63 protein-coding genes and 1 pseudogene are annotated in these 54,769 nt (G+C 67.1%); 31 read left to right on the forward strand and 33 right to left on the reverse strand.

The features are described 5' to 3' along the window. Positions 1 to 531: 531 nt before the first annotated feature. Together AB0F43_RS31130 and AB0F43_RS31135 are read left to right on the forward strand one after the other, a co-directional pair. Positions 532 to 918 carry a single-stranded DNA-binding protein gene (locus tag AB0F43_RS31130; RefSeq protein ID WP_360484868.1) on the forward strand — a complete coding sequence of 129 codons (387 nt, stop codon included), beginning with the start codon at positions 532 to 534 and terminating at the stop codon, positions 916 to 918. Between the two features lie 216 nt (positions 919 to 1,134). Further along, positions 1,135 to 1,611, forward strand: a complete 477-nt coding sequence (locus AB0F43_RS31135; RefSeq protein WP_360484871.1) for a hypothetical protein — start codon at positions 1,135 to 1,137, stop codon at positions 1,609 to 1,611. Between the two features lie 630 nt (positions 1,612 to 2,241). Here AB0F43_RS31135 and AB0F43_RS31140 read toward each other — a convergent pair. The 4 genes from AB0F43_RS31140 to AB0F43_RS31155 form a co-directional block, all read right to left on the reverse strand. Continuing rightward, positions 2,242 to 2,367 carry a hypothetical protein gene (locus AB0F43_RS31140; protein ID WP_360484874.1) on the reverse strand — a complete coding sequence of 42 codons (126 nt, stop codon included), beginning with the start codon at positions 2,365 to 2,367 and terminating at the stop codon, positions 2,242 to 2,244. A gap of 189 nt (positions 2,368 to 2,556) precedes the next feature. Then, positions 2,557 to 3,543 carry a thermonuclease family protein gene (locus tag AB0F43_RS31145; protein ID WP_360485395.1) on the reverse strand — a complete coding sequence of 329 codons (987 nt, stop codon included), beginning with the start codon at positions 3,541 to 3,543 and terminating at the stop codon, positions 2,557 to 2,559. Between the two features lie 241 nt (positions 3,544 to 3,784). Continuing rightward, positions 3,785 to 3,997, reverse strand: a complete 213-nt coding sequence (locus AB0F43_RS31150; protein WP_360484877.1) for a helix-turn-helix domain-containing protein — start codon at positions 3,995 to 3,997, stop codon at positions 3,785 to 3,787. A 199-nt stretch (positions 3,998 to 4,196) separates the two neighbouring features. Next, entirely contained in the window at positions 4,197 to 4,901 is a 705-nt protein-coding gene (locus AB0F43_RS31155) for a GAF and ANTAR domain-containing protein (protein WP_360485398.1), read from the reverse strand. Between the two features lie 117 nt (positions 4,902 to 5,018). On the opposite strand from AB0F43_RS31155, the gene AB0F43_RS31160 reads away from it, so the two are divergent. The 3 genes from AB0F43_RS31160 to AB0F43_RS31170 all read left to right on the forward strand — a co-directional run bounded on the left by AB0F43_RS31160 (position 5,019) and on the right by AB0F43_RS31170 (position 6,668). After that, positions 5,019 to 5,552, forward strand: coding sequence for a GntR family transcriptional regulator (locus AB0F43_RS31160; protein WP_360484880.1), 534 nt, complete (start codon positions 5,019 to 5,021; stop codon positions 5,550 to 5,552). A 747-nt stretch (positions 5,553 to 6,299) separates the two neighbouring features. Further along, the gene (locus AB0F43_RS31165; protein WP_360484883.1) at positions 6,300 to 6,449 is read left to right on the forward strand and encodes a hypothetical protein; all 150 of its coding nucleotides are present in this window, start codon (positions 6,300 to 6,302) and stop codon (positions 6,447 to 6,449) included. 42 nt (positions 6,450 to 6,491) lie between these two features. Continuing rightward, positions 6,492 to 6,668 (forward strand): recombinase family protein, encoded by a 177-nt coding sequence (locus AB0F43_RS31170; RefSeq protein WP_360484886.1) that lies wholly within the window; start codon positions 6,492 to 6,494, stop codon positions 6,666 to 6,668. A gap of 33 nt (positions 6,669 to 6,701) precedes the next feature. Here the strand turns inward: AB0F43_RS31170 and AB0F43_RS31175 are convergent, their stop codons facing one another. Next, positions 6,702 to 7,217, reverse strand: a complete 516-nt coding sequence (locus AB0F43_RS31175; RefSeq protein WP_360485410.1) for a hypothetical protein — start codon at positions 7,215 to 7,217, stop codon at positions 6,702 to 6,704. On the opposite strand from AB0F43_RS31175, the gene AB0F43_RS31180 reads away from it, so the two are divergent. Continuing rightward, positions 7,146 to 7,460, forward strand: a complete 315-nt coding sequence (locus AB0F43_RS31180; protein WP_360485401.1) for an endonuclease domain-containing protein — start codon at positions 7,146 to 7,148, stop codon at positions 7,458 to 7,460. The two genes, AB0F43_RS31175 and AB0F43_RS31180, sit on opposite strands and share 72 nt — an antisense overlap. A 111-nt stretch (positions 7,461 to 7,571) precedes the next feature. Here AB0F43_RS31180 and AB0F43_RS31185 read toward each other — a convergent pair whose 3' ends face one another. Then, the gene (locus AB0F43_RS31185) at positions 7,572 to 7,787 is read right to left on the reverse strand and encodes a DUF6372 family protein (RefSeq protein ID WP_360484889.1); all 216 of its coding nucleotides are present in this window, start codon (positions 7,785 to 7,787) and stop codon (positions 7,572 to 7,574) included. A gap of 69 nt (positions 7,788 to 7,856) precedes the next feature. Then, positions 7,857 to 8,411: a hypothetical protein gene (locus tag AB0F43_RS31190; protein WP_360484892.1), complete on the reverse strand. Its 555-nt coding sequence runs from the start codon at positions 8,409 to 8,411 to the stop codon at positions 7,857 to 7,859. Between the two features lie 368 nt (positions 8,412 to 8,779). Between AB0F43_RS31190 and AB0F43_RS31195 the strand changes: the two genes are divergently transcribed. The 5 genes from AB0F43_RS31195 (at position 8,780) to tgmC (ending at position 13,450) form a co-directional block, all read left to right on the forward strand. Further along, complete coding sequence (locus AB0F43_RS31195; protein ID WP_360484895.1) at positions 8,780 to 9,709, forward strand: abortive infection family protein; 930 nt, start codon at positions 8,780 to 8,782, stop codon at positions 9,707 to 9,709. Further along, complete coding sequence (locus AB0F43_RS31200; protein WP_360484898.1) at positions 9,706 to 10,764, forward strand: PDDEXK nuclease domain-containing protein; 1,059 nt, start codon at positions 9,706 to 9,708, stop codon at positions 10,762 to 10,764. Before AB0F43_RS31195 ends, AB0F43_RS31200 begins: the two co-directional genes overlap by 4 nt. Before the next feature lie 165 nt (positions 10,765 to 10,929). Further along, a complete protein-coding gene (tgmA, locus tag AB0F43_RS31205; RefSeq protein ID WP_360484901.1) occupies positions 10,930 to 11,211 on the forward strand; it encodes a putative ATP-grasp-modified RiPP in 282 nt (93 codons plus the stop codon). Continuing rightward, the gene (gene tgmB, locus AB0F43_RS31210) at positions 11,211 to 12,194 is read left to right on the forward strand and encodes an ATP-grasp ribosomal peptide maturase (protein WP_360484904.1); all 984 of its coding nucleotides are present in this window, start codon (positions 11,211 to 11,213) and stop codon (positions 12,192 to 12,194) included. Before tgmA ends, tgmB begins: the two co-directional genes overlap by 1 nt. Beyond that, on the forward strand, positions 12,191 to 13,450 hold the full coding sequence (tgmC, locus tag AB0F43_RS31215) for an ATP-grasp peptide maturase system methyltransferase (RefSeq protein ID WP_360484907.1): 1,260 nt from the start codon (positions 12,191 to 12,193) through the stop codon (positions 13,448 to 13,450). The genes tgmB and tgmC overlap by 4 nt, the downstream gene beginning before the upstream one ends. Here the strand turns inward: tgmC and AB0F43_RS31220 are convergent. Continuing rightward, positions 13,418 to 14,260: a CHASE3 domain-containing protein gene (locus AB0F43_RS31220; protein ID WP_360484910.1), complete on the reverse strand. Its 843-nt coding sequence runs from the start codon at positions 14,258 to 14,260 to the stop codon at positions 13,418 to 13,420. The genes tgmC and AB0F43_RS31220 overlap by 33 nt on opposite strands. After that, complete coding sequence (locus AB0F43_RS31225) at positions 14,257 to 14,910, reverse strand: response regulator transcription factor (RefSeq protein WP_360484913.1); 654 nt, start codon at positions 14,908 to 14,910, stop codon at positions 14,257 to 14,259. The genes AB0F43_RS31220 and AB0F43_RS31225 overlap by 4 nt, the downstream gene beginning before the upstream one ends. A gap of 438 nt (positions 14,911 to 15,348) precedes the next feature. On the opposite strand from AB0F43_RS31225, the gene AB0F43_RS31230 reads away from it, so the two are divergent. Both AB0F43_RS31230 and AB0F43_RS31235 read left to right on the forward strand, forming a co-directional pair. Next, entirely contained in the window at positions 15,349 to 21,930 is a 6,582-nt protein-coding gene (locus AB0F43_RS31230) for a hypothetical protein (RefSeq protein ID WP_360484916.1), read from the forward strand. Positions 21,931 to 22,474: 544 nt separating this feature from the next. Further along, positions 22,475 to 22,699 (forward strand): annotated as a pseudogene (locus AB0F43_RS31235) (low affinity iron permease family protein); the annotation flags it as partial. Between the two features lie 201 nt (positions 22,700 to 22,900). On the opposite strand, the gene AB0F43_RS31240 reads toward AB0F43_RS31235, so the two are convergent. After that, positions 22,901 to 23,164, reverse strand: coding sequence for a hypothetical protein (locus tag AB0F43_RS31240; protein ID WP_360485413.1), 264 nt, complete (start codon positions 23,162 to 23,164; stop codon positions 22,901 to 22,903). Positions 23,165 to 23,376: 212 nt separating this feature from the next. Further along, positions 23,377 to 23,814: a hypothetical protein gene (locus tag AB0F43_RS31245; RefSeq protein WP_360484918.1), complete on the reverse strand. Its 438-nt coding sequence runs from the start codon at positions 23,812 to 23,814 to the stop codon at positions 23,377 to 23,379. A gap of 157 nt (positions 23,815 to 23,971) precedes the next feature. Here AB0F43_RS31245 and AB0F43_RS31250 point away from each other — a divergent pair, with 157 nt between their 5' ends. Continuing rightward, the gene (locus AB0F43_RS31250; RefSeq protein WP_360484921.1) at positions 23,972 to 24,604 is read left to right on the forward strand and encodes a hypothetical protein; all 633 of its coding nucleotides are present in this window, start codon (positions 23,972 to 23,974) and stop codon (positions 24,602 to 24,604) included. A 149-nt stretch (positions 24,605 to 24,753) separates the two neighbouring features. Next, on the forward strand, positions 24,754 to 25,017 hold the full coding sequence (locus tag AB0F43_RS31255; RefSeq protein ID WP_360484923.1) for a hypothetical protein: 264 nt from the start codon (positions 24,754 to 24,756) through the stop codon (positions 25,015 to 25,017). Positions 25,018 to 25,174: 157 nt separating this feature from the next. On the opposite strand, the gene AB0F43_RS31260 is transcribed toward AB0F43_RS31255, so the two are convergent. Both AB0F43_RS31260 and AB0F43_RS31265 read right to left on the reverse strand, forming a co-directional pair. Then, positions 25,175 to 25,681, reverse strand: coding sequence for a hypothetical protein (locus AB0F43_RS31260; protein ID WP_360484926.1), 507 nt, complete (start codon positions 25,679 to 25,681; stop codon positions 25,175 to 25,177). Between the two features lie 122 nt (positions 25,682 to 25,803). Then, positions 25,804 to 26,253, reverse strand: coding sequence for a hypothetical protein (locus AB0F43_RS31265; protein ID WP_360484929.1), 450 nt, complete (start codon positions 26,251 to 26,253; stop codon positions 25,804 to 25,806). A 179-nt stretch (positions 26,254 to 26,432) separates the two neighbouring features. Between AB0F43_RS31265 and AB0F43_RS31270 the strand changes: the two genes are divergently transcribed. From AB0F43_RS31270 to AB0F43_RS31285, 4 genes are read left to right on the forward strand one after another with little or no spacing between them, the layout of a single operon-like run. Continuing rightward, a complete protein-coding gene (locus AB0F43_RS31270; protein WP_360484932.1) occupies positions 26,433 to 27,608 on the forward strand; it encodes a tyrosine-type recombinase/integrase in 1,176 nt (391 codons plus the stop codon). After that, on the forward strand, positions 27,605 to 29,092 hold the full coding sequence (locus AB0F43_RS31275) for a hypothetical protein (RefSeq protein WP_360485416.1): 1,488 nt from the start codon (positions 27,605 to 27,607) through the stop codon (positions 29,090 to 29,092). The genes AB0F43_RS31270 and AB0F43_RS31275 overlap by 4 nt, the downstream gene beginning before the upstream one ends. Positions 29,093 to 29,115: 23 nt before the next feature. Continuing rightward, a complete protein-coding gene (locus tag AB0F43_RS31280) occupies positions 29,116 to 30,078 on the forward strand; it encodes a tyrosine-type recombinase/integrase (RefSeq protein WP_360485404.1) in 963 nt (320 codons plus the stop codon). Between the two features lie 22 nt (positions 30,079 to 30,100). Further along, positions 30,101 to 30,682, forward strand: a complete 582-nt coding sequence (locus tag AB0F43_RS31285; RefSeq protein ID WP_360484935.1) for a GNAT family N-acetyltransferase — start codon at positions 30,101 to 30,103, stop codon at positions 30,680 to 30,682. A 142-nt stretch (positions 30,683 to 30,824) separates the two neighbouring features. On the opposite strand, the gene AB0F43_RS31290 is transcribed toward AB0F43_RS31285, so the two are convergent. After that, on the reverse strand, positions 30,825 to 31,346 hold the full coding sequence (locus tag AB0F43_RS31290; RefSeq protein WP_360484938.1) for a hypothetical protein: 522 nt from the start codon (positions 31,344 to 31,346) through the stop codon (positions 30,825 to 30,827). 240 nt (positions 31,347 to 31,586) lie between these two features. Further along, positions 31,587 to 31,796: a hypothetical protein gene (locus AB0F43_RS31295; protein ID WP_360484941.1), complete on the reverse strand. Its 210-nt coding sequence runs from the start codon at positions 31,794 to 31,796 to the stop codon at positions 31,587 to 31,589. Between the two features lie 115 nt (positions 31,797 to 31,911). Between AB0F43_RS31295 and AB0F43_RS31300 the strand changes: the two genes are divergently transcribed. Together AB0F43_RS31300 and AB0F43_RS31305 are read left to right on the forward strand one after the other, a co-directional pair. After that, on the forward strand, positions 31,912 to 32,820 hold the full coding sequence (locus tag AB0F43_RS31300; protein ID WP_360484944.1) for a hypothetical protein: 909 nt from the start codon (positions 31,912 to 31,914) through the stop codon (positions 32,818 to 32,820). Between the two features lie 71 nt (positions 32,821 to 32,891). Then, complete coding sequence (locus AB0F43_RS31305; protein ID WP_360484947.1) at positions 32,892 to 33,563, forward strand: CGNR zinc finger domain-containing protein; 672 nt, start codon at positions 32,892 to 32,894, stop codon at positions 33,561 to 33,563. On the opposite strand, the gene AB0F43_RS31310 is transcribed toward AB0F43_RS31305, so the two are convergent. From AB0F43_RS31310 to AB0F43_RS31330, 5 genes are all read right to left on the reverse strand, one after another. Continuing rightward, entirely contained in the window at positions 33,511 to 33,744 is a 234-nt protein-coding gene (locus AB0F43_RS31310) for a hypothetical protein (RefSeq protein WP_360485419.1), read from the reverse strand. The two genes, AB0F43_RS31305 and AB0F43_RS31310, sit on opposite strands and share 53 nt — an antisense overlap. After that, entirely contained in the window at positions 33,744 to 34,082 is a 339-nt protein-coding gene (locus tag AB0F43_RS31315; RefSeq protein ID WP_360484950.1) for a hypothetical protein, read from the reverse strand. The genes AB0F43_RS31310 and AB0F43_RS31315 overlap by 1 nt, the downstream gene beginning before the upstream one ends. Positions 34,083 to 34,370: 288 nt before the next feature. Next, positions 34,371 to 34,577, reverse strand: a complete 207-nt coding sequence (locus AB0F43_RS31320) for a DUF397 domain-containing protein (protein WP_360484953.1) — start codon at positions 34,575 to 34,577, stop codon at positions 34,371 to 34,373. A gap of 953 nt (positions 34,578 to 35,530) precedes the next feature. Continuing rightward, positions 35,531 to 36,775 carry a hypothetical protein gene (locus AB0F43_RS31325; RefSeq protein WP_360484956.1) on the reverse strand — a complete coding sequence of 415 codons (1,245 nt, stop codon included), beginning with the start codon at positions 36,773 to 36,775 and terminating at the stop codon, positions 35,531 to 35,533. Positions 36,776 to 36,814: 39 nt separating this feature from the next. After that, on the reverse strand, positions 36,815 to 37,561 hold the full coding sequence (locus tag AB0F43_RS31330) for an SDR family oxidoreductase (protein WP_360484959.1): 747 nt from the start codon (positions 37,559 to 37,561) through the stop codon (positions 36,815 to 36,817). Between the two features lie 102 nt (positions 37,562 to 37,663). On the opposite strand from AB0F43_RS31330, the gene cutA reads away from it, so the two are divergent. Next, positions 37,664 to 37,981, forward strand: a complete 318-nt coding sequence (cutA, locus tag AB0F43_RS31335) for a divalent cation tolerance protein CutA (protein WP_360484962.1) — start codon at positions 37,664 to 37,666, stop codon at positions 37,979 to 37,981. Between the two features lie 34 nt (positions 37,982 to 38,015). Here the strand turns inward: cutA and AB0F43_RS31340 are convergent, their stop codons facing one another. Next, entirely contained in the window at positions 38,016 to 38,312 is a 297-nt protein-coding gene (locus AB0F43_RS31340; RefSeq protein ID WP_360484965.1) for a hypothetical protein, read from the reverse strand. Further along, positions 38,305 to 39,456, reverse strand: coding sequence for a hypothetical protein (locus AB0F43_RS31345; protein WP_360484968.1), 1,152 nt, complete (start codon positions 39,454 to 39,456; stop codon positions 38,305 to 38,307). The genes AB0F43_RS31340 and AB0F43_RS31345 overlap by 8 nt, the downstream gene beginning before the upstream one ends. A 440-nt stretch (positions 39,457 to 39,896) precedes the next feature. Between AB0F43_RS31345 and AB0F43_RS31350 the strand changes: the two genes are divergently transcribed. The 5 genes from AB0F43_RS31350 to AB0F43_RS31370 all read left to right on the forward strand — a co-directional run bounded on the left by AB0F43_RS31350 (position 39,897) and on the right by AB0F43_RS31370 (position 43,196). After that, positions 39,897 to 40,046 carry a hypothetical protein gene (locus AB0F43_RS31350; protein ID WP_360484971.1) on the forward strand — a complete coding sequence of 50 codons (150 nt, stop codon included), beginning with the start codon at positions 39,897 to 39,899 and terminating at the stop codon, positions 40,044 to 40,046. Further along, a complete protein-coding gene (locus tag AB0F43_RS31355) occupies positions 40,046 to 40,249 on the forward strand; it encodes a hypothetical protein (RefSeq protein WP_360484974.1) in 204 nt (67 codons plus the stop codon). The genes AB0F43_RS31350 and AB0F43_RS31355 overlap by 1 nt, the downstream gene beginning before the upstream one ends. A 279-nt stretch (positions 40,250 to 40,528) precedes the next feature. Continuing rightward, on the forward strand, positions 40,529 to 41,641 hold the full coding sequence (locus AB0F43_RS31360; protein ID WP_360484977.1) for an SAM-dependent methyltransferase: 1,113 nt from the start codon (positions 40,529 to 40,531) through the stop codon (positions 41,639 to 41,641). Beyond that, positions 41,638 to 42,288, forward strand: coding sequence for a hypothetical protein (locus AB0F43_RS31365; RefSeq protein ID WP_360484980.1), 651 nt, complete (start codon positions 41,638 to 41,640; stop codon positions 42,286 to 42,288). The genes AB0F43_RS31360 and AB0F43_RS31365 overlap by 4 nt, the downstream gene beginning before the upstream one ends. Before the next feature lie 11 nt (positions 42,289 to 42,299). Then, positions 42,300 to 43,196, forward strand: a complete 897-nt coding sequence (locus AB0F43_RS31370) for an aminoglycoside phosphotransferase family protein (protein WP_360484983.1) — start codon at positions 42,300 to 42,302, stop codon at positions 43,194 to 43,196. Between the two features lie 33 nt (positions 43,197 to 43,229). On the opposite strand, the gene AB0F43_RS31375 is transcribed toward AB0F43_RS31370, so the two are convergent. The 5 genes from AB0F43_RS31375 to AB0F43_RS31395 all read right to left on the reverse strand — a co-directional run bounded on the left by AB0F43_RS31375 (position 43,230) and on the right by AB0F43_RS31395 (position 47,290). Then, the gene (locus tag AB0F43_RS31375) at positions 43,230 to 43,925 is read right to left on the reverse strand and encodes a DUF5753 domain-containing protein (RefSeq protein WP_360484985.1); all 696 of its coding nucleotides are present in this window, start codon (positions 43,923 to 43,925) and stop codon (positions 43,230 to 43,232) included. A gap of 117 nt (positions 43,926 to 44,042) precedes the next feature. Further along, a complete protein-coding gene (locus AB0F43_RS31380) occupies positions 44,043 to 44,255 on the reverse strand; it encodes a DUF397 domain-containing protein (protein ID WP_360484988.1) in 213 nt (70 codons plus the stop codon). 331 nt (positions 44,256 to 44,586) lie between these two features. Continuing rightward, positions 44,587 to 44,895: a hypothetical protein gene (locus AB0F43_RS31385; protein WP_360484991.1), complete on the reverse strand. Its 309-nt coding sequence runs from the start codon at positions 44,893 to 44,895 to the stop codon at positions 44,587 to 44,589. 501 nt (positions 44,896 to 45,396) lie between these two features. After that, positions 45,397 to 46,380 carry an aminoglycoside phosphotransferase family protein gene (locus AB0F43_RS31390; RefSeq protein ID WP_360484994.1) on the reverse strand — a complete coding sequence of 328 codons (984 nt, stop codon included), beginning with the start codon at positions 46,378 to 46,380 and terminating at the stop codon, positions 45,397 to 45,399. After that, positions 46,361 to 47,290: a hypothetical protein gene (locus tag AB0F43_RS31395; RefSeq protein ID WP_360484997.1), complete on the reverse strand. Its 930-nt coding sequence runs from the start codon at positions 47,288 to 47,290 to the stop codon at positions 46,361 to 46,363. Before AB0F43_RS31395 ends, AB0F43_RS31390 begins: the two co-directional genes overlap by 20 nt. Positions 47,291 to 47,318: 28 nt before the next feature. On the opposite strand from AB0F43_RS31395, the gene AB0F43_RS31400 reads away from it, so the two are divergent. Together AB0F43_RS31400 and AB0F43_RS31405 are read left to right on the forward strand one after the other, a co-directional pair. Continuing rightward, a complete protein-coding gene (locus AB0F43_RS31400) occupies positions 47,319 to 47,453 on the forward strand; it encodes a hypothetical protein (protein ID WP_360485000.1) in 135 nt (44 codons plus the stop codon). Positions 47,454 to 47,480: 27 nt separating this feature from the next. Next, a complete protein-coding gene (locus tag AB0F43_RS31405) occupies positions 47,481 to 47,606 on the forward strand; it encodes a hypothetical protein (protein ID WP_360485003.1) in 126 nt (41 codons plus the stop codon). A gap of 148 nt (positions 47,607 to 47,754) precedes the next feature. Here AB0F43_RS31405 and AB0F43_RS31410 read toward each other — a convergent pair whose 3' ends face one another. The 3 genes from AB0F43_RS31410 to AB0F43_RS31420 all read right to left on the reverse strand — a co-directional run bounded on the left by AB0F43_RS31410 (position 47,755) and on the right by AB0F43_RS31420 (position 49,456). After that, positions 47,755 to 47,919, reverse strand: coding sequence for a hypothetical protein (locus tag AB0F43_RS31410; RefSeq protein WP_360485006.1), 165 nt, complete (start codon positions 47,917 to 47,919; stop codon positions 47,755 to 47,757). Between the two features lie 244 nt (positions 47,920 to 48,163). Then, positions 48,164 to 48,373, reverse strand: coding sequence for a hypothetical protein (locus AB0F43_RS31415; RefSeq protein WP_360485009.1), 210 nt, complete (start codon positions 48,371 to 48,373; stop codon positions 48,164 to 48,166). A 177-nt stretch (positions 48,374 to 48,550) separates the two neighbouring features. Then, entirely contained in the window at positions 48,551 to 49,456 is a 906-nt protein-coding gene (locus AB0F43_RS31420; protein ID WP_360485012.1) for a helix-turn-helix transcriptional regulator, read from the reverse strand. Positions 49,457 to 49,639: 183 nt separating this feature from the next. On the opposite strand from AB0F43_RS31420, the gene AB0F43_RS31425 reads away from it, so the two are divergent. Both AB0F43_RS31425 and AB0F43_RS31430 read left to right on the forward strand, forming a co-directional pair. Beyond that, the gene (locus tag AB0F43_RS31425) at positions 49,640 to 49,822 is read left to right on the forward strand and encodes a hypothetical protein (protein WP_360485015.1); all 183 of its coding nucleotides are present in this window, start codon (positions 49,640 to 49,642) and stop codon (positions 49,820 to 49,822) included. Positions 49,823 to 50,170: 348 nt separating this feature from the next. After that, the gene (locus AB0F43_RS31430) at positions 50,171 to 50,962 is read left to right on the forward strand and encodes an SAM-dependent methyltransferase (RefSeq protein ID WP_360485018.1); all 792 of its coding nucleotides are present in this window, start codon (positions 50,171 to 50,173) and stop codon (positions 50,960 to 50,962) included. Between the two features lie 612 nt (positions 50,963 to 51,574). On the opposite strand, the gene AB0F43_RS31435 is transcribed toward AB0F43_RS31430, so the two are convergent. From AB0F43_RS31435 to AB0F43_RS31445, 3 genes are all read right to left on the reverse strand, one after another. Further along, positions 51,575 to 53,029 carry a hypothetical protein gene (locus tag AB0F43_RS31435; RefSeq protein ID WP_360485021.1) on the reverse strand — a complete coding sequence of 485 codons (1,455 nt, stop codon included), beginning with the start codon at positions 53,027 to 53,029 and terminating at the stop codon, positions 51,575 to 51,577. Positions 53,030 to 53,272: 243 nt separating this feature from the next. Beyond that, entirely contained in the window at positions 53,273 to 54,067 is a 795-nt protein-coding gene (locus tag AB0F43_RS31440; RefSeq protein ID WP_360485024.1) for a hypothetical protein, read from the reverse strand. A gap of 292 nt (positions 54,068 to 54,359) precedes the next feature. Further along, the gene (locus AB0F43_RS31445) at positions 54,360 to 54,695 is read right to left on the reverse strand and encodes a hypothetical protein (RefSeq protein ID WP_360485027.1); all 336 of its coding nucleotides are present in this window, start codon (positions 54,693 to 54,695) and stop codon (positions 54,360 to 54,362) included. Positions 54,696 to 54,769 lie beyond the last annotated feature (74 nt).

Genomic DNA, 54,769 nt, shown 5'->3' on the forward strand with positions numbered 1-54,769 from the left:
GCTGCCGCTGCACCCACAGCTACAACCACCGTGCTGACTGCTGTGGGCAAGTCACCGCCCACATCATCGCGACCACGCGGACCGGCGAACTAATCCCCCCCACGTCGTACAGAACCCCAACGCGCCGGGTACGTGCTCGACCCCACCCCACGTACCAGCCGCCTCGCGTGGGCCCCCGAACCACTCCCTCTCGACGAGTGGTGAACAGACGGCACATCGAAGCCGTCCAAGGCCGGCGCAGCCCCAACCCAGCGTTCCCGCTCCCTCCTGGCCTCCGATCATGGACCGCCGCGCCCTCCGCGCAACCACAGCCCTGCAGGCCGGACACCCGACAGAGATCACCACTCGGCGCTGCGCTTATCCCCTCGCACTGATCCCACCCGAGCCCCCCGGTCCCGGTGGTTGACACTCCGGCCGCTCCACGGCCCCCGGATCTCCCCTCGCCAGGAGGAGCGGAAACAGTCACTACCAAGACCGACTCCCCAACCGAACCGGCGCAGCCAGCGCCACGACCCCTCACAGGAGAACCCCATGCGTACCACCGTCACCTTCGAAGGCCGACTCGCCGCAGACCCCGAACTGACAGTCACCCCCGGCGGCAAGAACATCGTCGAATTCACCGTGGCCGTCAACGAGCGCCGCCAGGTCGATGGCACCTGGCAGGACGGCGACACGACGTGGCACCGCGTCAAGGCCTTCCGCAAACTCGGCGAGAACATCATCGAGAGCCTCAGGCAAGGCAACCTCGTCATCGTCCACGGCACCATCACCACCGACACCTGGATCGACAAGGAAACCGAGCAGAAGCGATCCGCTCAAAAGGTCATCGCAGACCTCGTCGGCCCCAGCCTCCGCGGCCACATCGCCACAGTCGCCACGCCACACGCCCCAGGTGCGAACGCGCCCGCGCGGAGCTAGATGACGGCGACGAGCCCGGCGATTACCTCAGCTTCCTCGACGACGGGCACGACGGCCCTCACCGACAGGCCGTCGTCCGTAACAGCTACGACCACTGATCTGAAGCTCCGGCTGCGGTGGGCAGTCCCCAAGGGTGGGTGCCGGCCGCGAGCGCCGACATCAGGTGCGACAACTTCTGTCGGTGCTCCCGGATAGCTTGCGGAAATGGTGATTCCCGTGAGCGATTCTGAGCCCGGACCCACCTCCGACGTCACCCCGGATCCGGTCCTCGGGGATCACCCCTCCGGCACCGGCGAGCGGACCGACCCCCGGGCCGTGCTCGCCGACTGGTTCGACGACACGGCCGAGTCGGTCAACGACCTGGTCGACGAGCTGGTGGCCACGTACGAGATCGATGAAGGCGACGAGCCGGCCCTGAGGCCGCGCAGCGACGAACTGGCCGAGATCACCGTTGAGACCGTTCGGCGGTACCTGCGCAACCGAGAGGCCAAAGCAGGCCGGACCGATCCACGGCAAGCCATGACCGAATGGTTCTCCATCGCCGCCGCCCACCAGGAGCTGCCGCAACCGTTCACCATGCTCACGGTCGCGTTCCAGATTCCCTGGGGCTTGACCAGCACCGAGCTGGCCCAGGACGCCGTCGACGCCATCCAGCGATACCTTCGCGACTGTGCGGTGCAAGCCGATGAGTGAGGTCAGCCGGGCTGAACTGGTGTTCTCGGTCTCGTTGATGATTCGGTAGACGACGGTCGTTGACACCCCGACGCCGGCGTACTCGAGGTCGGCGAGGAAGTGGCGCACCGGACCCGCGAGGGGATGGTCGCCGGGCAGCTCGACCCGTGCCGAGTTCATCGCTCCCCTCCACCGGGCTTGCTTGATCGGATCTCGACGCGGCGATAGTCGTCGATCTCGGCGACTTGATGCCCGTCTGCCTCATGCCGGTCACCGTAAGGCCGGCCACCGACCCTCCGGCGTACGACGGCTCGCGCCAACTGGTGATAACCACAGATCACCGTCGGCCGGCCGGGCGTGTCGCGCTTCGGATCGGGGCGCCGGCGGCCGGTTCCTGCGATAAGGGGCGGTTATCACCGGGTCCGGGCGGGGCAGGTGGTCAGTAATCGTCGGCCTCGATCGGCCAGTCAGGTAGCGCTCCTGCACGGCGACACGAAACGGTCGCGAGGTCGGCGGCCGCGGTCGGCGGCCCGAACAACCAACGCGTCCAGCGAGTCCCGCGCGGGTGCTGCCCGATCGGATAGCTGGCTGTGGTGATCCCGCCCACGAACTCAATGTAGTGCTGTCGGCAGACGTCGTCGACGAACGCGATCAGCTCGTTGACTTCGGCGTGCTGATCGGCCCGGAGCGCCGGAGGCCGACGGAAGCCTTCTTTGCTTCGTCGACCACGATCTCCTCAGCGAGCTCGCGCAGGATTCGGTCGTGCTCACTCATCATTCGCCCGGAGGCTGGGGTGAACCGCCGCTGCGGCGACCCGCCGCAGTTCGGCGTCGGCGGGGAGCAGGTAGTCCGTACGCCCGCCGCGGCGAACGACGTGGGTCAGGTGTTGCTGTTGTACCAGCGGTAGCGGTGGGTGGTGGTCATCCGGCAGGTTGTCTCCGGGCGCCGAGTCCGACCGCTTTACTCTCACGTCTCGCACCCGACGTTGTCGTCGTTGCCGTCGAACCCGTGCGGATCGGGCCCGACCACGCGGAAGTCGCGGTACGCGATGTCAGGACAGTCCAGATCGGGCGGCGCGGGCGGAATGCACACTCCCGGGTACGACGGGTCGCAGTTGCCGGACTCTGTGGGCCTCGGCGTGGGTTTCGGCACCGGACACGCGCGCTGAGGCGTGGCGGCGTCCACTCGGACGTAGGTCAACTCGCGCGGGTGACTGCCGTAACCGTCCCGCGAGTCGTAGCGGGCCGTCGCCAGCCCGGCCCTGAGAAGTGCCAGTCCGACGTCCGTGCTGCCGACCTGCACATAGCGCAGGATCCGCCCGTACCGGTCCCTGTCGTCGCGTGCCCCGGTTCCCAGCGTCACGCGCTTGCCGAGCGTGAGGCGCTTCGTCAGCGTCGACGCCGGCCCGAACCCACACTCGCCGCGCTCGGGCGAGTCCACCCCTATGAGCCTGACGGTCCGCCCGTCCACCAGCCGCAGCGTGTCGCCGTCCACGACAGACGCGACGGACGCGACGCTCGAGGGCCTCCCCGTAGCGGTTGGCGATCGCGTCGGCGTGGGTCGTGGCGTATGAGGTGCAGTCGTCGGCGGTGCAGTCGTCGTCGGTGCTGCAGTGATCGGCGGCGGTGGTGCAGTGGTCTGCGGCGGTGGACTCGCTGCATCGTCCCGTTGTTGAGTGGAACTTGGCGAGTCCTCACCGCCAAATACGGCAGCAAGCAACAACACGATCGCGGCGATCGCGGTGATTAGCTTGTGGCGGACAAACCAATTCGGCTGTCCGACCCACAGCCGCCACCCTTCTGGTGGCGGCGGCCAGGATGGTTCCGGCCGCCAGCCAGGACCCGGGGCGAATCCTTTCGGTGGCCGTGGCCAGTTGGGCGGCGGATTGAACCGGCGTGCCATTTCGTCCCCCCTCGACCAGCTCGTCCAAGTTCGTTCGTTCGCGGGACCCATGGACAGGCGCTCGCACCTTGAGTGCCGGGCACCCACATACCGATTTCAGCCCAGAACGGGCAGAACCAATAGGTTCAGGCTCTGACTGAATGGCCGCGTGGCCCGCCGCAACCCGCTAACGCCCCGTTTCCGTTCGGTTCGCAGCTCAAGCCCCGCTGCCAACCGGAACGTCTCGGTTGCGTGGGTGTGCCGCAGTTGGGGTGTTGGTAAGAGCGCTGTCACCAGCCGCAAACGAGATCGGCTAGGTGCTAGTCGCGCTGGCGCGGTGGCGTTCGAGAACGCGGTACACCGTCGGGCGGGAGACCTCGAACAGCTCGGCCAGTTCGGCGATGGTGTGCTCGCCGGCGGCGTGCAGCTTGAGCAGATGCGCTTGCCGCGTGGCGGACAGCTTCGGCGCCCGGTCCTTGAGTCTTCCCTTGGCCCGGGCGATCGCCATGCCTTCACGAGTCCGCATCCGCAGGGGAAGGTGCGCCGCCGACACGCCAGAGCCGGTCAGCTACTTGTCACTTGGGGCAAGCTTCGGGAGTTTCGGGCCTACAACGCGGGCGTTCGGGGCGGTCCCGGTGCTGCTGGTCTGAACACCGGGACCTTGAGCCTCCGGCCCCGCGCGTGACCAGAGCTCCTTCCACCGGTGCCCTGGCCGATTCCTCGCGTCAGTGCGGGAGTTTGCGGGTGTCGATGAGCTGCTGGGCGACCTCGCGCAGCTTGGTGTTGGTGTCTTGGGAGTAGCGCCTGAGGATGGCGAACGCGCGGTCGGAGCCGAGGTCGAACCGCTCCATCAGGATCCCCATCGCCTGACCGACCGACATTCGCGCATCGATCGCCTGGGCCAGCGTCGCCTCCTGCCGGGCCGACGCGACCGCGACCGAGGCGTGCCGGGCCAGGATGTGGGCGATCGCCTCATCGTCGCGGCCGAAGGCGTCCGGCGCGGTGCTGTAGAGCCCGAGCACGCCGACCGTGCCGGCCGACGTGGTCAACGGCACGTCAAGGACGCTGCCGATCCCGACCGCCAGTACCTTGGCCGCCCAGTCCGGCCAGCGCGCCTCGGTGGCGGTGTCACGGATCAGCAGCGTGCTGCGGTCGCGCATCGACTCGACCAGCGGACCGTCGCCGCTGTCCGTCTGCAGCTGGTAGATCTCGGCCACCACCGGATCGGTGACCGTCGGGATCTCCGGTCTGCCATGGACCACCAAAGCGACGCCGGCGTGCGAGCAGTTCAGCGCGTGCAGCGCGAACTGCACCACCGCCTGCACCGTGTCCTCGACGCCGGAGGTGTCGTGCAACTCCACCGCGAGCTGGGCGAACCTGTCCGCGGCGTCGTCCGCGCCGGGGTCGAGCGTCGGCTCCTCAGGGGGCATCGGTACCCACAGCCATCCGATCATCGTGATCCATGTGCCTAATCATCTGCTCCCCCCGCCCGGCGCCACCAGCACCGCGCTGTCATGGCACCGTCAAGGTTGTCAGGGTGTGGCCAAATGCCCGGAACTCGGCTGGGGCCGCTGGACGGTGATCGACGCGGGCACTTCCGCAGTTGTCGCCCACCGCGCCGACTGGGAGGACTCCACCGTGATCGTCCTGCACAACTTCTCCAGCCAACGGCCGAGCCAGCATCCCTCGACGTCGCTGACCAGCTCGAGATCGCAGTACGAACTCCGATCGTTCACCGACAGACTGTCAGGTATGCAGGCGACGAACCGGCAGCACTAGAGAACGCCTACTACCCGGACGACATCGTCGCGCCGGCGGATCCTGCGGCCGATATTGAGGCGATCATCGATGCCGCCGGCTACCGCCGGGTCGGCTGGATCGATGCCGTGGTAGCCCGCCTAGCGAACCCCGACGAGGCAACCGTTCTTGGGCTCGACACAGGCTCACCTGTAATCGACCACACCCGTGTCCTGTACTCCAGGAAGAGCGGCGAACAGGTCAGACCAGTTGAATACGTCCGAACTCTCTTCGCCGGGAACCGGAATCGTCTGACCTATGAGTACAAGCAGTTAGATGCCTAACCCGCACTTCTGGCCTGTGGGCAGAGTGCACGGACCTATCGGGGCACGGCTGGAGGCGAGCATGCCGGGGTCGGTGGTAAGCGAGCGGGCCAGCGGTCTCACGGCGGGAGCCTCATTGGCGCCGCATTCCGTTCGCGGACCGAGGGGGGTCATCACCGACTGCCGGCAGACGAAGCATGGCGGGCGGCCGGAAGTTCGCCGGCTTCCAGCGCGGCCGGTGCGTTCGCGGCAGGCCGGTGAGGTCGGCGTAGCCATAAGACAGCTTATCGGCAGTATCTGCACGTCGAGACATCGCTAATGCACAGCGCCCGGCCGACCGAATTACCAGGACAGTCGGCGTGGCTGGCTACGCTGGGTTCGTGATGGTCAGGAAGGACGCTCTGGTGCCGCAGGCGGCATCTGCTGCCCGACAGGGCGCCGATCCTGCCGCCGTTTTCGTGATGCTCGCCACCGTGCAGCTCTTCACACAGCACCAGCCGGTGGCCCGCTGTCCCCACGAACCGATCTTGCGGTTCAGTGGTATCGCGCAAACCGTTCGTGCTCTGGTTCATGCGTTGCTGAGCTTGACCTGCCGCCGCCTCAGCCCGGCGCGTCCACCGTTGTCTCGTGTTAGTTCCACCCGTCGGCTCATAACCCAGTCCGGCCACACTCTGCGAGGGCCGAACCGCGCTCACGCATCCCGTGAAGTTCAGGGAGCGGTGTTGGCGTAACGCAAGGCCGCTCCCCCAAATCCAGGGAGTGAGAGCGGTGTTCGACTACGTCGGTGTGGTGTTGGCTGGTGCCTTGTCACTGGCTGTTCTGTGTGCTCTGTTCGGTGACGACAAGCGGACCAAGCGGGGGCTCGCAGTACTGCGTGCGCTCCGGGGCGGTCGCTGGAACGACGAGGGCCAAGGATGACGGCAGCGCCGGGTCGGCCGGCCCCGGCAGTGCCCCGACGATGTGCGGGACGTCGTCATCCGGTTGCGCAGCGAAGGCCTATCTCTCCGGCAGATCACGCGCCGGATGAACGCGGACGGCTACCAAACTCCCGCAGGGAAAACCACCTGGACCTACAAGACCGTCGACGGCCTTCTCGCAACTCGCCATGTCGCCGAACGACTTGTGCTCAGCGACTGACCGCACCGGCTGCACACCTGTCAGCCCGCGGCGTCAGAGGATCCCGCTAGGTTTCTCTGCAACATGGCCGACGACCTTGAACCCCCGATAGCCCGGACGGTCATGGACCTTCCGCCCGGGCGCCGCGAGACGCTGCTCTGGCGGTTGTGCACCGTTGAGGACTTTCACCTCGCTCAGCCGCTCGCAGAGCTCCTCGATGACGGCACGTGCGGGGTAGGCGGGCCACTGGTCCAGATGCCACGCGTTGATCGAGCTGTGCCCGACAGTGGCGGGATCTACCACCTGTTCGCCGGCGACCGGGCGGCCTGCCTTGGTTTCACCGCCTCGCGCTGGTGCGAGGATCGGGCTCTGCACTCGAGCGGCGAGCCGGTTCGCGATGTGGCAGGCGTACCGCTCCGGCAGCGATGCGAGCGCGCAGCTGGCCGGTGGCCGGCGCCACTCGACGGGACTGGAGCTCGCGCAGAGATCCGGAGGCGACTGGTCGATGCGTCTGGCCCTGGCTGTGCAACCTGCGCGGACCCGTGGGCTGTCAAGATTGACCACGACCATCTCACGGGGCTCGTGCGTGGATACCTGTGCGGCTCATGCAACACGGTCGTCGACCTGTGTCGGCACCTCTGCGGCTGTCGGTTCGCGGACTATCTCGCGAACCCGCCAGCACTGCCTCTCCGACTGGTGTACCCCAGATGGCGAGCGCAGTTCCAGAGCCACAGGTACGAAGTCCGGCGACGGCGATTCCAGGAGCTCCTGATCCAGACCGGCTCGGAATACACCGCGTTCCTGGGCGGATGAATGCCTCGAAGATCTGACTGCGCCGGTCGACGGCGGGCATCCTTCGTCGCGCGATCGGCGCCAGTAGTAGAACAACGGGGGTTGCGCTCACTCCAACAAGTCCTGGCCGGGTTAGCTGTTCCGGTCGGCCAGTGGTGCGACCGCGGTGTAGCAGCTGGCGCACACCGGGAGCGGGTCGCTGATATCCGTATGACCCCAGGCCTGGGCCGGTACGACGATCCGGATCAGGTAGCCCGGCTCTGCTGGGTTGAGGCAGGCGCCGGGAGCTGCGTGGTAGAGCCTGCACACACAGCGGCATCCACCCGCGGCGTGCTGCTCCCAGTCCACCGGGTCATCGGACTCTGACCCTGGAAGGCCTTCGTCTCCCACTGCCGTGGATCTACACGCACAGGCCGGTCATGGTTGCCCGCTGTTGAGCTTGGCGGCGCTGTCGCGAAGGTACCACTGGACGGTACGCAGCGCGATCTGTGCCAACTCTTCGCTGGTCAAGCCCCAGGGATCATCCTGAAACGCCGTCCAGAGCATGGTGAACGGCTGCGGCGTCTCTTCGTAGGCGTCGGCGAGGGAGAACCACTCCGTCATGGCTTGCCGTGGGTCCGTCCTGCCCGGCTTAACCTCTTGGTTGCGCAGGTACCGCCTCACGGTCTCGATAGCGATCTCGGCCAGATCTTCGTAGTACTGCCTCGTCCAGGACCGTTCGTCGCCTTCGTCGTCCGCGTAGGCGGCCACCAGCTCGTCGACCAGGTCTTCGAGCGACCCGGCCGTGTCGTCGAACCAGTCCAAGAGCACGGCCCGAGGATCGGTCCGCTCGACATCGCCGGTAAGGCTGTCGGCGTGGTCGGCCTGGTCGCTATCCGGTCCGGACAGTCGCCGGCGGGCGGCAGTGTAGGAAATGCCCTCACGCGCCGCCAACTCCCGGGCCGCGCGCTTGCTCTGCTTGTCGATCGTCATGGTCTCGTCCTCCAGCCAGTGATCCCACGCATCCCCGGCCACGAACGCGAACCCGACCGATGGACAAACCGACACGTGAAGCGGAGCCCCTTGTCCTCAGAGCAGCCCGGCGTGGGCAGGTACTGCGCGGAGTCAGGCCGACGTGCGACGGCCACAACCACCGTAGCCCTCGCCACCGACAAATCAGCGGTAACAGCCGTTGCCGACGGACGGCTCGGCACCGCAGGGATAACCACCCAGGACGGGATCTGGCGCATGTGGGGCGCGTCGACGCGCCGAAGTCGCGCTTCGGTAGTACTGAAGTCGGCCGACGAGGGTTAGAAAACAGCCTGCCGGCCGGATCCACGGGGCGTACCCTCGACCTCACCATGAACGAGCTGGTCAGCCGGCGGACGCGGTCCGCTGTACGGGATCTGGTGAACGTCGTGACGATCGGCCGGATCCACACGATGTGGCAGGACGCCGGGTACGTCCAGCCGAGTACCTTTCCGGAGGGCATCGGTGGCGAGCGGGTGACGCTGTTTCAGGCGTACCTAGACCAGGTTGACTGGTCCAGCACGGACCAGTTCACCAGGGTCCGGATCGTCTTCGAGGACGCGATCGAGCAGCGCATCAAGGAGTGCGGCTGGGACGACCGCGTCGACCGCGTACGGAAGCTCCTTCGGTACGACGGCTACACCCTCGACGACGACGGCACGATCGCCGGTGCGCCAACAGATGCCGCGGCCCCGGTCATCACGAGTGAGCTCTTGGCAGGATTAACCGATCCGGCGGTCATCCACGATCACCTCGACCGGATCGCGGCCGCCATCGACCGCGGCGACCCAGCCCAGGCGATCGGATCCGCGAAGGAGCTCGTCGAAAGCACCGCCAAGCTCGTTCTGCGCCAACTGAATGTCCCCTTCACCGAAAAAGACGATCTGCCGGCATTGGTCCAGCGCGTCCAAGAAGCCCTCGCGATCCGACCCGCCGACGTCGACGGATCGGCCGACACGTCGTTCGGCATCAAGAAGATTCTCGGCGGCGCGACGGGCATCACCCACGGCCTGTCGGAGTTCCGGAACCGTGGCTGGGGCACTGGCCATGGGCCGGGCCAGCCCCGGCAGGGACTGGGGCCGCGTCACGCCCGGCTCGCGGTCAACGCGGCCCGGTTGTGGTGCGAGTTCGTCCTCGACACCCTGACAGACCCACGAGCGCCCTGGCGCAAGAAGGCCGCTGCGCCCTCGACCGCCGGCGGACAAGCCCTGCACGGGCCGGACATGAATCTCGCCGCACCGGCCGCAGGTGGCCACGCGTGAACGCCGAGCTTCAGCCCTCCGGGTACGGCGAGCTGCTCTCCCGGCTCAAGCAGGAGGTCCGGGCCGCGCAGCTGCGTGCGCACCGCGTCGTCAACACCGAGCTTCTGACCCTGTACTGGACGATCGGGCAGGCGATCCTGGATCGTCAGTCCAGCGAGGGCTGGGGCACGCGAGTGATCCACCGGCTTGCCGACGACCTGCGCACCGAGTTCCCGGAGATGCGCGGGTTCTCCGGCCGCAACCTTCAGTACATGGCCTCCGCCGCACGGGCCTGGCCAAACCCAATTGCGCAGCAACCTGCTGCGCAGTTGCCCTGGGGCCACATCATGGTGCTGCTCGACCGCCTGGACGACCAGGCCGAGCGCGACTGGTATGTTGCCGCCGCTGTCGAGCACGGCTGGTCCCGCAATGTGCTGCTCAACCAGATCAAGAACCGGCTGCGCGAGCGCGAAGGCGCCGCACCCTCGAACTTCTCCTTGCGGCTCGCGCCGGCGGATTCGGAGCTTGCTCAGCAGCTCACACGTGACCCCTACGTGTTCGACTTCCTCGACATCACCGCGGCCGCACACGAGCGGGACCTCGAGCACGGCCTCATCGACAGCCTGCAGCAGACTCTGTCCGAGTTCGGCCGCGGCTTCAGCTTTGTGGGTCGGCAGGTGCACTTCGATGTCGATGGGAAGGACTTCTACATCGATCTGTTGTTCTTCCACGCCGACCAGGTTCGCTATGTCGTCGTCGAGCTCAAGATCGGCTCCTTCGAGCCGCAGTACGCCGGCCAGCTCGGCTTCTACGTCTCCCTGGTCGAGGATCAACTGCGCCGTCCTGACCGGCACGCACCGACCGTCGGCATCCTGCTGTGCGCGGAACGGAGTGACCGCGTCGTACGGTACGCCCTGGCCAGCGCTGCACACCCGATCGCCGTCGCGGAGTACACCTTCGCCACCCGCGACCGAGCAGAGTTGCCGACGGCCACCGAACTCGCTGACGTCGTGGACACCGTTCTGCTGTCCGACAGCGTCGACATCGCCTTGACCAAGGACCAGAAAGACGACTGATCGACGAGCCGTGCTGACCGCGCTGCCGGAGCTGTCCGGCGGTGCCGGCCTGCGGCCGGGCGATGTGGGCGGCGGACCGTCTGAGCATGGCCATACTGTCGGTGGTTGCGGGCACACTCTCCGTGAGTTCACCCCGAGAGACGTGGCACGAAGGAGGCGGGCGAGATGCACGACGAACAGATAGCAGCGCCGGTGGTTCCCTGGGCGCTCGGAAGAGCGACCGAGCGGGTCCACACTGTTGAACTCGACTACGTTCGGGTCGACGTCGACCCGGTGACCCAGATGGGCCGGTACTGGGCCGAGGACGGGACCCGGGTGGAGCCGATCGAGGCGGGCAAGCACGGCCGGATCACCAACACCTACACGCGGACCGCGACCAGCGGCGACGGCGGCAAGGGCGGCGGGAAGCAGGACAGCGACACCAACATGGACGGACGTCCCGACTGATGCCAACCGCACCGAACGGGGTAGTGCTGGTCGTCACCGAGGCCGATGACCCGCACGCCGATCTGGTGATCGCCGAACTGAACCGGCGCGGCCGCGTCGAGGTCGTGCGGGTCGATCCCGGCGACTTCCCGCACACTGTCCGGCTCGCCGCCACGCTGGACACGATCGCGGGCGGCTGGGACGGGACCCTGATCACTCCTAGCCGAGAGATCGAGCTGAACGACGTGACATCGGTGTACTGGCGGCGCCCGTCCGGCTACCGGTTCCCCGGGCTGGGCGAGCGGGACGCCGCATTCGCGACCGCGCAGGCGGTCGCCGGGTTCGGCGGCGTGCTGACCGCGCTTCCGGGCGCGGCGTACGTCAACCGGCCGGACCGCAACCGGCGCGCCGAGTCCAAGCCTGCCCAGCTGGCGCTGGCCGCCGAACTCGGGTTCCGGGTCCCGCCAACCCTGATCACCTCCGACCCCGGATCCGCGCGGGAGTTCATCGCCAAGCACGCGCCGGTCGTTTTCAAGCCGCTGCAGGTGACCGAGGTACGGCGTGGCGACCGGCCGGCGGTGCTGTGGACGCAGCGGGTCGAGGTCGACGAGCTGTACGGCAGCGTCGCCGGTACGGCACACCAGTTCCAGGCCGAGGTCGCCGCGAAGACCAGCGATCTGCGCGTCACGGTCGTGGGTGAGCGGGTGTTCTGCGTGCGGATCACATCCGGTCCCCCTGACGGGCCTGGTCTGCTGGACTGGCGCTGTGACTACGACGCGCTCAGCTACGAGCTCATCGACCCGCCTGCAGAGATGGCTGCGCGGCTGAAGGGCTACCTGGACGAGTTGGAGCTGGCCTTCGGCTGCTTCGATTTCGCCGTCGACCCCGACGGGGAGCCGTGGTTCCTGGAGTGCAACCCGAACGGGCAATGGGTGTGGATGGAAGAACCGACCGGCGCGCCGATGACGGCCGCGTTCGCAGATCTGCTGGAAGGCACATCGTGACCAGCACCCCCCGCAACACCCCGGCCAGTACGGCGGCCGGCACAGCGACCAGCAGCACCCTCGAGGAGACCGCCGCCGCGCTCAGGCACCGGCTCGCTGCGCAGCTCGCGACCGCCGGTCATGTCGGGTCGCCGCAGTGGCGGGCCGCCGTCCACGATGTACCCCGGCACCTGTTCATCCCGGAGTTCTTCGATCGCAGCGACCCCGCCGACGGGTCGCCGACGCTCTACCTCCCGGTCTCGGCGTCGCGCTCGGGTACGGCGCGGTGGCTGGAGCTGGTCTACAGCGACGAGACCTGGGTGACCCAGCTCGACGCACACCTCACCCCCGCCGACCTGCCCGCCGGCGCCCACAGCACCGGCGTGCCGACCTCGTCCTCGTCGCTGCCCAGTCTCGTGATCGGCATGTGGGAAGAACTCGACGTCGCCGACGGGCACCAGGTCCTGGAGATCGGCACCGGCACCGGCTACTCCACCGCGCTCGGCTGCCACCGGCTCGGTGACGATCACCTGACCTCGGTCGAGGTCGATCCAGACGTAGCCGCCCGAGCCCGGGCCGCCCTGGACGCGGCCGGGTACAGGCCGCGGCTCGTCGTCGGCGACGGGCTCGCCGGCGCCCCGGGTAGCCAGCCCTACGACCGGGTGATTGCGACCTGCGCGCTGCGCTCCGTCCCGCCCAGCTGGATCGAGCAGTCCCGGCCCGGAACCGTCATCCTCGTGACGCTCACCGGCTGGCTGGGCGCCTCCGGCCTGGCGAAGCTGACCGTGACCGACCCGGCCTCCGGTACCGCCGAAGGCACATTCACCGACCCCGAGGTCAACTTCATGCCTGCCCGCTCCCAGACGCCGGAGTTCGTCATCATTCCGACCCGCGACGATGGCACCTTGATCAGCCAGCGCCCCGCCGTCATCGGCCCGGACGTCTTGACCGAGACCGGCGCGGCGCACTGGCTGATCCAGCTCGCCGCGCCCAACGCCCAGCACCTCGCCTTCGGGCCCGACAACGACGATCTGCCCGAACACCTGCTGGTGCAATCCGACGAGTCCTACGTCGCGTTCCACCGCTCCCCCACCGGCGCCTGGACCGTCCGCCAAGGCGGCCAGACCGCGCTGTGGGACAACATCGAACACGCCATCGACCAATGGCGGACCGCCGGCGAACCCCCGCTCACCGAGTTCCGAATCCACATCACCAAAGACCAGCAAACCGTTGCCTTCAGCAACTCAGCTCAGTGGGAGCTTCCCGCTGACCACTGACCCTCGACAATAAGCAGCCAGTTCAGATGTCTTGCTGTTGAAGGTCCGCTCCAGGGTGCCGATCTCGCCCACGCCGGTCTCGGGCACCCGTGCGGCGAGATCGCCACCGGCGAGTCGCTTCGCCATGGATGCGGTTACGAGGACGGGCCGGACGACAGCTCGGGCCAAGTACGCCGTGAATCCGAGGATGAGCAGCAATGAGCCGACGAGTCCTACCGCGGCGGCGATGACGGCCCGCTCGGCGGCGGTGTCTGAGCGCGCCTGCTGAGTCACCGACAGGGTCTCCTCTGCTGCGATCATGTCGTCGAACAGCGTCCTTAGCCTGTCGATCCGACGCTCACCTGCGGCCGCGGTCGCGGCCTCGGCCCGCGCCGAGGTCGGATCACGTCGAGCAGCCTCGACCAGTGTCGCCGAGTCCCGCAGGTATGAAGCCACATCACGGCTGATATCCGCCGCACGGTCCCGCTGCACAGGGTCGTCCGCGGCCAACCGCTCAAGTGCCGAGGTCTGTTCTGGAAGGATGGACCTGGCCGCCTTCCACGGCTTCAGGAACCTCTCGTCACGCGTGATGACGAAGCCGCGTTGGCCGTCCTCCAGATCAACCACCAGACGCTCCACCTGATTCGCGCTGGCGAGAACCGCCTCGGAATGCCGCGCCTGCTCCTCAGACTTGCGCAGGTCCTGAACCGAGACTAGTAGCACAGCGAGGCCGGAACCGATCAGCAACATCAGCAGGCCGCTGGCGATGGCGACGCGACGTGAGACTCCGCCGATCACATCGCCCCGCTCGCGGGCAAGCCGGAGCGTCATCGACCCTTGAGATAGGTCAGGACAGCCAGCACGCGACGATGGTCGTCGTCTGTCTCGGGGAGGTCCAGTTTGGTGAGGATGCTGCGGACGTGCTTTTCGACGGTTCCCTCGGTGACCCACAAACGCCTTGCGACGCCGGCGTTGGAGCGACCTTCTGCGAGGAGCGACAGCACCTCGTGTTCTCGTTGACTGAGCGCGGCGAGTGCTTTGTGACGACGGGGTGTGTTCACCAATTCCTGCACCAGCGCGGGATCGACGGCCGAGCCACCCGTGGCCACATGCCGCAGACTCTCGAGGAACTCTTCGACAACCATCACCCGGCTCTTAAGCAGATAGCCCACCCCGTGACCGGCGTTCATCAACTGCATCGCGTACTCAACCTCGACATGGGCCGAGAGCAGTACGACGGCCGTTTCGGGCCGCTCGCGACGGATCACCTCGGCGGCTTCGAGCCCTTCGGTCGAATGGGTAGGCGGCATGCGGATGTCGACGATCACGAGATCGGGCCGCCGCTCCCGAACCAAGGCCACCAAACCTGAGCCGTTGCCAACCTGGCCTGTCACCTGAAACCCCGATCGCTCCAGCAGGCTCGACAGGCCAGCCCGCAGCAGTACGTCGTCGTCCGCGATCGCCACCCGGGTCCGGCTCATCGTGCATCCTCAGCTCAGCGTTCATCTCGGCTTGGCCGCGAAGGCACCGGCCGGATCCTGGCGTTAGTGTCTCACCAGATGTCGGGCCTTAACTCACTGGCGATGCGTTGCTCATCGCCTGCCGTGTCCAGGTCTCCCGACCCGTAGCCCGCCAGCCACGGCTCTGTCGGTCGTCATGACTGTCGACGCGGATCCGGCCAGTACCTGGCGTCCCTTTGTGCCTGCTCAAGGTTCCTCCTGCTTGGTCGTGGTGAGCGACTGTGGGGCATGGAACGCCGTGAGACGCAAGCCTGAGCGGTGAAGATTCCAGCTAGCTGGAAATCAAGTGAATAGTAGTAACGCGGATCCATCGGCGCCGGATGTAACGTCCGCCGGCCAGCGTGGTGACCGCCTGCCACCACTGCTCGTCCCGGGCCGGCGCTAGCTGGGGAGTCGCCCATGTTTGTCCTGAATCGTTCTCGGCGTGGCAGTCAGCAGTGGTTCCCGCGGATCGTGGCGGTTGTGGTGTCGGCGGCGTTGCTCACGACCGGTTTGGAGGTGCGTCAGCTGGCGGAGGCCGCGCAGACGGCAGTTCCGAAGCCGCAGGTTGCGAAGGTGGCCTCGCGGCCGGATTTGGTGTCGGCGGTGGTGACTGCCAGGTCGCAGGGCTCCAAGGTTGAGGTGGAGTCGATGCGGTCGCAGACCTCGACCACGTGGGCTAACCCCGACGGCACGATGACCACCGAGGCGCACGCCGCGCCGATCCGGTTCAAGACCCCGAGCGGGGCATGGCAGTCGGTCGACCTGGTGCTGGCCAAGGCCGCGGATGGCACGGTTGCGCCGAAGGGGCACCCGCTGGGGCTGCAGTTGGGCAAGCCCAGCAGTGCGGTCGGCGGGGTGTTCGCGTTTGTGGGCGCGGGTTCGGGTCGGCAGGTGGAGTGGCTGGCGCCGTGGAAGCTGCCCGACCCGACGATCAGCGGGACAACGGCGACGTACGCCGACGTGCAGCCGGGTGTGGATCTGACGCTGGACGCTCGCCGGTCCGGTTTCGAGTCCGACTTCGTCGTGAAGCAGCGTCCATCGGCGGCGCCGGTGTGGCGGATTCCGCTGCGGACAAAGGGTTTGACGGCGCGGCAACTGAAGGACGGCACGATCGAGTTCGTGGACGCGAAGAACGTCGTCCGGTCGCGGATCCCGCTGGGGCGGATGTGGGACGCGGTGACCGACGAGGCCACGAAGATGCCGGTGAACACGGCGTCGGTGAGCATGTCGCTGGAGCAGGTGTCGGCCGGTAGGGCGACGCTGGTGATCGCGCCGGATGCCAAGTGGTTGCTGGATCCGGCGCGGGTGTTCCCGGTGACGGTGGACCCGACGTACGCGAACGTGGCGGTGATGTCGACGTTCGACACGTTCGTGCAGTCCGGTTACACCTCCGACCTGTCGTCCACGGTGGATCTTCGTGTCGGCAAGAACGGGACCACGACGGAGCGGTCGTTTCTGAACTTTCCGGGTTCGTCGTTCCAGGGCAAGGACGTGGTGTCGGCGTACCTGTCGTTGATGCAGTACGGCGCGACCACCTGCACCGCCACCCAGATGAACCTGCACGCGTCGCTCCCGGCATCGACGGCGACCCGGTGGACGAACATGCCGGTCACCTCGCAGCAGATCTGGGGGTCGGTGTCCGCGGCCAAGGGCTACTCCAGTGCCTGCCCGGCCGATCGGGTGTATGTGGACATGACCGGGCTGGCGCAGTACTGGTCCGGCACTACCGACGCAACGGTCGCGGTGATGCTGAAGGCGGCCAACGAGACCGACGCGAACGCGTGGAAGCGGTTCTACTCCACCGAGGGCCCGGCCGACCCCTACATCTCGCTGACCTGGAACCGGCCCCCGAACGCACCGGCGACGGTGGAGACCACCGAGGCGATCGCGTACGCGGCACCGGGGGACACCACGTCGTACATGTATTCGCCGAGCCTGACGCCGTGGGTGCGGACCAAGGCCACGGACCCGGACGGGAACACGGTGAAGTACGTGTTCGAGTTCATGACCGACTCGACCACGGTGGTGGGCACGTGCACGTCGTCGGTGTACGCCTCGGGTACGACGGCCGGCTGCCGGCCGAGCCAGAATCTGCCGGACAACACGCTGCTGTATGTGCGGGCCAAGGCCAACGACGGGAGCAGCGACGGTCCCTGGACCAGCTACCAGGCCCGGTTGCGGATGGGGGCGGCGATTCCCGCTCATCCGCAGGTGTCGTGCCCCGCGCCGTACGACCAGAACAACTCTTGGCAGGACAACCCGCCGACCGCCGACGTGGTGTGCACCATCACCGCGACCGGCACCGGCTACAACGCCCCCGGCTACATCAACATCACCGTGGATGGCAAACCGCTGGCCACAAACTTCCCCGGCGGCGCCGCGGGCCAGATCAAGATCACGCCTTCCAGTGACCCCGCGGTGGCCAAGTACGACGTCACGATCAAGAAGGACACGCCGGGGCTGCACACCATCACCGCGCAAGCCGAAACCCCGGCGGGAAACACGTCGACCGTCTGGACGCAGAACCTCGGCTGGGGTGGCACGTCCTTGACGTCGCCCGCCTCGACCCCCCGCATCACCACCGCGAACACGATCCGGATCACCGCCTCGGGCCCGCCGAAGGGCTCGTCCTCGAGCGTGACCGCGAAGGTCCGCTGGCGGGTGTCCGGGTACGGCGGCTCCGACGACCTGGTCGGCTGGAACGAGGACGCGACCGCGCTGCCGGTGGTCGACAACGGCGCCGGCGGCGTCACGGTCAACACGGTCTGGGACACCAACAACGCCAAGACCGACGCGAACCTGGACTCCGACCCCAACACCGCCGGCATCCAGCCCACGACCCTGAACGACCGGGTGCCGGTCAAGCTCGATATCCAGGTCTGCTTCGACTACAGCGGCACCGTCCAGTGCACCTGGTCGCAGACCGCAGACACCACAATCCAGCGGGTGCCGCACGCATTCGGCGACGGGTTCCCGACCAGCGACGCCGGCCCCGGCCAGGTGGCGCTGTGGACGGGTGAGCTGAACGTGCCCGCGACCGACATCTCCGTCCCGGGCTACACCGGTGCTCTGTCGATCTCACGGTCGCATTCGACTTACGACGGCCCGACCGACACCATCAACGGCGTGTTCGGGCCCGGGTGGACGGCGCACTTCGACGGCGCCGGCGCGGGCGTCGCCGGCGAGCAGGTGATCGACTCGACCCGGCTCGACGGCACGCTGGCGCTGGTCGCTGGTGACGGCACCACGCGGGTATACCAGTCGCCGTCGGGGCAGCGGCGCACGACGTCGGCGTTCGAGACCGGCGACTGGGCCCCGGCCGATGAGAACACCAAGCAAGACGCCGCGCGGCTGACCGTCACCGGCACGGGCTCGTCGACAGCGTTGTCGTACATCGAACACGACGGCACCGTCACCACCTGGACTCCAACGACCACGCCGTCGGCGTCGACCGACACGACCTTCCGGGCCGAGTCCATCTCTGAGCCCGGGATCGCCAGCAAGACGACGTACGCCTACGACAACGGCCGGGTCGCCAGGATCCTCGCGCCGGTCCCGCCCGGCGTCACTTGCGGCGCCTACAACGCCACGACGCCGCTGACCGGGATGAGCCCGGGCTGCCGAGCGCTGCGGTTCGACTACGGCATCACCGGCGCCGCGACCGGCCGACTCGTCAACGCCTGGCTCGACATCTACAACCCCGACAAGACCCTCAACGGTCAGCCGGCGCCCGGGATGGACTCGATCAAGGTCGCCACCTACACCTACGACTCGGCCGGGCGTCTGGCGACCGTCACCGACCCCCGGTCGAACCTCAGCACCCAGTACGGCTACAACACCCTCAACCACCTCACCTCGCTCAAGCCTGCCGGGCAGGTGCCGTACCAGTTCAACTACCTGCCCGACGGCGACACCGAGAAACTCGACTCCGTTACACGTGACCGGCCGGCCGGTGATCCGGCCGGTGGCACCGCGACGCTGGGCAAGTACATCTACGCTGTCCCGCTGTCAGGCGATGGCGTACCCGACATGACGGCTGGCACGGTCGCGAAGTGGAACCAGAGGGCGGCGCCCACGAACGGGTTCGCGGTCTTCGGCCCGGATCATCCATTGACCACCGCCCCCGGTGCAGCGGACTGGCCGTATGCCCACCTGCAGTACACCGACGCTGTCGGCAACACCGTCAACTCCGCCAGCTACGGCGCCGGCGCTTGGCAGTTGACCGCCACCGACTACAACGATCAGGGCGACGTTGTACGGGAACTTGACGAACGGGCTCTGCGCGCCGTCATCGACAACAACATGCCGGCCGATCAGCTCGCTACCCTGACCGTCTACAACCCTGACATCAAGAACGGCGACACCGTGATCACCCCGGCAGGGACATTGGTGATCGACACCTACGGACCGGCGCGGTCGGTCGCGCTGAAGAACGGCGCTCTTGCCTGGGCCCGACCGCACACCCACACCGACTACGACGAAGGCGCCCCCAACGGCGGCATCAACCCCGACACGTCGCTGCCATACCAGCTGGCCACCACCGTGACAGTGTCGGCGCAAGATCCCGGCACCGGCGCAGACATTGAGACCATCAGCAAGACACTGACCGGATACACCGATCCCGTCACGCAGGATGCCGCGGGCTGGACACTCGGCCTGCCCGGCACAACCACCACCGACGCCAACCCGACGGGCCTGCGCACCGAGACGACCGGCGACATCACCAAGGTCACCCGCTACGACGCCGAAGGCCGCGTCATCGAAACCCGGCAACCCGCTTCCAACGGCGCCGACGCCGGGACGACGAAGACGATCTACTACACCGCCGCCGCGAACTCGACGATCCCCGAGTGCGGGGCGAAGCCGCAATGGGCCGGTCTGGTCTGCAAGACCTACCCCGCCGCGCCGCCGAGCTCTGGACCGAGCCTGCCCTCGACGACGGCATCAGCATTCACCTACCTGTTGTCGCCGACGACCGTCACCGAAACCTCCGGAACGGTGACCCGCACCACCACCACGACCTACTTGACCGATGGCCGCCTGGCGTCGACAGCCGTCAGGGTGAACGGCTTGTCCAGCTCGACGGCCAACACCGACAAATTCACCACCTACGACCCGGCCACCGGACAACCGACCGTGCTTACCGCGAAGAACGCCGACGGCACCACGGCTGGGACGATCACCACTGGCTACGACACCTGGGGCCGGCAAGTCACCTACCAGCCCTCCGGTGACGCGGCCACCACGACGGTGTATAACGCCGCCGGTGACGTCGCCGTCGTTACTGACCCGAACGGCACGATGACCTATTCCTTCGACGGCACCGACGCCAACGGCAGGACCGAGCATCGCGGTCTCCCGACAAAGATCGACGTCACCACCGCCGGCTCCACCCAGACATGGACTGGCGCCTACGATGCCGGTGGCTCCATGACGACACAGAAGCTGCCCGGCGGCATCACCCAGTACGAAGACATCGACAACACCGGCGAACCGATCGGCCGGCGCTATACCGGCCAGGTCACAACCACCAACGACGATGGCTCGACGACCGTCGACCCCAACGGCGGATGGATGTCCTGGTCGCTCGAAAACGACGTCACAGGCCGCATCACCCACGAATGGACGCCCGACGGCACCGCGTTCACCAGCCCGACCGGCAGTGTCGGCTCGGCCATCCCCTACGACCGGCGCTACACCTACGACAACGCCGGCCGCCTGACCCAGGTCAACGACCGCACCGCAGCCCAGACCGGCGTCGACATCACCGCTACGCTGCCCCCCTGCGTCACCCGCGTGTACGGGTTCGACGCCAACGGCAACCGCACCAGCCTCACCAGTCGGCCCGCCAACGCCGACGGCAGTTGCGCCACCACCAACATCACCGGCACCACCACAACCAGCCACGCCTACGACTCCGCCGACCGCCTCACCACAGGCCCCGACACCGGCTCCGGGCCAGCCGGCACCTACACCTTCGACGCTCTCGGACGAGCCACGACAATCCCCGCCGGAGATACACGGAACGGGAGCTCGGCAGGCGACCTCACGCTCAGCTACTACGACAGCGACGGTGCCCACACCATCACCCAGAACGGGCAGACCACCACCTACACGTTAGATGCGGCCGACCGCCGGGCCGCGGCGACCACAGGGCCTACTGGGTCGACGGCCTCGACGACGGTGCAGCACTACACAAACCCCAGTGACAACCCGGGATGGTCACAGACCACCCCGGCCGGTGGAACCACAAGCACGACCCGATACATCACCTCCCTGACCGGTGAACTTGCCGCCGAGATCACCACCACTGGCGGAACACCCGCCGTCACCCTGCCCCTGGCCACCCCGCGCGGCGACATCGTCACCACCGTCACCCTGCCCGCGTCTGGCAGCGCCACAGCGATCAACGCATGGGCCGACAACGACGAATACGGCAACCCCCGCGACAACACCACCACCTCCGTCGGCGGCCCGCTCGGGTACACCTGGATGGGTGCCCAGCAAAGAGGCACCGACCCCACGGCCGGCCTTCCCCTGATGGGAGCACGGCTCTACAACACCGTCACAGGCCAGTTCACCTCCACAGACCCCGTCCCAGGCGGAAACACAACCCGATACGCCTACCCGACAAGCCCTACAACCGCGGCAGACCCATCCGGAATGTTCTCCATCCACTGGAGCAAAAAATGGCACTGGTGGGGATTAGATATAAGAATCCGGGTCTATTTTGACCACAGTGAAACGCGCCGGATCGTTCGGCATGCATGGACAATTAGCGCCGTTGCGGCCGCGGTGGGCGCCGTCGTGGGCGCCGCCGTCACAAAAAACCCGGTGGCCGCGGCACTAATTGCGGCAATAGCATACATCTACGCGAATTACATACTCGATGTCGCCACGAACGCCTATGCTGACGGCAGAAGGCTGCGTCTAGGGTTCGTCTACCAAGGCGTCCCCGGCGTTTGGCAAGTCTTTTGGCTCTATGCGCGTGAATACTAGGGAGTTCAATAGTTCAATGGCCAGCAAACGATCTTTCCGACCGAAGCCTTCAGACTGGGGGTCTATTGCGGCGTTCACGATTCTCGCCCTCGTGGCTCTCGTGATGTCCAGCTACTATACAAATCCAGGGTCTCGGCAAAGAGGATTGGTGGCTGCGGTTTTCTGCGCCGCTTTCGCCCTGGTTGGCTTGTACCTCAAATACCGCGACCGACGAAAGACCCGACACCAGGAGGAAGACGATTCGAAGCCCAGATAGGCGCGGGTCACCGAGCCTCCTGCGCAGTTTGCCGTCCGCTCGGGTACACCTGACTGGGCGGCCAACAACATACAGGTCACCGGCTCGCCGCGAATCCGGATCATCGCCTGGCCCGAAGTCAGCTCATCGGTGGGAGCCACGGTTCGGCAGCTGGGCAGGTGCGTTTGCGGGACGAACAGGGGCTACGAGTACGGCGCATATGCCGTCGGATGTGTCGAGCGAGCCTTTTCGACCGGTTTGCCGGCGCGGCGTCGTCGTTCGCGTCGCGCGTGGTTCTTTGTGCTCTGCATGCTGCTGGTGCTCCTGTGGGCGCCGTCGTACTTCCTGATTCGTTCGATCGACACCTGGCAGCTGATCATCAATACGGCCACGACGATCGTGACGTTCCTGATGGTGGCGCTACTGCAGAACTCCCAGACCCGCGCCGACGCCGCCGTACAGGACAAGCTCAACGCCGTTGCGGGCGCGCCGGCGTCGCTGATGGACACCCAGGCCGGTGAGTCTGCTGAACTCCGCGACGCGACCCGCGAGCTACGTAAGGCGGCCTGGAGGACAAAGAAAGCTCATGACCACTATCCGGTGGCGCGACCAACTGTCCGCGCGACTCGTGCGGTCGTTCACTGGGTGGGCTCCGGCGCCGCCGCACAGCCGGGTTCAGCCCGCACCTGCTCGGAGCGGAGAGCTCGAACGAACCGTGCACCACCGCGCCGCCGGCTACCTGAGGCGACCGAGGAGGAGTTGCACCGTCAGTTGGCGCCCGGCGTCGGGGCCATGGACCTCCCGAACGGTCGCCAGGTAGTTGTTCTTCGTCAACACGACCGGCGCAGAGATGACCCGGAAGCGCCGCCCCTCGAGAGCGAATACGAAGCCGACCTGCACGCTCTCGACGTCGAGCAGGAACTGACCCGGCCCGATCCGTGCGGCGTTGACCGCCGATTCCCCGTTGTCACTCAGGAAGTCCAACCGGTCGTCGCTCACGACACCCGGTACCCGTACGTGATCCGGATGCGAAGCTCACGGACCTGCGCCGAACCCTCACCGCTTGGGGGTGGAGCACCCGGTGGGTTTGCTCGCCCGGCTGTCGTTCAGCGGCGGTCGAGCCTTGCACGTCCCGCGAGACCGTCTCGGCGCGGGGCACACCGGTCCGCGCCGGATCGGACCGCCGCCGAGCCTGCGACTTGCCCGGGCCTTTACCAGCGCAGCTTGAACAGGCCTGGCCGGACGGGTCCGCCCGGCCACATCAGCCCCAGCCCTGAAAGGGTGACCAGCCAGCCGACCGCGGCCACCGCATACGACAGCACCGTGGGGTAGCCGATGGCGGCGATCGCGGCCTGAGCCCGCGGGTAGAACGTGATGATGTTGGCGACCAGTAACAACGCGAGTGCGGCCGAGCAGCTCGTACGCAGGAATCGTGCGGGCCACGGCAGGCGCCAGCCGAGCGCGCCGAAGAGGATGCTGGCTGGCAAGATGACCGCGCCGGCGATGTGCCACCGTGGCACAGTTTCGGCGGAGCCCAGTACGGCGAGGAGGTTCAGCAGCGCGGCGAGCGCGACGCCGATGACCAGCGTGGGCCACGCATCCGGCGCCGGCCGAACCGATGCAAGCGAAGTCTTGGTCTCAGAGTCCAATGCCGGTCTCCCGCTCTGCTCACTGTGGTGTCCACTTCAGGCATGACCCACTGTAGGTCGTCGATCACCGTATGCGGTGTGGCAGTGGATTGCCGACATCGGAAAGCTGTTGCCGATAGCGGCAACGAGATGCCGATATCGGTAGTAGACTGCCGATATGGATATGTCCAATCCGGTCAGCACCGTGGTGCAGACCCTTGAGGGGCCGGTGCTCGCTGTGCTCGCCCGGACAACCGCGCCGCTAACTGGCCGCCGCATCCACCAGCTCGCGGGGGCTGGGAGCGAGCGCGGCACCAGGAACGTCTTGCATCGACTGGCCGCGGCCGGGCTGGTCGACGCGACCACTGTCGGTCCGTCCGTCCAGTACACCCTGAACCGCGAACACGTAGCGGCGAACGCCGTACTCGAACTGACCTCGCTTCGGCCGCGGCTGTTCGACCGGTTCCGGGACGCAATCGACGCGTGGGCGATCAAGCCCGAGCACGCAAGCATCTTCGGGTCGACGGCCCGCGGAGACGGTGACCTGGACAGCGACATGGACCTGCTACTCGTGCACGGATTCGATGACCCGCCGCAAGCCTGGCGGGACCAGCTCGGCGATCTGAGTGACCAGGCCCATCGCTGGAGCGGCAACTACCTCCAGATCTACGAGATCACCGTCGCTGGTTTGCTCAACCACCTGGAGGCCGGCGAGTCCATCGTCGACGACTGGAAGCGCGACGCCGTACACATCCACGGCCCCCAGATCCGAACCCTCATCAACCGACTGACCCACAAGGAAAGCGCATGAACCGCCCGGCCGGCCGGACCGAGGAATGCAACCGGCCGCGGCCGTCGGCACCTACCCGGACCAGGTGCGGTGATTGGGGGCGAGTCGGCGGATGCGGCCAGATCGGCGACGCGCTGCTTAACCGTCTGAGGCCCTCGGACGGCAGCGCTGTGCAGTTCTCCGTGGGGTTCATGTCGGTCCTCGCCGGGGTGCTCCTGACTGGCCAGGTGCTCAAGGACGCGTTACTGCGTGCTGGCAACCCGGACCGGATCACCGACGGCGTCCCTCTGGCCGGGGCGGAAGCCCGATTCGTGGCGAACCTGTTGGACCCCGTGAACGCGCTCGCTGGGGTCCGACGCTACGGCCGCGACAACGACTGCCCGGCCTGCAGGGGAGTCCGCGGAGATGTGTGGGCGAAGCGCTGGACCGGTTGACCGAGGAACTCGCTCCGGTGCTGGAGCTCTGACCCACCACGCTGCCGACTGGCAGTTGAGGTGCCTCACGCAGCCGCGTGTGCCAGTAGTCGCCAGCTTCAAGAGTTTCGAAAATGTCTACGGCGAGTCGTTCGTGTCGAACGGGTCGTGCCGGATATCAACCCCGAACAGCCTTCATCTGCCGGGGGAAGTGTGACCTCGCGATGCGCGCGCTCGATTCGCGCTCAGGACGCGGAAACTGCCGCGATCCGGGCCATCGTCTTACCGCCGGGAATGACGAGCCGTCGCGACGGCGCCGGCTCCGCGACTTGCCGGCGACGAACGTCCGCACATAGCCGCGATCCGGTCGTTCGACGCGGCGACGGGCATCGCTCCTCGCGCCGACGTCCCCGAGCAACGGGCGGTTTTCGCCCGCCAGGCCCCACCTGAACTGCATGGGACAGCGACAGGTTCGGTAAAAGACCCCAGCGAACGCGCGCAGTTCCCGCCCCGGATCCGCGTCATCGTCGGCGTCAGCCGGAACGCGGGCGATAACCACCGGGTTGTCCTTGGTCGGGGTCACGTTGAAATCCTGGCCGCGAAGCTCGTCGGAGTTCTTCTCGTCGACGACGAACTGCTCGAGCAGCTCGGAGCGGCTGGCAACCGATGGGGTGCGAAGTCGCACGGCGCCTGGGTGACCCTGCTTCGGATTCTGGAGCGGGGCCCGGCGCCGTACGGCGTGCTTGCCGACGACGCGATCCTCGACGCCTGGTTCGGGATCCGCGCACCGATCTTGTCCGAGGCGGGTCAGCTGTCGGCGGGAGCTGGGAAGGGCGGTACGTCGTCCGGTGTCAGATCCGGGCGATAGCGCGCGTAGCGGAGGCCGTGGCGCCACTGGCCGGCCTGCGTGGCGGCGTCGGCCAGTACCTCGAGGACGACCAGGGGCTGCACTTTGGTGAGCGGCTTCTTTGAGTCGCGGCCACCCCAGCGCTGGGCGCTGATCTCGTCCGGCCATGGGTGCCCGCGCCTGGCTGGCTTCAGTACGGCGCCGAGCTCGGCCGACTGGGCCGCTGTGAGTGGGACTGTGCGGCCGACTATGACGAGCTCGCCGGCGTCGGTGTAGCGGCCGACTATCACCACCTCTGGACGGCGCAGAGATCCGAGGACGCCGCCGGCGATTACGTCGACCGTGTCGCGCCGCTTGATCTTGACCCACTCGCGGCGGCCGCCGGCGTAACGGGAGCTGGCGCCCTTCACGACCAGGCGCCTTCCACGCCCATCGCCTCGGGCAGGACCTCGAACCATTCGCGTGCTTCGGTCAGATCCGCGGTCACCGGTGACAGCTGCAGCGGTGGTGTATTAACCGAATCAGTCTGCGTGGTTAGAACGCGTGTCGGAGCAGTTGGCCGGTGAGTGCGGGGAGCACCGTTGCAGGCATGGCTGGGAGTAGCAGGACACCGGATCTGGAGGTGCGTGCCGACGGCTGCGTTCGGACGACCGGTCAGCAACCAGGTTTCATCGTGGTCGACGCCGAGGGCCTCGAGTTCGGGCCAGGCACTGAGTGGCTGCTGCAGTTGGTGGCCAACGACTGCTCCCCGCACACGGTGCGGGCGTACGCGATGTCGCTGCTGCGGTTTCTGCGGTTCTGCTGGGCAACGGAGTGCCGATGGGATCAGGTGTCAGAGCGAGTGGTCCGCGACTTCGTGTTGTGGGCACGCCAGACGGACAAGTTCACCGGTACGAAGAATCCGCCCGGGCCCCGATTGCCGGTGAACCGGGTGACGGGCAAGAAGGTTCAGACGGCCCGTTACGCGCCTGCGACGATCAACCACACGCTGTCGGCGGTGCACGAGTTCTACGAATTCCACCGCGAGCGGGGCGACGGGCCGCTGGTGAACCCGGTTCCGGTCGCTGGTCGTCCGCATGGGCATCACAATCCGACGGACGACTTTGCGCCGACCAGGCGGCGGGCACTTCGGCAGAAGGATTCTCAGCCGTTGCCGCGAGCGATACCGGACGCAAGCTTCAACGAGTTGTTCCGCAAACTGAAGTCGCATCGCGACCGGGCGCTGGCCGCGTTCTATGTCAGCAGCGGCGCCCGGGCCTCGGAGCTACTCGGACTGACCGGCGACATGGTCAACTACGGCGATCAGCTCATCGGAGTGGTACGCAAGGGTGGGGCGCGACAGTGGTTGCCGGCGTCACCGGATGCTTTCGTGTGGTTGCGGCTCTACCAACTCGACCGGGGAACGCCCGGAGACGGACAGCCGGTCTGGTTGACGTTGCGGGAGCCGCACCGGCCGCTGACCTACGACGCGCTGCGGGCGGTGATGGCTAGGGTGAACCGGCTGTTGGGGGCCAATTGGACGTTGCACGACCTGCGACACACGTTCGCGATTCGCGCGCTGGACGGTGGGATGCCGATGCACGAGGTGCAGGACCTGCTCGGCCACGCATCGCTGGACACGCTCGCGGTCTACAGCAAGCCACGGCTTGAAGATGTAGTCGCTCACCACCGCGCCGTGTTCGGTCCGGCCGTCGACCGAGAACAAGGCGGCCTGGCCGAATACGACCCGGGAGCATTGTCGACGGTGTTGGGTAGGGACCGGTGATGGCCGGGGTGAAACAGAGCTCTCGCCATAGGCCGAATCCGCTCCTTGAGGTGCCACCGGATCCGCAGCGCCTCGCGTCGATCGTCGAACCGCCGCTGCCCATGCGGTGGGCCACCACGCCCGCTGATGATCTTCAGCGGGCGGTCGCGGAACATCAGCTGGCAGCATGCCAGCGCACCGGCCGAGGAAACTACGCAAGCACGATGACACGAGGGAAACGCATCTGGGCTGCAGCATCGGGCAAAGGAGCTCGCGCGATCTTGGACTACCTTGCCGCTTCGCCGGGCGACACGTGGAACGACCGGTGGCTGCTGCTCGATGCCGCGACGTCGGCGAGCGGGCGCCGCCGAGCTGGTCACGAGGACTGGCAAACCGTTGTGCAGCCCGGTTGCGCCAAGCCGCTGCGCGACTCGTTGACGGCGGGTTTGACCGTGATGGTCGTCCTCGACATCGTGCGTCCGTCCTACGCCTGGCAGCAGGGCCGCCAACTCGGCCTGTTCCACACGATCGGCGAATATCGCGACCCCGGCAACGCGGCGACCATCGGCGTGCGGATCGATCAGCTGCTCGGCAGCACCACGCTCAGCAAGCGAGTCCGGCACACGCTGGGCAAGATCTTGGCTCACACCGGCAAGACGATCCGCCAGGTGACCGCAGAGGACCTGCTAACCATGGATGCGGCCTTGGCGCCGCTGCGACTACATAGTTCGCATCGACGCTCGATCGAGCACCTGTGGCGAGTGCTGATGGACCTGGGCTGGATCAGCCACGAAACCGTGGCCTGGCCAGCGCAGCGGGGCCGCGAGCCGCAGCTGTCGGCGGAGGAACTGATCGACCGTTACGACCTTCGCAGCCCGCATCGTGAGCTGTTCCTTGAGTACCTGAAACAGCGCCGGCCGAGCCTCGACTACTCGACCTGGCGCAGCCACGCACAGATCCTGGTCAAGAACTTCTGGCTGGACATCACTTCTCGCCATCCCGACCTGCCGAGTCTCGCTCTCACACGGGAGATCGCCGACGAGTGGAAGCAACGCATCAGAGTCCGGCAGGACGGCGAGCTGCGAGTCGGCCACCTCAACCAGCTGTTCATCGTGCGGGCCTTTTATCTCGACCTCGCCCAGTGGGCACTGGAGGACTCCTACTGGGCGCCCTGGGCCTGCGCGCCCCACCCATCAGCCGGCACGAGGTGGCCGGCTACGCCAAGCTGCGCCGCAAGCAAGTTGCGCGGACACAGCAACGAACTCGCCAGATCGCGCCGGTTCTCCCGCAGCTACTCGCACAGGCGAGGAAGGACCGCCGCGCGTCAGCCGAACTGCTCGCAGCGGCCACCGCAGCCGGCCATGGCGGCACCATCAGCGTTGCCAGAGATGTCTGGACGGTCCGGCGGGCTCGGCCCACCGGACAGGTTCGCATCGACAGCGCAGACCACAAGTCGCGCAACCTCAGCTACGAAGAGGACGCGGCCTTCTGGTCATGGGCACTGATCGAGACGTTTCGGCTCACCGGAATCCGCTGCGAGGAGCTCCTCGAACTGACCCATGTCTCGATCGTTCCTTACCGGATCCCATCAACCGAAGAAGAAATCCCTCTCCTGCACATCGCACCCAGCAAGACCGACGAGGAACGCCTCCTCGTCGCGGGCCCCGAACTCGTGCACGTCCTGTCCGAAGTCATCCACCGCGTTCGTGGCGGCCACCAAGACATCCCACTGACGCCACGCTGGGACCCGCACGACCACGAGTGGGGTCCCCCGCTGCCGCATCTGTTCGCCAAGTACTGGGGGCCCGAGCTCCGGCCGATCTCACCCGGCACCGTCTGGACATTGCTACGCAGATGCGCCGAACGCGCCAACATCGTCGTCGACGGAGAACAAGTCCACTTCAACACCCACGACTTCCGCCGCATCTTCGCGACCGACGCCCTGGCCAGCGGCCTGCCACCCCACATCGTGCAGGTCCTGCTCGGTCACAAGAGCATCGCCACCACCCAGGGATACGCGGCGATCTATCCTCAAGACGTCATCCGCCATCACCGCACCTGGATCGGCCAACGACGACTCACCCGGCCCAGCGAGGAATACCGCCGACCAACCCCTGCGGAGTGGGAAGAGTTCGAAGGGCACTTCGTCAAGCGCAAGGTCAGCCTCGGCAGCTGCGGCCGCGCCTACGGCACCAACTGCCACCACGAACACGCCTGCCTCCGCTGCGCGTTGCTCCGCCCCGACCCCGCCCAAGTCGACCGGCTCCACGAGATCATCACCAACCTTCACGCCCGCATCACCGAAGCCGAACAGAACAACTGGCTCGGCGAGGTCGAAGGACTCAAGGTCAGCCTCACGGGCGCACACGAGAAACTTGAGCAGATGGAACGCACGACCGCCGGCGACGGCCCAGTGCTGCTCGGCCTCCCCACAATCAACGCACCGTCCGACGCGGCTGCGGACGGGACCGGGCCCCAGGGCCGTGACTGACTGCCCGCACTAGCATCACGGCATGCCTCTGCTCGTCGATCCAGCCTTGCCGCAGGGAACACTGCGGGACGCCGCACAGCCGCGCCTGGCGACCAACGACGGACTGGTCCTGCGGCCATGGAAGGAGAGCGACGCCGCCACAGTGCGGACCGCGTTCGCCTGTCCCGACATCCAGCGCTGGCACGTCCGGCGACTCGACACTCTCGAGGAGGCAGGTGAGTGGACCGGACAGTGGGCCAACCGCTGGGACACCGAGACAGCGGCGAGCTGGGCGGCCGTCGACGGAGACGACCAGCCGCTCGGCCAGGTCGGACTGCGCAACATCTCTCTGGCCGAAGGGTCAGCCGGCCTGTCCTACTGGGTGACCCCGACGGCCCGGGGCCGAGCCATCGCCGCGAGAGCAGTGAAAGCCTTGTCCGCCTGGGCTTTCGGGCAGATCGGATTCAACCGGCTGAACATCCACCACTCGACCGCCAACACCGCGTCCTGCCGGGTCGCCGAGCGCACCGGATACAGACTCGAGGGCACGCTGCGGCAAGCGATCAAGCACGCCGACGGCTGGCACGACTGGCACGTTCACGGCCGCCTGCGCACCGACACCTGAGCGATAGCCGCTTGAAACGAGCTGGCGGTGCCAGGACTTGGGGTGGGATTTCAGGGCTCAAGGTCTGCTCCAACGCCATCGACATCAAGCCGACAGGCAAACAGGACCCAGCGCGTCGAGACTGTCGCCCACTCCAACCTCCCTAGTCCGGATAAGGGGCCCAATTGGCGGCCGCGAGCTGCTCCAGCCGGGTACGCCGTACCGACCAGCACTGGGTGCGCAGATCGACACCGCCGATCGCGAGCAGGTCGAACGCCGCGTAGGCCGCCGGATAGTCCGCGATCAGCTGGCGAGCCTTCGCGGGCGCGGTGACGAGGCGGCGCTGCAGCGCGTCGAAACTCAGCCGGCCGTCAGGGCCAAGAATGACCAGTTCGCCGTCCAGCACGACCCCGTCCGGCAACATTCGCGCGGCCGCGGCCGCGATGTCGGGGAACTGCGCGGTCAGGTCCTTGCGCTGCCGGGACCAGATCCGCGCCGAGTCACCGCTGCGCACGCAGGCCGCGCGAAAGCCGTCCCACTTCGGCTCGTACCTGGATCCGCCTGGCAGCGCGTTCTCCCCCGGGATGGTTTCGACCGCGCGGGCGAGCTCGAGGTCGACCGGCCCGACCAGATCGGGCGGCAGCCGGACCGCGGCCGCGTCAGCGCGGCGGCGTGCCGGGCTCACCAGCGTCCCTGCGCCGCCGAACGGTGGCCACACCACCGGTAGGAGCCCACTCCTTCAGGAGCGGGTCGCGATGCGGGCAGGAGCGATGATGCTCGGGAACGTCTGCGCCCTCGCACTTCCCGCACCGCCACTGGCCCATGACGACAGGATGCGCCCAACCGAGGCGATCGCGCGCGGCGCAGCGAGGTCGTCACCAATCCGTGCGGTACGCCGTACCGGACCGCAACACCGCGCTCGCGCTTAGCTCATGTCGCCGTACGGCGACCGGTTCGCCGGCGCCAGCGAGATCCCCTCACCCTTCGCCTTGGACCGGACTGCGTCCTCGCTGCGCCCGAGCTTCACGCTCATCACCCCGACCGGGATGTTGCCGTCGGCAAGTTCCCTCAGCTGCGTGACGTCCTCGGCGCTCCACTCGTCGCCGCTGTGACGACCGGTGCCCGTGTCAGCCATCACTCTCCTCCGTTCGTAGATGGTTGCCGACCGCCCCGGTACCCCGCCGTGCTCGGTCAGACGCACCACGCGACCGGCGTTGCCGCAGTGCACGTGGGACCGCATGGTGGAGCACATGGACGTCGACGCGGCCGCGGTCGAGCTGTACGGGTTGCCACCCGAGAAGTTCACCGCTGCCCGCAACGCCCTGGTCAAGGCCGCCAGGGACGCCGGCGAGCTCAATGGCAGCGAGGCGATCAAGAGCTTGCGGAAACCGACACTGGCTGCATGGCTCGCGAACCAGCTGGTGCGCACCGAGCCGGACAACGTCGACGATCTGACCCGGCTCGGCGAAGACCTGCGGCATGCCCACGTCTCGGGAGACCGAGCCCGGCTGCGAGAGCTGACACCTCGCCGCTTCGACCTGGTCCAGCATCTGGTGAAGATCGCACGGACCACGGCCCGGGAACACGGCCACGAGGTCAGCGAGCAGATCGCACAACGTCTCACCGAGACCCTCGACGCCGCCGTGGTCGACCCTGGCGCAGCCCAGCTGCTGAGAACCGGGCAACTCACCAGCGCGCTGCGCCACGTCGGCTTCGGTGTGGTCGACGAAACCGGTGCGCCCGCACAGCTTGCCCCGGTGAAACCACGGGTCATCCGCAGCACCCGCTCCAAGCAGGCGACCAAGCGTCCCGCCCGACCGGCGAAGAAGGCGCCCTCTGCAGCTGCCACCTCGCTGCAGCAACGACGCGCCGAGCTGGAATCTCGTGTCCGGGACACCGAGGCTGAGTACTCCGAGGCCGAGGCCGAACGGGCCGAAGCGCAGGCACAGCTGGACGCACACAGCCACCTGATCGCGGATCTCGATGCGACCATCGAGCGGCTCACCGAGGAGCTTGAGCACACCCGCCAGCAGCTCCGGGACGCACACCGGCGCACGCGGGCGCTGGAGGTCGAATTGAACCGCACCACTCGCAACGTCGCCGCTGCGCAGCGGCGCCGCGACGCGAACCGGCAGCGACTCGCGAACTTCGAGAGCTGATCGCTGTCGCCGGCGCGGGCACCGGCTGTGGCAGCATCATGCCGGGCTGGGCGCGGAGGTGATGGCTACGGATGAAAGTCGGCGACGAAGACGGGCACGGTCTGTACGGGCTGCTCGAGGAAACCGCTGACGGCCTGGTGTGCCACGAGTGCGGCCGCGCGTTGCCGAACCTCGGCTTGCACGCCTGGCGAGGACACGGCATGACCGCCGCCCAGTACCGCGAGAAACACGGCCTGCAGCGGCGCCGAGGACTCGTCGCCAGCACTTTGCGCGCCCGGATCCAAGCCAACGCCGCCGCGCGCATGGCCACACCCGCCGGTCAGGCCTTCGCCGCCGCGCGGGATCCGCAACGCGCGCAGGACGCGCGCCTCAATCAGGTGTCGACCTGGCGGGCCGCTACCTACGCAAGCACCCGGGCCGCGTTTGCCGGACGTGGCCGGCTCGGTATCGAAGTGACCTGCCAGAACCCCGAGTGCGGCGCGGTCTTTTGCCCATTGACCTCGGCCCGGCGACGGAGGTTCTGCAGCCGAACCTGCGCAAGCAGCAGAGCAGTACGTGCTGGCCTTGGCCGGCTCGGCACTGAAGTGACCTGCCGGAACCCCGAGTGCGGCGCAGTCTTTTGCCCACTGGACTCGGCCTACCGGCGCCGGTTTTGCAGCCGCAGATGCGCCAGCATTTACAGCCGAAGCCTCAGGCGAGCGGCTGCGGGTGACAGTTCTGGCCCGGACGCCACACCCAGATGAGCCCGGATCCGGGGCGCTCATAGGTCAACGGCCAAGCGGCCGGATGATCGATCGGCCGACCGTGCATCCGGCTCATCGCCTGGGCGGCGCGGATGCAGTCGAGAAAGTCCTCCTCGTAGTACTCCCACCTGTCCTGTGGGCCGCCCTGAAGCCGGATGGTTGGTCCCCGGTCGGTCGCCATCAGAACTGCTCCGCCTGGCGCAGCTCGGCCTGCGGGATCCACACGAACTTGCCGTCCGGTCTACGGACCCGGCCGACCCAGGTCCCCTGCTCTTTGATCCAAGCATCCAGGAAGCCCGCCGGCTGCCACGCCTTCTCTACCGGCTTGGGCGGGTCTACCCGCCGCACCTGGTCGGGCGACCGTGGGCCGTACACGTCGCATTGCAACTCAAGATCTGCCGCGAGGCGGTGCGCTGCTTCCTCGGACAGCCCATTTCCCCGGTTGCCGTTCGCGGCGTTGTCCCAGACCGACCAGTCGTCCTCGCCGGATCCGCTGCGTACGTTGAACCGTCCCACCATGAGGCCAGGATGCCACACATTCGAAAATTTGTTCTAGACGGCCCGCTGGTGATTCTGCGGCCCGGCGCGCGAACGCCCGCACCTCCGTCGTGGAAGGTGCGGGCGCCGTCGCGTCTCCTGCCTGCGGCGAGTGACTCAGGTGGGTTGAGCCTCTCCCCCACTGGGCTGCAGAAGCGATCAGGCATCAGGGGAATCAGGACAGGTCCGCGAGTCCGTGCCAGCCAGGCTCGCCGCTGGCCGCACGCGCCGAAGGAACCTCGGGCCACGTGCAGGCGCAGATCAGGCCGGTCAGGCAGGATCGAACTCCCCCGCCTTCATCCCTGCCCTGAACGCGTCCCACTCTGCAGCGGTGAACCGCAGGACAGGGCCGCGGCCGTTCGCCTTGCTGTCGCGGACCGCTGCTCCCCCGTCAGGCATGAGGGCGACCTCGACGCAGTTGTTGTTGGCGTTGCTGCGCGTGGCTTTGCGCCAATCCGCCTGGGTGGAGTCGGTCATTGCCTTCCTTTCGATCGCGACCGGGGGTGCCGTGCACTCGCTGCTCGCTGGCCTGTATGCCGTCCCCTACTCCCCTGGCGGGGTGGGGGACGGCCGGCCCTCGACGGGATCCCGCCCGATCCCGGAGTTGGAACGGCGGACGACCGCACTCACTGGTTCAGCCCGGTCGCCCACCGGCTTGAGGGGTGCCCTGGCCTTGCAACCCACAGGGGTGGCCGCGCGGACAGGGCACCGGGAAGCGGGACTCGGCCGGCGCAGGCCATTGAGGAGGAGCACCTGCGTTGAGGAGGCGGCCGATCCCGCTGGATCAGGAACTGGGGCTGCGTCAGCCAGCCAGGGCAGCGCGGTCACGACGGTGAGTCGGCCGCGTGGCTGATCGGCGGGTGGTTGGTCACCTTGAGGCTCGGGAACCGCCGTGCCATGGATGCCGCGTACCGACCGGCGAGATCGGGTTCGGCGCGGTACTCGGCGATTGATGTGCGGCCCGAACCAGACCCGGACGACGCGGCGCGGCGGGACCGGCCTGGTCGCGGTCGTCATGGCAGATCCCGGATCTCGCGACGGATGTCGCGGAGGACGAAGAACCACAGGTAGCTGGCCGGCCACGCCAGCACCTCGAAGCCGCTCACCTCGAAGCCGTCCATTCAGACCCTGCTCCCCAGTTGCCGATTTGAGTGGAGCCACGGGCCGGGATCGGTGGGAGGAAACCCGGCCCGTGGTGTGTTGACCACCAAACCGGACCAGGCCAACGGTCGCCAAGGGATCCGCTGTTGCGTCGTTGTTGCGTCCTGGCGAGCTGTTGCGTCCTTGTTGCGTTCGCGCCAGATGCCCTGGACACAAAGGGTTTCCGTGCCCTCAACTAGTCGTTGCTGACAGCAAGAAGACAGTGAACAAGAGAGCCCGCCACCATGCCCAATGGGCATTGCAGCGGGCTCGTCGAACTGCCGACCGGACTACCCGGCGCGGGCCAGGAACTCGTGCGCTGATCGCGCCGAGCTGTACGGACGGAGTTGCCGGGTGAAGTCGGCGAGCGCGCCACTCGGCCGGGCTGAGTCGACACCGTCGATCTGGCCCAGTGCCTCGCCGGCGACAGCGCAGGCGGCGTCGATGTCGCCGAGCCGAAGGTACGCCTCAGCCGACCGCACCAGGTACAGCGCGTTGTCGCCGGCGTAGCCGTCGGCGGCGTACGCGCTCTCGCGCGCTGCGGCGAAGTACTCCAGCGCCTGGCGTGGGTCGTCCAGCTCGAGCGCTGACGAGGCAGCAATCATCTCGATCTCCCCCGCCGACATCCAATACGCCCACGGCGGATCCCCGCCGCCAGAGCCCGATTCGAAAGCCGATCTCGCCGCTTCGAGCTCGTGTGCGCAGCCGATGCGGTCGCCGATCTTCGACAGCGCGCGACCGGCGCGCATGTGCAGCATCGCCCGCACCGTGGGTGTCGACCGGCGGGTCTGCTGCTGGGCCGTACGGACGAGGTTCACCGCATCCTGCGGGTTGCCACCGGGGACGGAGTAGGCCTGGATCGCCATGAACGCCAGCACGTTGGCGCCGCAGGCCGCGTCGCCGGCCGAGGCCGATGCCCGAAGGGCGGAGATGTAGTACGACTGCGCGGCGGCGTGCCGCCCTGCATCGAAGTGGAGCCAGCCGCAGATCCGGGCCGACTCCGCGAGTGCGGTGACCAGCCGCTGCCCGATCGCGTCGCCGTACAGTGCATCGTCGGCGAGCCGGCTGAGCAGGGTGAACTCTGCGGTCGCCAGCTGCCTCAGTTCGCCGCCGCCGAGACTGTCGTCCAGCCGGCGCAGATCGTCCAGGCGCTGTTCCAGCCGGTCGAGTGTTGCTGCTGTGAGCGGGCGCCGCCCGGTCGAGGCCTGAGTGGATGCGTCGGCATCCAGGGCTCCGGACCACTCGGTGCCGATCGAGGTGAGCAGCCCACCTGAAGCGATCAGAAATGTGCGACGATCCATCGAGCCTCCCTGCGCGGCCGCGGCGGTCGAAACCACCGTACCTGCAGGAGTCCATGGTGAGTGAAGTACGGCGTGGTCATCGCGGAACGCCTGCCGCAGCCAGTCGGGCCAGCCAGCCTGCTTCACCGCGGCGATTGGGACGCCATGCAGCTCGGCGATCGCGTGCTGCGCCGCCGCATCCGGCTCGTTGGCCCCGGCCTCCGACCGGATCACCCTCTCCCGTCGGATCGCCATTGCAAACCTCGCTGCGAGCCTCGGGCCTGGACCATAGGATCAACGACTGCTTTCGGCGCCGCCGTTGACCTGGATGACTTGAGCTGTGATGTGGCTAGCGGCGTCAGAGGCCAGCCAGTGCAGCGTTTGAGCGACATCGCTCGGGAGACCGACGCGACCGGTCGCGGTCTCAGCGATACGTAGACGACGCCGTTCGTCCGGAAGCGGCTCGCCGAAGAAGGGGGTTTGCTCGATCAGCCCAGGTGCGACCGCATTGACGGTGATGCCATGCGGTCCCAGTTCCCGAGCCAGCGTGAAGGTGTACGGGTGGAGCGCTGCCTTCGAGGATCCGTACTCGACGCGGCCTGATCCTCGGTAGGCGGAAATCGAGGTGATGAACAGTACTCGACCGCCGGGGGCCGTGACGTGGTCTCTGAGGGCTTCGGTGAGCAGCACTGCGGTCAGCACGTTCAGCCGGAAGTTCAGGGTCCAGTCGTGGGCAATGGTCTCCAGCGAGTCAGTGTGTTCGACCTGCTCCTCGAGGCCGCCGTTTCCGCCGGCGCTGTGCACTAGGACGTCGACGGTGCCGTGCTCTTGCTTGACGAAGTCGGCTGCGCGTCGCGCTCCCTGCGGGTCGCTGAGGTCGGCCGCGCAGTAGCGCGCGCCGGGGATCTTCTCGGCGGCCTCCGCCAGGACGTCTTCTCGTCTGCCCAACAGCACGACGTTGTCGCCGTCGGCCGCGAATGTCTCCGCGGTCGCGAAGCCGATTCCGGTACCACCACCGCTGATCACCACGACTCGTGCCATGCGCTGGATCTTACGAGCGGAGCTTTCCTTTCTTGTCAGGAGGTCACCGGGTGGACGGACTAGCGTGCATAGCCCGGCAGGGCGTCTCTACACTCCGATGGCATGGACGCCTACCTGCAGGTCTCGACTACGGTCGGAACGCGTGCGGAAGCCGCTCAGCTGGCCGACAGAGCAGTCACCGAGTCGTTTGCAGCGACCGCTCAGGTGTCCGGTCCGGTGATGATCGTCGACCGCAATCCCTATCGGGACACTCAGCGCGAGGCCTGGCAGGTCACGCTGCGGACGACCGCGCGCCGGTACAACGCGCTGGAGAGCTACTTGCTGGCCGAGCATCCAGACTCGGATCCGGAGATCTGGGCTGTGTCGCTGACCGGGCCGGCTGCGTGCCTGGAGCGGCTAGACCGTATGACCCTGCCCTGAGCTCCCAGAACGCTCACAGTGCAGCAGAACATGGCTAGCTGGTCGTCCTTGCCCCTGCACGGCGGAGCGGGTCGAGGTAGATCGTGATCGACACGACTCGGTCGATCGGGTCCAGCACAGTGAACTGGACCTCGTCGACGCGGCAGGTCGGTACGTCGCGTGGCCGTAGACCCGCGCCGCCCAGCCGCTTCTCGAGTGCGCGGAGCGATTCTGATGGGTTCGGCGAGCAGGCGCGCATCATGCTCCCTGGCTCCCCGACGGTCGCGCCGCATTCTGTGAGCAGTTCGCCGACCCGGGCGTACAACGGGTCGATCGCGGCGTCGTCAGGCATTGCTGAGCTCCTTGTAGTTGCGGCCTCCTAGCGCCATCGCGATGTCACGCCGCAGTGCTGCAACGCCGGTGTGCGAATGGCGCAGCCTTGTCGTGGCGCGGTGAACTTCACCGAGGTCGTCCAGGACCCGCATCGAGCGGACTTCCCGGGAGGCGGCAAGGGCCTTCTGGCCGAGGTCGACCCCCTCGTCGGGGTCGCCTTGGTGCAGGGATAGCGCGGCCAAGCGTGCGACGCAGAACAGCCTCGAGCGGGCGTAGCGGTCCGGGTAGCTGTCGATGGCCGCCGACAACCGCTGGACCGCATTCGCTGTCTCAAGTCCATGCACGGCGACTGCCCACAGCCCGTGGCCCGTGTCGCCGTTCAGCTGGGCTTCGCTGAAGAACTCGGAGTACAGCTCCCAGTCTGGATCGTCGCGGTCATCGACCTCGTAGAAGAACTGGACCGCGCGATCGACTGAGCGGGCTGCTTCACGGGCCTCGCCGATCTCGCTGAACGCGCGGGCCTCAACGATGCATAGGCTCGACCGCCGCAGCGACGACAATTGGTCCTCGCGGATCTTGGCTGTGCCGATCAACGTCAGCGCGTCGTCAGCCCTGTCCAGGTACACTGCTTGGCGGGCCATGTGCGTCAGTACGTCGGCCCGCAGCCACCAGGCGCCGGCCTGCTCCGCGTACCGGAGCCCGACCCTGAAGTACTGATCGGCCTCCCAGTGGCAGCCAGCGTCGAACTGCGACCATCCGATGACATTCGCCAGGCGTCCAACGGCGATCTGCATCGCCGTCTTCGTCCCGCGATCAGCTTTCGCCTCAAGAAGTCTCAGCGCATGCTGCAGTTGAGCGGCCATCGCTTCGCTAGCTACCGGATGGCCAGCGTGATCCGCGGCCCGGAACACATTTGCGATCTGGGTTACCTGGTGCACGTCTTCCGGCCCGATGCGGTGCGGGATCACCGGCCGAGAATGCGTGCCCCCGCTGCTGCTCCGCGGGCCACCGAGCAGCGCTGGCGGCAGCCCGACCACCGCAGGCGCCGAGGTCAGGCTGCGCAGAAACTCGATCCGGCGCAGGTTCTCATCATCCTGATCGCTCTCGACCACCGGCCGCGGCCCGGGCCGTTTCGGCCGGAAACCGGCCTCGGCATCCGCCACGCCGAACACTGCACAGATCGCCGCACGGTACGGCCGGTGCGGCCATGTCACCTCGCCGCGGACCAGCCGCCGGATCTGCTCCTCGCCGTACTTGCCCGGGCGGCCAGTGATCCGCTCGTACTCAGCGTTGATCAGCTCCGCCGCTCGGGACTGCGTCCAACCCTGATCAGCGATCAATCGCTGAAGGCGGACGTTCGGCACTGCAACTTCGGAAGGCATCCGTGGTCCCCTCCCCAGAGGCTCGCTCACCGTCAACGCTAAACCACGATCCGTACATCCGGCCTGGCCATCGGCGCGAACTGAGGGGTATTTCGAGGGGTTGACCGTCCTGTCTGGTTCGTGTGCGAAACCACGAAGATCAGTTACGGAAAGTGGTGAAGCACACACGGAATCCGCCTTGAGGTGAGCCCTCCAGCTCACCAGACAACGGGGAGAACACCATGCATTACTGGGAGATCGTCGGCCGCGCCGCGTCGCTGACCGCCGGTACGTCGACCAGCACCCTCGTCCTCTACGCCCTGGTCCTGACCGCCGTCGCAGCGTACGCGCAGATCCTCCGCGACATCAACGACGAACTGGCTGGCCACTGATGAGCACAGTTGTAGACAGCATCGACGACCGCCGCCAGGTAAAGGTGTGGCTCGGCGAGCACGCGTTCATCGACCACATCGCGCCGAACGCTAGCAAGGGCGCGTGGTTCGAGAACGCGATGCGTCGCCAGTTCGCCAGCTGCCGCGTCACCAACGACCCGTACCGTGCCACCAACTCAGTGGGGGAACTCGCGAGCCCCTAGAGCGGGGCGGGATCGCGGGACTCCTCACCCGCGTCATCAAACCAGGCTCGGCGATCCCCCTTACTCGCTGAGCACGATCCCGCCGCTCTCCTACCGGAGTCCTCGACCCGGGTCAGCTCTTCCCCAGCCGCTGACGATTCCCATCCCCCGGGGGGTCGAGGACTCCTCCCCTGCCGGCGCGGCGGGCGTACGAGCCACCTGCCTCTGCATCCGTCGCGCCGCTCCAATCTCCCATCCGACCATCCAAGCCACACCGCCCGACAGGAAAGGAGAGCCATCGTGGACGCGCTGGAAACAACCGACTGGGATCACCTGGCACATCGGCTGACCCAGCTGTCTCGGCTGAATTTCGCGCGATTCCGCGAGGCCGCTCTCGGAGGCAAAGACGCCTGGTCGGCCGAACGCGAGCTCCTCACCGAGGTGGCCCGGACCTTCCCGGAGGTGCGGGCGATGTTCATCCTCAGCGAAGACTTCCGGACCGCGGCCGTACGACGCCTGGCGCTCGACAAACGCCTCAAGCAGTGGATCCACTGCGACCCCGGCTATCCAACAACCGCCGGCGCCGAGGACACCCATCGGATCGTGCTGCCCAGGAATTCGGGGCACAAGGTCCTGTACGTCACCGACCACTTGGTCATCGACCGCCACAGCCGCGCGCTGCGGAAGCCCGACGATGCTGCACAGGCTGACCAGGTACGAGTGATCTGTGCCGACATCTTCCGCCCCCACGAGATCCGCGAGCACCCCGACGTCGACGGATGGCTCGACTGGTCTCAGCCGATCGTCTTGATCTACGGAGACGCCTGGATCCACTATCCCGGTACGACGGATCAGGCCGCGGGCATCATGCAGCGCTGGGTCGACCAGCTTGTTAACGGATCCCACGTCATCTCGAACCACCTCCTGCGACCCGACGACGCGGTCGCGGCCGCACGCGCCAACTACCTCGAGCAGGTGATCGCGAGCACCCCGGTCGACACCCTCCGGTTTCGTACCGAGGACGAGATCAAGGCCCTATTCCCGAAGCAGAAGATCTTCGCCCACAAGCCTGACCGTGACCCAGCCTGCAATCTGCAAGCCGGCAGCCTGCTGCATTCGTGGGTCGTCAGTGGCGTAGGACGCGTCACTGGATCTGTGCCGCCCACTCCTCCAACCGGCTCTGTCGGCGTCACCGAGGCCTCGGAGATCACCGGCTACAGCAGGTACCAGGTGATCGGACTGGCCGAGAACGGCCTCCTGCCGTCGACGACCGGACCGGGCAGGCGCTGGCAGTTCCAGCCTGACGAGCTACGCGAGACTGTCGCCAGCTGGCAGAAGATGAAGGCCAGAGGGCTCACGCCTCCCACCTCGCTCCCCCGGCATGAGCTGACGCCGGCCGACGATCGCGCGTGACCGATGCCGAAAAGATCGCCGAAGTCGGCCGGATCCTCGACAGTGACTGGTCGGCCGAGCAGAAGCTCGCCGCCATCCAGCACGTTCTCGGCATCGCCATCACCACACGCCAGCGCTCGATACTGCAGGCCAGCTGGAACCCGGACGACGATCCAGAAGTCCGCGGCCGCATCCCCCCCCCGTCCCCGGCTCTGACCACCGTCGCCGGCGCGGCCGCAAGAGCCAGCGAGCATCCCCACGCCGGAGGCAGGGCCGTCCGAGTCCCTGATACTCGGCACCAGGCCGCGGGCCACCTCACCACCGCGGCACGGCCCTGCTTCCCTAACCCGTCTCGTTCCAGCGACGACCCACACTCCGGCCAGTTGGACACTGGGGACATCTCGGCTGAGCAGCGACGCGAGGTCCTGGCCGCCGCCACCCTGGCCGCGTCGTACCTCCCAGCGCGGCGCGGCAAAGGCAACACGGTCGACGTCGACACGGCCTGCAAGATCCTGACCGACGCGCTCCCCGCCGCCGCAGGCCTGACCAGCGCCCGCGGTCTGGCGTCCATCAACTCCGTACGTCGCCGGCTGGCTCCCTACCGCGACCTCCCAGCCGTTCAACAGGTCGAAGAGGACTTCAGGGAGTTCGCTGCCGCCACCGCCTAGAGTTGCTGGCCGTGCCCACTCCCCTGGACGACGCCCTCGCCATCGCGTGCCGGCATAACAACCTCGACCCCGTCGGCGCCCGGCTGATCCATCACTACAGCAACGCTGTCTACCTTCTGCCCGCCGTACCCGCGATCGCTCGAATCGCCACCGGTGCCGATCCGGGCAGGTTGCGCGCCACCCAGACCGTCACCAGCTGGCTGGGCCAGCAAGGCTTTGGCGCGACCACACCGCTATCCGGCACCGAACTCGTCGAAGTGGACGAGACGACCGCGGCGACGTTCTGGACCTACTACCCTCAACCAGAGCCAGGTACCGGCAAACCTCTGACCTCTCGGGACCTCGGCGCGCTCATCAGAGCCCTGCACGACACCGGTGAACCGCCCGCCGACCTGGTCCATTGGACGCCGCTGGAGTCCCTCGAGCGAGCGCTGAACTCGGCCGCGGCCGACACAGCGCTCCGCCCTCAGGACCGCGATTGGCTGCGGCACAGAGTCGCCGAGGTCCGGGCCGAACTCGCCGAACTCCCGTGGCCACTCGGACACGGACTCATCCACGGCGACGCGTGGGCCGGCAACCTGCTGTGGGACACCACCGGTGCGCAGCGCCCGATCCTGTGCGATTGGGACAGCGTCGGCCACGGTCCTCGCGAAGTCGACCTGATCCCGACCTGGCACGCAGCCGTCCGCTACGGCCGCGACGAGACCTGGATCGAGGCCTTCGTCACCGAGTACGGCTACGACCTGCGCGACTGGGCAGGGTTCGACGTGTTGCTCACCATGCGAGACCTTGCCCAGCTACCTGGGCCGCTTCGCAGATCAACGAACCCGCCCCACGCGGCCGCGCTCCGCCAGCGGCTCGGTGCGATCCGCGCCGGCGACCGTACGAGCACGTGGGTTGCCCTGTAGCCGCTCGTCGCGTGGCAGTCCCGACCAGGGTGATTATGCGGGCTGCTGCAGTTCCTGCAGTCTCTGCGTGATGAGGTTGGCCGACTCGTTGGTGCTGAGCGCGGTTTTCGCCAGGTTGGCCCAGGCATTTTCGTGTCCGGCGACCTCGTCAGCTCGGGTGCCGAAGAAGAACCCTAGGTAGCCATCCACGTAGACGATCGGCCGCTCGATCAGCGGACCACGTGGCGGGAAGCCGAGGAGGGTGAAGGGCCCGGTCGTGAAGCCGGCGTGCGCCTTGATGTCGAACGGCATGATCCGGATCTCCACGTTTGGCCGCTGAGCCATCGCCAGCAAGTGGGCCAGTTGCCCGGCGAACTCGGTACCACCTACACATCGGCGAACGGCGGCGGCCGAGGGCGCTGAACCGGTGGACCTGCGCTGGACTCTTGCCCAGGACCACCCCAGCTTGGGCGATCGAGATCCGCGGGTCTGCGACCATCCGCGGTTGTCCGAGGAGCGGATCAACTGGCGGATCGATGCGATCCCGGCGCGGCTCGGCTGCCATGTCCCCAAGCCTCGCACGTGGCGTGGATCCTTCGCCGCCCGCTCCGACATCTCAGCGGCTACCTCCCGCGCTGCCGGGTTGAGCACGAGAACGCCCGCACCTTCGCAGCCGAAGGTGCGGGCGTCTCCCACGTCCTGCCTGGCGCGAGTGACTCGTGGCCGAGCCTGTCCCCACTGGGCCTCCATCGAAGAGACGATCAGGCATCAGGGGAACCGAGACAGAGACGTGAGTCCATGCCAGCCAGATGTGGCTACGGGCTGGCGCGGACGCTGAGGTGTGCCGAGGAGATGCGGTCGGCACAGTCAGCTTGGGGAGCTGTTGAACTGCCCATCGTTGACCCCGGCGATGAAGGCCTCCCATTCCGATCTGGTGAACTGAAGGATCGGACTGGCGTCGCGCTGCTTGCTGTCTCGCACTGCCGCACCGCCATCGGGCAGCAAGATGACCTCGACGCAGTTGTTGTTGGGGTTACTGAAGGTCGACTTGCGCCACACCGCTGTGGTCGAGTTGGTCATCTCTCTCCTCTCGGTCACGCGCGCAGGCGCGAGGCAGTTCGTCATCACCGAGGCCCTACGCCGTCCCCCACCCCCTTAGCACGTGGTGGACGGCAGGCCCCGCGCCGAGATCCCGCCCGATCCCGGAGTTGGAGCGGCTGGCGCCCGCAGGCCTTGTTCACGACGGGTGCCAGCCGGGTCGAGGTGGAGTCCTCAGTCCCGGGGTTGCTGCACAGGGGACCTCGGGGGTCCCGGGACTGAGGAGCTCCGGACAGATGGCGGGGCCGGGACCCACCCGCGGTCGTGAGGTCGGCCGCGGGGAGGAGGATTTGAGGATGCCCGGCCCGCCCGATCAAGGTGGATCTCCGGCGATCAGGAGCCGGATTCCGGCGTCCTCCAGTGCCCGGCGGTGCTGCTCGGTGAGTGAATCCGCGGTGGTGATCGCGACGGCAGGCACGCCGTCTCGGCGCGCTGTCTCGATCAGGGACTCAATCGCCGCCGGCTGTGAATCGAGGGCCTCCATGTAGATGGCCGTCATCCGTGAGCCCGCGCGGTCAGCGAAGTCGATCAGCAGGTTGCGGGCGCGGTCTTGCTGGGCGGGCGTCATCAGGAAGGTCTCGAGGAAGTAGCCCAGCATCGCCGGGCGGTCGGCGTCGGTCACCTCATGGCTCCTCGCTGTCGATCCGGATCGCCCCGGGCACCGGCTCGATGGTCACCGGCAGCCCGAACCGTCTCGAAGACGCGGCGGCGTATCGCTCGGCCAGCTCGGGCTCGGCCTAGTAGTTAGAGATCGGGTATCTGCCGAACCAGACCCGGACACGACAGCGTTGCGCGACAGTGGCCTGGGGGGCGGTGATCGTCATCAGCCGCGGACTTCCCGCGCGATGTCGCGGAACATCACGGCGTACGCAACCGCCGCGAGGCCGATCAGGAGGTGCGGAACCGTCGTATGCGCTTGCGATAAGAGCCAGTAGCCAGTCATGAACCTGTCCCCGTTTCTCGGTCGAGTGGGGTGTCGGGCCAGGGGCAATCAGGTTGGAGCCCCGGCCCATGTGGGTGTAGGCGATTGGTTGCCTATGCCACCGAGTTTCGACCTGTTGTCGCGGGTTGCTCAGCCCATCGTGGGGGTCCAAGGTGGACCCCCACGATGCGGTGGCGGCGTTTACCGGTAGCGATGCCAGGTTTCGGCGTCGCCAGCGATGAGGCTGCGGAGCCGGTATGCCAGCTCGTCTGCGACTTCGGGTCGGCCCGACAGCCCGTCTATGACGCTGGTGACAATTTGAAGCTCGCGGATCGACCGCAGCGTCGGCCAGGTGGGCGCTGAGAGCAGGTCGAAGCCGTAGGCGGCGCTGAGTTCGTCGTACTGGTCACGTGGATCTCCGAACCGCTCCACGCCGTGGGCGGCAGGGACGAGGTCCCACTCGGGCGGTCCGATGCTGACCGAGTCCAGGTCGCCAAGCACCGTCCTTCCGTGAGCGTCGGTCAGAAGGTTGCCTGCGTGCGCGTCGCCGTGGATGACCGAGATCGGTAGCTGCCAGTCGGTGGAGGATGCGGCGGCCCGGACCGAGCGGGAGCGTTGCCGCAGCCAGTCGACGAGGTCATCCAGTTCGAGCCCTACCAGGCCTACGGCCCAGGTTCGCAGGTACCCCAAGTCGTCATCTTGAGCTGCTGCGGCGTTCTCGAGGCGGCACTGCGCGCGGCTAATGGGGTCCCAATGCGGGATCGGGAATCCGAGACCGTGAAGCGAGTGGAATGCCAGTAATGGCTCGGCGAGTTCGGCCGGGCTGTGGCGTCGACCGGGGACCTGCGGAAGGTAGGTCCAGGCGGAGGCCGTCCAGTTCGGAGTCTCGATCGGCTCCTGCAGTTCGGGAGCGAGCCGGGCTGTGGGCATGTCGAGTTCGGCTAGCCGGTGGGCGATCTTGGTGACGCGGCGGACGGTGGAACGTTTGGCTGCAGGTGCGATGCGCAGCACCAGGTTGGCGCTGGGAAGCTTGTAGACGGCGTTCATCGTGTAGCGGAGCAGTATGGCGCCGGCGGGGTCGATCCCTGCTGCGTTAGCGATGTCGTGCAGAGCTGTATCAAGACGGTCGCGTTCGCCGCTGCTGAGAGTTGTCACGTCGTAAAAGTTAGCGGCCAGCGAACGCACGCACGCGTTCAAGGACCTCGCTCACACCATCATGGGCGGCGTACGGGCGGGCCAGCGACGCCATCGCCTGAAGCCGATCGCCAGCGCGAACCGAGTCCGTCGCCAAGGCCATGTCGACGGCCAGGTGACCGGCTGTGGCCGCGCGGGCGGGTTGCGCGTCGAGGAAGTAGCCGGTCGCGACACTGATCGCGTCGAACGTGCGGCTACGCTCCTCCCCCGCACCCCTGGTCGCGTAGGAGCGTTCGGCGTGCTCGATCGCCCGTGGCGCGAAATGAGCCCGATGGTCAGCGTGGGAGGCTAGGCAGCCGTAGATCACGCCGGAGATCCCGTCCAGGTCGGCCGGCGCGAGGAAGAATCGCGCCCAGGCCGGGACGCTGCCTTCGTCGACTCTGCCGAGTTCGTCTTGAGCGCGGGCCAGGGAGTCAGACACCCTGTCCGCGGCGCCCAGCATGGCGTACGCCCAGGCGGAGTTGGCGTGCAGGACTGCGACTGCGGCGAGGTTGCCGCTGTCTTGGGCGACGATCTGCCCGAGTTGCCACAACCGCAGTGCTTCCTGCGCCCGGCCCTGGTGAATCGAGACCCGGCCAAGGCGGTAGAAGCCGCCGGCGATGAGGGCAAGTTCGTTGACCTCGCGGGCGAGGACAAGGCCGGCGGTCAAGTAGTGGCGGGCTGCTGCGTGATCGCCCAGGTCGTGACTGGCCCACCCGGCGACCTGGTACATGTCGGACAGCGCGGCCTTGAAGTCCGTCTCGGTCTGCTCCGTCGCGAACCGGCTGGCCAGCATGCCACTGGCCCACGTGAGGTAGCTGACCGCGGAATCGCGGCAGGATCCGCCACCCCGTCTCGCGTCGATCTGACGGTGCTCGTCGCGAACCGCGCGGACCAGTTCGACGTGGGCTTCGGTCACCACCGCAGGAACACTGACTGCATTGGGATGCGTGGCGCCAACGTACCCGTTCAACGCGGACGGGACGGGGCCGACCGCCAAGGCCGCCAAGGACCCGACAAACCCCGGCACGGCTCCGGGGTCCAGCAATCTGCCACTGCTGCTGGTTCCGTTGCTCGGCACGTGAGACCCCAATCCCAGTAAGCCGCGGTCAATGCCGAACCCATCCGCGATGCGCACCAGTACGTCGTACGACGTCACCAACTGCTTTCCCTGGGAGATGCTGCGGACCCGGGTCTCTGCGAGACCGGACGCGGCCGAAAGCGCGCTCCTGCTATAGCCGTGATCCCTCAGAAACAAGAACAGTGTCTGGATGTCTCGTTCTGCAAGGCATTCACGCAGTGGCCGCCCCTCATACACGCCCGAGGTCCACCATTGCGGATCTGGCCGTACCGCATGCCGCGCAACGTGCTCGGTCTCCGGGGCCATCACAGGCCCCGGATCCCACGGGTCAGGCCGGCTGTCATCATCGCCTGACCGGTGGCGACGAACCGCCACAGCTCGAGGTGCCCGGTGATGCGCTCCTCGTTAGGTCTGCGGAGGCGACGGTACCGGCCCAGCGATTTCGGCGTACCTGGGGATTCAATCGGCATGCTCATACCTGGAGAAGGCTCGATTCGCAGGCGGTCTGTGACAGATTTGGTCATGAAATCCCAGCGCTGACCTGCCGACGATCGGCTACGACCGCTGGGCACCCGGCGCACGACGTCTTGCCCTTACATGCCCAGGACCTGGCAGAGGAGTAGTAGCCGGAGGCAATGAATTCGGCGAGGACCAGCTGGTCGAGTGTCGCGGTCACGAAGTCCGCAGTCCGCTTGGCGGCGATCATAGGTTTGATCAGCCGCTGCGGCGGCACCATCCACGCCAGTCGAAGTCAGGGCACCAGACTCTTGCTCGCCGTACCGTGTAAACGACCTGCGGGTCGAGCCGCTGCAGCGCACCCACCGCCTGAGGGTCGTAACGGAACTCGCTGTCGTAGTCGTCCTCGATCAGCACTGCTCCGGACTCCCGCGCCCACTCGACAGCGGCCGTACGGCGATGTGGCATGAGTGGCACCGCGCGGCCGGCCCTGGTCAGCTCGCCCCTACCGCGACCAAACCTTGGTTCGACGAATTCGGGCCCGCGGCGAGGCCCGCCAGCCGGCCTGGACCACCGACATGCTCGGTAACTACTTCGCCTCTGCCGAGCAGCACTGAGCTCTGCCGGCTGATCTCACCTAACTGGTCAGGGTAGGTCTCGTAGCTCCTTCAGCTGCTGCTTGATGAAGTCAGCCGACTGCCGCTCGCTGAGCGCGGTCTCCCAGAGGTTCTTCCACGCCGTCCGATACAGGTCGACCTCAGCGGGCTTGTCCGCCCACCAAAACCCGAGGTAGCCGTCCACATAGACACCGGACGGCTCGATCAACGGTCCGCGCGACGGGAAGTCGAGCAACGAGAACTGACCGGTCGCCAGACCGGCGTGCTCACGGTCGAGCGGCATGACCCGGATCTCGATGCCGGGCCGCTCCGCCATCTCCAGCAGGTGGCTGAGCTGCCCGGCCATCGTCTGGGCGCCGCCGATGGCCCGGCGGAGAGCTGCCTCGCTCAGCACGACGGCGACCTCGGGTGCGCCCGACTCACGCTCGAGGATCAGCTGACGGTTCAGGCGGATCTCCAACCGGCGCTCAAGAAGGTGCGGATCCAGCTCCTTACCGGTCAACCGCTCAGCCCGCATGAGGTCGTAGGCATAGTCCCGCGTCTGCAGCAGGCCCGGGACGTAGTCGGTCTCATACCAGGCCAGCGAGGACGCGGCGGCCTCCAGGCCCACGAACAGGACAAAGTTCTCGCTGACCACGTCGGCGTACGAGCTGAGCCAGTTCTTCGCCCTCGATTGCCTGGTGTCTTTGGCCAGATCCATCAAGGCGCGGATCTGGTCGCCGTCGGTCACGCCGTACACCTGGCACGCCAGCTCGATGTCCGAGGCGCGTACCGGAGCTTCGCCGTTCTCCACCCGTGAGACCTGCGATTGGCCCATCTCGAGTCGGCGGCTCGCCTCCCGCAAGGACAGACCTGCACGTTCACGAAACGTGCGTAAGTGTCGGCCCAGCAGGTAGCGCGGAGCCGCCGAGCCGGTGGCTGTTCCCGTCGTCATCTGACCTCGTTTTCTGAGCGACCAAACATAGCAACGGTCCCCGTAGGCCCATACGAAGCCACCCTTGGCTCTACCGTAAGGCCAAAACACTGTGAATGGAACGTTCCGGAGTGGAACGTTGCATTCCGGAACGTTCCAGTGTTCACTGTGTCTCGATGCACTGAATATGGAGCGCTGACGCCGATGATGACACTGACAGGCCCCCTACGGATGCCCGACTACGTGATCGGGGCGCAGGTCAGCCGGCGCCCGGTCACGCTGAGGTTGCGCTGGAACGCACTACGCCGCGCCGCACGGCGTCGGCTCCGCCGGCGCTGGGACCGACTCAACGCCCTGTTCCGCCGTTGGCGCGATGAGGATCTGTAGTCACCGACGTGCCTCGGTCCCGGGATCTGGCGGTGGAGCCAACCCGGGTTCCTGCTCACGCCCGGCGTTCGGCACTGACGGGCCAAACACCCGTGCTCCGCTGCCTCCAACCGGAGCCCCGGCACGACCCGCTCTCCCCCGTGGGTGGATCGAGTCCAGATCCTCCCCCTCCGGGCGCCGGGACTCCAGTGCCGGTGAGCGGCTGCGGTCCTCCCCCAACCAGACAGCCGCTCACCGGCAACCCCACCGATCAATTGCGCACAACTACCGGACTGAAGGGCCACGCGCGTGATGACTAGCGACAACACCTCGACAGCAAGGCCCGGTTGGTCGCTTCCGGCCGTTGTCGTGGACAACTTGTCGCGCCCGAACATCGCCCGGGTATGGAACGCGGCCCTCGGCGGCAAGGACAATTTCGCCCTCGACCGCGCCCTGCTCGCTGACATCACCGAGGTTGCTCCGCAGTTCCGCGATCTGGCCAAGGCGAACGAGGAGTTCAAGCTCCGGGCCTGCAAACGTCTCACTCGCGAGCTCGGCATAACGCAATACCTTGAGCTCAGCTGTGGCTTGCCTGCTGAAGGCGTCTACCTCCACGAGGTCGTCACCGCGCTCAACCCCATGGCCAGGGTGCTGTACGTGGACGGCGACCCAATCGTCGTCTCCCACGCCCGTGGCCAGATCGCCGGTGACAGGCGGGCTCTCGCCCTTGAAGCCGACGCCGTCGATCCCGACCGGCTGCTTCAGCGCGACGAGGTCAGGTTTCTCGATTGGACCAAGCCGATCGCCATCATCTGCACCGCGACGCTGCACTACCACTCCGGCGAGCTAGCCGCCGCAGTCATGCAGACTTACATTGATGCTGCGCCACCCGGCTCCTGCACCGTGCTTTCCCACTTCCTCGACCCCGAGGACGCCAGCACTGGCGCGGTACGCCGGATCGAGAAGCAACTCCACGCGAGCCCAGTGGGAACCGGCGCCTTCCGCACCCTCGCCGAGATCCGAGCCCTCTTCCCCGACCAGGACCTCCTCGATCCCGGGGTCGTGCGCTGCTACCAATGGCCAGACCTCGACACCGAAGCCGCCAGCTGGATCCAGGGCTGTGTCGCCGGCGGCGTCGGCCAGAAACGGACCACCGCCTGATGAACACCAATGACACCGCCTCGGCTCCCCCGGAACGGCCGTTTGTCCCAGCTCGACCCGCTCATACCCAGCCGTGTGCCCAATGCTCCACGCCCGAGCCGGGTATTACACGATCGCCCAGGTCGCAGTGCTCAGCGATGAGGACCTCCTCGACGTACCCCGGTCTCGGGAAGCGGTCCCTTTCAGCCATCCGGACCGCTCTTCGCGGCGGCTCCCGCCCGAGCACCACACACTCCTTTCTGCACCAGCAAGCACCGCACGGTATCGACAGTTGACTGCCGGTCAGGTCACACACGCGGGGGGCGCGTTGCGGCGGATTGATAGTTCGGTTGGGACGGCGACCGTTCGCTCGCGCGGCGGCGATGAGGGGCATCGAGGCTGCGTCGGCCGACCTCGTCGGCTGACTTCGGTGCAGCAGTCGGCGCCGGTTCGGCCTAGATCGTTGGAGTTGACGCCCAGACGACGAGCGCGCCGGGTCTCAGAGTCCATTGACGCTGACGCGGCCACAAGGCGTGGTGTTTCTATCGGGTCCTGGGGTCGAGGGCCGAAGCCAGGAGACAGCACGAGGCCCTGCCGCAGGGTGGTCATCTGCGGCAGGGCCCCGGCACTGGGTTACTTCGGGATGGTGACGGTGAATGTCATTGGCTTGAACGCGAACGTGCCGCTTTTCGGGAACAGTTCGCCGGTATCGGCGGCACTGAAGGACCCGGTGGGGGCGTAGTTCACTCGCACCGACCGCGTGGATTCTGGGATCTCGAGGCTGACGGTGCGCTCGGTGAGGTAGGAGTCCTGCAGGCAGGGCAGATCCTTTTCGTTGTAGGGGATCTTGACGCCCTTGTCGTCGGTGAAGGTGATGCTCTTTGAGATGTTGATGACGGGCCGGTGGTAGCGCCAGTCGTTCGGGCCGGCCTTGTCGTAGTCGACGTTGGTGCAGGTCAGTTGGAGCCAGATCTTGCCGGGTTTCGCCCAGCCGGCCGTCGGGTTGAAGGGCACGATGTCGGCCTTGGAGAAGGTGACACCGTGCCGTACAGCGAAGCTGCCCACGGTCACCTGGGTGGTCGGGAACTGCTTGTTGAGCGCCACAGTGGTGCTGGAGCGGTAATACCCGGCCGCGGTCGTCGACGTCCGCTCACCGGTCCGCAGTGACAGCGTCTGGTCTATCCCGGCGACTCCGACCACGAGCTCGGCGTCCTGCCCGTTCGGCACGCCGGCGATGATGGTGATCGGTTCGGACGTGATCGCGGTGCCCCCGAACGTCTTGTCGGTCAGATCGAGAGCTTTGCGCCCCTTCTGTGTCTGGATCGAGAACACCGGAGGGGTGTCGAGGCTCGATGAGGATTCGCCGCGCTTGGCCTCGACGGTCAAGACGATCGCCCGCAGCTCTTCGCCGTCGGCCGGGCCCATGATGCCGTCGGCCTCGCCCGAGATCGTGTCCACGCGACCCACGTCGGTCACGGTCACCTGGAGGTTCGGGGCGATGATCTTGCCGGCCTTCGGCACGGTCCGGTCCTTGAGCTCGATCGAGTTCTCGCTGCCGAGCCGCTTCACATACCCTGCGGGGAGCGGGGGCGCCTTCGGAGCGGCTAGCTGGTCGGCGTTCTTCGGCAGGTCGGCGCCGTCGGCGCGGTAGGCCTGCCGGTTCGCCGGGAATGCGGTGCCCATTTCCTTCAGGCCGATGTTGTCGACCGTTACGGACTTGTCGGAGACGGTGGCGTCGAAGCTGTAGGCGTCCCAGACGCCGGCGTCGGGCCTCTCCAGGTGGCGCACAGGCCCGCAGAACGCGGTCCGGTCGAACTCGTCGGTGTCCTTGTCGCGGGCCAGCCAGCAGCCGGCCTTGTCACCGGTCGACGACGTGCCCTGTCCGAGATCGTTGCGCCACTGATCCTCGATCTGCTTGAGGAACGGCGCCTTCGAATCGACCTCGTGCCCGTCGAGCTGCAGCGACGGAGAGCACGCGGCCAACGTGACCACGGCAGCACTCAGGAGCACCGCGGTCCCTACGCGGGCGGCGTAGCAACGCGCGATCTGCGCCTTCGACTGACCGCTCCGCTGACTGGCCTTCGACATTGATCTGCTTCCCTTCTCGGATCTCCTCCGCCCGCTATTCGGGGCGTCTAATCGGAGAAGGCCGCTCCAGGAGCCGATCTGTGACGAACTGTGGGAAGAAAACTTTGGCGGCCGGCCGCCGCCCGACGATCAGGACCAGCTTCGAGGGCCCAGGAAGTCGAGGGCGCGGTCGAGCGCGTCTATCAGCAGATGTTCGCCGGCGAGGCTCCGAGGGTCAGGCCGGCGGCGCACCTGTTCCTAGATCTAGGGAGCCCGCCAGGGGACGAACCCGGCCAGATCTGTGAGTCCGTCGTAGGGATCGCCGGCGAGCTGACCTGGTTGCGGCGCCTCAACTTTCCAGTCTCCGTCTTGCCAGTTCAGCCTCCACCACGAGGACGCATATCCGGCTCCGGCCCGGGCGGCGATGATAATAACGGCTCGGTCTGGTGAGGCGGTGACATAGCTGTACCCGACAAGCTCAAGCTCGCTGTGGTCATTGGTTGTTGGATCGTCGGCGTCGCGCAAGTAATCGAAGTAGAGGTCTCGGTTTTGGCCAGGCGACATGATGCGCCTGAGGACCGAGAAGGTCTTCTCGCCGCTCTCATCGTCGGCTGGAGACATCGCGACGATGTAGTTGTAAGCGGCGAACAGTGCACCGATCGGTGAGCGGGCATAGCAGCGGCGCAGCCCGTCCGCGTCCTTGACATGGGGACCGTAGCTCGCGGCACCTGGCACACGGACGCCGTTGACCATGTCCCAGCTGGCATCAGGCCCGGACACGGTCGGCATCGACTGGTCGACAGAAACTGAGGATGGGCAGGCACCGCCGACGGCAGTTGTCGGTTGGGTCGCTGGCTGCTGTTTCGTGGCTGGCGTGAAGTGCGTGGTCGACGCCGTATGGCCGACAGGATCAGGCTCCGCGCCGGTACCCGCGTCAGCAGCGCAGCCGGCGACAGCGATCGGTACGACCACGACAGTGGCCAGCTTCAACAGCATTCCGAGTCTGGCTGAAGCACGGGACTGGGTAAACCACCACGTCGAGAGCACGGTCAAAATCATCGACCAAACTCGCGGCCGATGGTGACAGACACACCGCCCACTGGCAGCGATGCTGAGCAACGAACCGCCATGGTCAAGATGCCAACGTGCTTCTCCCCAGGTCGATCAGTTGCGTTACGTCGTGGTCGAGGGTGAAGGTCTGTCGGTTCAGTGTCGCGATCCGTCGGATCTTAGATGATTCCACGCCTGCGATGTCAGATTTCGCCGGCTCTTCTGCGACCTCATCTGAGATAAGTGCCGACCATCGCCAACTGTTCGGCTCGGCCGCCGGGCTCGGTGCGTGCCCCAATTCTTACTGGAGGAGCAGTGCCACCATCGGGGCTGGGATCGCCCAGATGTCGCCGTCGAGGTCGACGATGTTCTTGGTGCCAAGGAGCACGGCGCCGTACCTGCCACGCATCACTAGGGCTTCGCTGCGCCAGTTGTGGGTTACCCACTTCGCTTCGAGGGGAACGGTTCGGGTCTCGGTGCCACCACGGTGCACCGGGAGGGGCACGAAGTCGACCTCGTTGCCACTGCCACTTCTGGCGTACATGACAGCCCGTTGCTCGACGAACCGGTCGGGATGCAGCTCGTTGATAGCCCGAGCGAGTTCGAGCGCAAGATGACTATCGGTCAGGTTGATCATGCCTGGCCGCGAGTAGGTGTGACTTCGGCACCGTTCTGCGCACCGCCCGCGTGGCCGCCGGACTGACCCCTGAA

Origin of the sequence: Kribbella sp. NPDC023972, assembly GCF_040639075.1 — a bacterium.
Lineage (GTDB): Bacteria > Actinomycetota > Actinomycetes > Propionibacteriales > Kribbellaceae > Kribbella.

Bases quoted from the DNA above. Each gene is read 5' to 3' on its own strand.
- AB0F43_RS31130 (WP_360484868.1), top strand. From the start codon at position 532: ATGCGTACCACCGTCACCTTCGAAGGCCGACTCGCCGCAGACCCCGAA.
- AB0F43_RS31140 (WP_360484874.1), bottom strand. From the start codon at position 2,367: ATGATGAGTGAGCACGACCGAATCCTGCGCGAGCTCGCTGAGGAGATC.
- AB0F43_RS31145 (WP_360485395.1), bottom strand. From the start codon at position 3,543: ATGGGTCCCGCGAACGAACGAACTTGGACGAGCTGGTCGAGGGGGGAC.
- AB0F43_RS31150 (WP_360484877.1), bottom strand. From the start codon at position 3,997: ATGCGGACTCGTGAAGGCATGGCGATCGCCCGGGCCAAGGGAAGACTC.
- AB0F43_RS31155 (WP_360485398.1), bottom strand. From the start codon at position 4,901: ATGCCCCCTGAGGAGCCGACGCTCGACCCCGGCGCGGACGACGCCGCG.
- AB0F43_RS31160 (WP_360484880.1), top strand. From the start codon at position 5,019: ATGCCCGGAACTCGGCTGGGGCCGCTGGACGGTGATCGACGCGGGCAC.
- AB0F43_RS31175 (WP_360485410.1), bottom strand. From the start codon at position 7,217: ATGGTCGTGGTCAATCTTGACAGCCCACGGGTCCGCGCAGGTTGCACA.
- AB0F43_RS31190 (WP_360484892.1), bottom strand. From the start codon at position 8,411: ATGACGATCGACAAGCAGAGCAAGCGCGCGGCCCGGGAGTTGGCGGCG.
- AB0F43_RS31195 (WP_360484895.1), top strand. From the start codon at position 8,780: ATGAACGAGCTGGTCAGCCGGCGGACGCGGTCCGCTGTACGGGATCTG.
- tgmA (WP_360484901.1), top strand. From the start codon at position 10,930: ATGCACGACGAACAGATAGCAGCGCCGGTGGTTCCCTGGGCGCTCGGA.
- tgmB (WP_360484904.1), top strand. From the start codon at position 11,211: ATGCCAACCGCACCGAACGGGGTAGTGCTGGTCGTCACCGAGGCCGAT.
- AB0F43_RS31220 (WP_360484910.1), bottom strand. From the start codon at position 14,260: ATGACGCTCCGGCTTGCCCGCGAGCGGGGCGATGTGATCGGCGGAGTC.
- AB0F43_RS31225 (WP_360484913.1), bottom strand. From the start codon at position 14,910: ATGAGCCGGACCCGGGTGGCGATCGCGGACGACGACGTACTGCTGCGG.
- AB0F43_RS31230 (WP_360484916.1), top strand. From the start codon at position 15,349: ATGTTTGTCCTGAATCGTTCTCGGCGTGGCAGTCAGCAGTGGTTCCCG.
- AB0F43_RS31250 (WP_360484921.1), top strand. From the start codon at position 23,972: ATGGATATGTCCAATCCGGTCAGCACCGTGGTGCAGACCCTTGAGGGG.
- AB0F43_RS31270 (WP_360484932.1), top strand. From the start codon at position 26,433: ATGGCTGGGAGTAGCAGGACACCGGATCTGGAGGTGCGTGCCGACGGC.
- AB0F43_RS31285 (WP_360484935.1), top strand. From the start codon at position 30,101: ATGCCTCTGCTCGTCGATCCAGCCTTGCCGCAGGGAACACTGCGGGAC.
- AB0F43_RS31295 (WP_360484941.1), bottom strand. From the start codon at position 31,796: ATGGCTGACACGGGCACCGGTCGTCACAGCGGCGACGAGTGGAGCGCC.
- AB0F43_RS31300 (WP_360484944.1), top strand. From the start codon at position 31,912: ATGGACGTCGACGCGGCCGCGGTCGAGCTGTACGGGTTGCCACCCGAG.
- AB0F43_RS31305 (WP_360484947.1), top strand. From the start codon at position 32,892: ATGAAAGTCGGCGACGAAGACGGGCACGGTCTGTACGGGCTGCTCGAG.
- AB0F43_RS31310 (WP_360485419.1), bottom strand. From the start codon at position 33,744: ATGGCGACCGACCGGGGACCAACCATCCGGCTTCAGGGCGGCCCACAG.
- AB0F43_RS31315 (WP_360484950.1), bottom strand. From the start codon at position 34,082: ATGGTGGGACGGTTCAACGTACGCAGCGGATCCGGCGAGGACGACTGG.
- AB0F43_RS31320 (WP_360484953.1), bottom strand. From the start codon at position 34,577: ATGACCGACTCCACCCAGGCGGATTGGCGCAAAGCCACGCGCAGCAAC.
- AB0F43_RS31325 (WP_360484956.1), bottom strand. From the start codon at position 36,775: ATGGCGATCCGACGGGAGAGGGTGATCCGGTCGGAGGCCGGGGCCAAC.
- AB0F43_RS31330 (WP_360484959.1), bottom strand. From the start codon at position 37,561: ATGGCACGAGTCGTGGTGATCAGCGGTGGTGGTACCGGAATCGGCTTC.
- cutA (WP_360484962.1), top strand. From the start codon at position 37,664: ATGGACGCCTACCTGCAGGTCTCGACTACGGTCGGAACGCGTGCGGAA.
- AB0F43_RS31340 (WP_360484965.1), bottom strand. From the start codon at position 38,312: ATGCCTGACGACGCCGCGATCGACCCGTTGTACGCCCGGGTCGGCGAA.
- AB0F43_RS31350 (WP_360484971.1), top strand. From the start codon at position 39,897: ATGCATTACTGGGAGATCGTCGGCCGCGCCGCGTCGCTGACCGCCGGT.
- AB0F43_RS31355 (WP_360484974.1), top strand. From the start codon at position 40,046: ATGAGCACAGTTGTAGACAGCATCGACGACCGCCGCCAGGTAAAGGTG.
- AB0F43_RS31375 (WP_360484985.1), bottom strand. From the start codon at position 43,925: ATGGAGGCCCAGTGGGGACAGGCTCGGCCACGAGTCACTCGCGCCAGG.
- AB0F43_RS31380 (WP_360484988.1), bottom strand. From the start codon at position 44,255: ATGACCAACTCGACCACAGCGGTGTGGCGCAAGTCGACCTTCAGTAAC.
- AB0F43_RS31405 (WP_360485003.1), top strand. From the start codon at position 47,481: ATGCCGAACCCATCCGCGATGCGCACCAGTACGTCGTACGACGTCACC.
- AB0F43_RS31410 (WP_360485006.1), bottom strand. From the start codon at position 47,919: ATGCCGATTGAATCCCCAGGTACGCCGAAATCGCTGGGCCGGTACCGT.
- AB0F43_RS31415 (WP_360485009.1), bottom strand. From the start codon at position 48,373: ATGCCACATCGCCGTACGGCCGCTGTCGAGTGGGCGCGGGAGTCCGGA.
- AB0F43_RS31420 (WP_360485012.1), bottom strand. From the start codon at position 49,456: ATGACGACGGGAACAGCCACCGGCTCGGCGGCTCCGCGCTACCTGCTG.
- AB0F43_RS31425 (WP_360485015.1), top strand. From the start codon at position 49,640: ATGATGACACTGACAGGCCCCCTACGGATGCCCGACTACGTGATCGGG.
- AB0F43_RS31435 (WP_360485021.1), bottom strand. From the start codon at position 53,029: ATGTCGAAGGCCAGTCAGCGGAGCGGTCAGTCGAAGGCGCAGATCGCG.
- AB0F43_RS31440 (WP_360485024.1), bottom strand. From the start codon at position 54,067: ATGATTTTGACCGTGCTCTCGACGTGGTGGTTTACCCAGTCCCGTGCT.
- AB0F43_RS31445 (WP_360485027.1), bottom strand. From the start codon at position 54,695: ATGATCAACCTGACCGATAGTCATCTTGCGCTCGAACTCGCTCGGGCT.